Here is a 55,599-nt window from a genome sequence, read left to right on the forward strand (position 1 = left end):
CATCGTGGCCGCTGACGGGTGCGTCCGGCGCGCTCATGCCGCCTGCTCCTCGTGAACGTCGTGGAACTGCAGCAGGAACTCCGCCGCCCTGCTCGCCTGACTGGCGGCGCGGAAGATCGCGCGGCTGTCGGCGCGCAGCACCGCCAGCCAGCTGCCGAGGTAATCGGCATGGCGCACGGTCGGCTGGATGCCGAGCGCAGCGCACAGGAAGGCCGAGGCCAGTTCTGCGACCAGTTCCTCGCGGGCATAGGCGGCCGAACCGAAGCGTCCGGTCTGGTCGCGGCCGAGCCGCGAGGCGTGACCGGTCCAGTGGCCGAGCTCGTGGAGCGCGGTGCGGTAGTAATCGATCTGGTGATGGAAGGCAGGCTGCGGGGGCACCTGCACATAGTCGGCGTTCGGCGCATAGAAGGCCTCGCCCCCACCGATCCGGACATTCGCACCCGTGGCCGCGATCAGCGCCTCGGCAGCCTCATGCAATTCGCGCGCGGGAAGCGGCGCGGGCGCGCTGACCAGCCCTTCGGGCAGGCCCTCGCACTGCGCGACATTGAACACGGTGAAGCGCTTGAGGAAGGCGATCCCGCGCGGCTCCTCGCCCAACTCACTGGTCTCTGCCTGCTCGCGCTCGCCCTTCGGCACGAAGCGGTCGGCATAGAACACCGTGCGCCCGCGCTCGCCCCTGCGCACCGCCCCGCCAGCGGCGAGCGCCTGCCGGAAGGTCAGCCAGTCCTGCGAAGGGTAACCGCCCTCGATCACCGCGCCCCACAGGATCAGGACATTGATCCCCGAATAGGCGCGACCCGTCACCGCATTGCGCGGCAGGCCCGGCGCGGCGAGCGCTGTGCTCCACGGCCTGACCCACGGGAATACCCCCTCCTCGAGCTGCGCGGCGATGCTCGCGGTCACCTCGTCATAAAGCGACCCGCGCGTCTCGCGCGCGCCAGCGGCGCAGCGCGCCGCCCTCCCATCCCTGCCACCCGCACTGCCCTTGCCACTGCCACGCGCCATCATCCGTCTCCCAGACTGCCCAACTTCCGCACACCGGCCCGGCGGAAGGGGCGGGGTGGGCGGTGACAGCGACCAGGAAGGCGCGGACGGGACAGCCGCATCCGCATCGCGCAAATGGGCTTCGTCAGGGCCTGTGCGGCAAGGACCGCAATGCCAATGGAGGACCCGGTCCCGCCAGGGCCGGGTTGCGGCTGGCCCGACCGTGCCCAGACGGGAGCGCCGCCCACCCCGCCGCTTGCGCAGGGCCTCGACCAGCAACGCCGGCGCGCATGCGCGCCGTCCGCAGACCCCCACAATGTGTGATGACAGGCGAGCGACCAGCGAGCTGCGCCAGCCAACAATGCGCCCCCCGACCGCAGGCAGGTCATGCATCATGACCTGGACCGGACGCTCCGGCGGGACCCTGTCGCCGGGCAGGCCGGGCCTTTGCTCATGCCGGCCGGAGGCGGAGAGCGCGCGGGGCTCATTGCGTCCAACGCCGCGCTCTTAGGAGCAGGGCCGCAAGGCCCTGCGGGACAGAGCGCGTCATCAGCCCCGCTCCGCTTCCCGGGGCGTTGCGGGGTGTCCCCGCTCGAAGGGGGCGCCGGAGACGGAAAGCCGGCTCCGGTGCAGGGGAAGGCATTCCCCCTCCCCAAACGGCAGCAGACAGACTGCGACACGGTCGGCTCGATGCCAAGCGCGGGCGCACAGGAACGCGGCTGCGAGCTCGGCCACCAGTTCCTCGCGGGCATAGGCTGCCGAACCGAACCGCCCGGTCTGGTCGCGCCCGAGCCGCGCGGGATGGCTGCGCTTTGGCCCCCTTGCGATACGAACCCTGTGGTTCAGTCAACCATTCGGGCCGAAGTGAAGAACTGGCCGTGATCGCGCTGAGGGACAGCCCTCGAAGGCTTTGGGGCACTTGATCCAGCGACCAGTTGGCCTTGGTGTGATGGCCATCCCACCAACACCGGTCCCTTACCGAACAGTACAGGCTGATATTGAAACTCTTCGGTTGGTATGGACCGGCAACGAGAACACTCGCTCACGAAAATGCGCCCACGTGCCTACGCAGTCGCCAGAAATAGCCTGCTCTGCTCGCCTTGTAGAGAGGTCCATCCCTGGAGTCGGGGGAGTTGGGCACAGGCGGGGCGGGCGGGAATGGCGCGCCGACGGCCTTGCCGATCACCCGAAACCCCGGCCGAGGAACTGCCGGCCTTGGGGTGACCGCAGCGTGCCGTAGCCAACGCCGCATAAGCTGGGCTACGTGCCAACCGGCTTCGGGCTGAGGCCCTTGTTGGTGGATAGCGTGGCAAGTTTCGATCTGGGTAAAGACAAGGCCGGCAGGAGGTCCGTTGTGACAGCCGAGGCCGGAACCAGTCTTCGGGAGTTTTTCTCCGCCTTTCCGGACGACGCGGCCTGCCTTGCACATGTATTCAGTCTGCACGATGGCGGCAATCCGGATTGCCCGCGCTGCGGACAACGCGGCCGTTGGCAACGCCATGCCCGGCAAAAGCACTATTTTCATCCCTGCGGCGGCATCGTGTCACCGATGATGGGCACCCTGCTCGAGCGATCACGCATACCAGTGCAATTGTGGTTCTACGCGATGCTTCACTTCGCCAATTCTCACGAGAGCATCCCGGCGCCATTTCTGGCAAAGGAACTTGGCGTCTCCGCGCCGACAGCCTATCGGGTCGGATCGCGGATCAGGCAGCATCTTGCCGCGCTCGATGCAGGCCAGAGACTGGGATCTGCAGGAGGTGTCGTGACCACGCGCCTGACAAAGATCCGGAGAATCGTCAACGACCGGGCGAACAAGCAGAATGCCGCGATGGTTCTCGTAATATGCGACGGCAGCCGGGTCGATTGCACGATCGTCGCCCAACCCCGAACCAGGCAACTTCGCAAGGTCGTTGCGCTCAAGTGTCACCGACAGTCAAAAATCGTCACAGACTGCTTCGTCACCTTCAAGGCGCTTTCGAACTATGGATCGAACAAACCGATCGCCGAATTTTCCCCCTCCTTCGAGCGACGGTCGGAAACTGAGAGGAGTGTTCACGGGTTTCTTCAATATCTCAATCTCAGCTTTGCCGACCAGTTCAAAGGTGTCCAGCTTGACCACGCATGGCAATACTTCAAGGAGTATGAATTTCGATACAACAGGCGGCATCGTTCCGGGTCCATATTCTGGGATATGGTTGCCAGATTCCCTCCCCTGGGTCCCGCTCAGGTAACAGCCCTCGAGCAGCGCAATTTCTTCAGATAGTGTGATCGATCAAAACGAGGGGCGCGATGCGCGGTGGCATCCTGGAGTTCTGCAACACCTTTCCGGATGAAGACGCGTGTCTCGACTGGGTGTTCAAGAGCAAGTTTGGCGGCAACTCGGCGTGTCCGGGTTGCGGAAGGCAGGGCAAGTGGACAAAAATAAAAAGTACCAAAAAATACATGCATCACTGCCGACTACATATTTCAGTGATGAAAGATACGCCATTTTATCGAACGAATATTCCTCTCACAGTCGTCTTTTACTGCATATTTCTGTTCTGTAACTCCAATACCGGTATTAGAGGATCATTTCTCCGCAAGCAGCTTGCTCTCAGCCCCAAAGCCGCTCACCGTCTGGCGAATTCTATCCGGCTCCACATGGCAGCTAGTACGGACACCGGAATGATTGGCGGCGCGGGGAAACTGGTTGAGGCCGACGAGGTGCTCTTGCGGCATGTTAGGCGGCCGGGCTGCGCGCAGTTGGAAGCGACCATCGTGCAGGGGTTCGCGTGTGACGGCGAAGTCAGGATGGGCATTGTCGCCGACAGAAAGCGGGCAACTCTGCACGCGAATATCGTCGCGAATGTCAGGCCGGGATCGACGATCGTCACTGACGACTGGGCCGCTTATAGGGGAGTGGAGCAACTCGGCTTCAAGCATATCACCGTCAACCATTCGAAGGGCTATTTCAACGAGCAAGGTTACTCGACATGCGAGATTGATTCGTGCTGGGGGGCGCTGCGGCGGGCTTTTCGGGGCTACCAGCAGGTCGCACCGCATAATCTCTGGCTGTATCTGGCGGAATTTCAAGCGAGATACAATTTACGCCGTTCGAAAGGCGGCGTGTTCGAGAACATTATTGCTTCGTGGCCCACTCTCTCACCTGCGTGGATAAAGAAGTTGGAGGGGCGATTTGACTGGCGACGTGCCGACCTCGAGACTTCGCTGCCGATCCGGACCGCGGCAGAAGCGTTGGCCGAATAGGTGTCGGAGAGTGGCCCAGACTGCCCTCGAGATGCAGCAAGGGCTTCCGTGCCGCAAGCTCATGGCGGCGACCGAAAGCCGGCCAAGTGGAATATGATCGATCTGCATGGGAATTCTCCTTCGCATTCTCCTGAAAGGTTGGCCCCGCGCCTGCCGTCTTGGGGGACGGATGGGACGGACAGGGCGGGGCCGGTTGAGGGGCCGGGTTGCGGCTGGCCCGAGCGTGCCCAGACGGGAGCGCCGCCCACCCCGCCACTTGCGCAGGGCCTCCACCAGCAATGCCGGCGCGCACGCGCGCCGTCCGCAGACCCCCGAAAGTCTCATGAAGGGCGAGCGACCAGCGAGCTTCGCCAGCAAACAATGCGCCCCCCGACCGCAGGCAGACCATGCATTATGATCGGGACCGGACGCTCCGGCGGGACCCTGTCGCCGGGCAGGCAGGCCCTTGGCTCATGCCGGCCGGAGGCGGAGAGCGCGCGGGGCTCATTGCGTCCAACGCCGCGCCCTTAGGAGCAGGGCCGCAAGGCCCTGCGGGACAGAGCGCGCCATCAGCCCCGCTCCGCTTCCCGGGGGCGTTGCGGGGTTTCCCCGCCCTAAGGGGTCGCCGGAGAGCAGGCCACGGCTCCGGCGCAAGGGAAGGCCTTCCCCGAACGGCTTTCATGATGCCTGCACGCGAACCAATCGCCCCAAAGCCCTGCTGGCGAGGCGCCATGATCCTGCCGGTCCGCCGTCTCAGGTCACGACGACTACTTGCCCTTGACCGAGCCCGTCTGGTTCACGGTGTCCGCCCTTGCCGCTTGATCAATCGGAACGGTTTCGGCAACGCAGGTGGTGATCTGGCCAGACTCGACCAGAGCCGCGACCCGCTGCGATTGCCCGCCATCGGGCACGCAGGCCGTGCCGCTCGCGCGTATCCCGGCTGCCGCAGCGCGCGCCGGGTCGCCGATGCCGAGCCTTGATACGAGAATGCCGCCTTGGTATCGCGTGTGGGCCGACAAGGGCCTGTAGGACAATCGCTATGCCGTGATGAGCGATGCTGACCTGCTGCCCTATGAATCAATCAGCGCTGCGCGGGCCCTTACCAAGCCTTATCTGCTGATCCACAGCGACAACAGCTTCCTGCCTGACGCCGCTCGGCGGCATTTCGAGGCGATACCTTCGACCCGCAAGACGCTGCTGTGGGACGGGGACACTCCGCACCTCAGCTACTACGATCAGCCGGATGTTCTTGACCGGACTGCCGCATCGATCAGTTGGCGGCTTCGCTCTGAAGTCCTCTGGAAACCCGCTTATGTTCGCTTGGGAGAGGCGATAAGCGCCCCCAGCCTTTTCTGGCTCCGAAGGGCTAAATGGCGACTAGGGGATCGTCCGCTGTCAACCATGGTTGACATAAAGAATAATGTCAACTATAGGAAGCACATGTTCGAGGTTCGGCAAACGACCCGCTTCGCCACTTGGCTTGCGGGTCTGCGCGACGAAAGGGCTCGCGCTCGTATCCTGAAACGGATTGATCGGGCCAAGGCTGGAAATCTCGGCGACGTCGGCCCGGTGGGTGAGGGCGTCTCAGAGATGCGGATATTCTATGGGCCAGGATACCGGGTGTATTTCGTTCAGCGAGGACAGGAGCTGGTTCTCCTCCTTTGCGGCGGTGATAAATCCACGCAGAGCGCTGACATTGAGGAAGCCAAGGAGTTGGCAAAGGAGATTGAGTGATGGCCAGGATCGAAACGACTGTTTTTGACTCAGCGGACTATCTTAACAGTGCCGAAGCGATCGCCGCGTACCTGGATGCCTATCTGGAGGACGCTACCCCTGAAGAGCTACGTGCGGCCCTTTCCAATGTGGCGCGCTCTCACGGGGTAAGCGACCTCGCCAATCGCAGTGGAATAACGCGGGCAGGGATTTACAAAGCCCTTGGGGAAGAGGGCAATCCGTCCTTCGAGACGATCCGCTCCATTCTTGCCGCCATGGGACTTCGATTGTCGGTCGCCCTTGCTGACGGTGCCTTGGAGGCAGCCTGAGGCCTAACAGGAGCACCTTTCTCGCGCTGTACGAAGTGCTGTTCTGCGATCGGCGAAACGCAGTATGCCATAGCCCCCGACCTGCAATTGATCAGAAGCTGGCGCAGCACGAATATCCTAAACTGTGAGCCTCGAAGACCGAAATTGATGGGGCTCGTCCTCTTAGGGATAGGCCGCAAAACGACGCCGATATGCCTGGGTCATCTCGCGCAGCTCGGCTGGCTGCAGAACCTCAACAGCATCGCCCCATGAATAGAGATGCCAGCACATTTCGAGATGACCTGACGCCTTGAAGCGGACGAGCAGCGAGCCATCTCGCTCTTCCTCCACGACCTGGGTCGGGTGGAAAACGAATCCTCGTGCATGGGCGGCCGCGTCCGGCGCAAAGCGCCAGACAACGTCGCTATATTCGGCGGAATCTTCGAATGAGCCAAACCCGCGTGCGGCATGCTGGCGGATATCGAAGCCCGCGTCGAATTCGAAGCTCTGAGGGAGCACTTCCGCTTCAGCGATTTCCTCAACGCGGAAGTGCTGGAGCGGGGCCGATGATGGTTTGGCCGTATCCCTAGCGACAAGGTAACGGCGGACACCAAGAAGCAGACCATGAGGTGCAACGACCCGGTCTACGGGCTTTGCCTGCCCGCGCTTCTGGTACGGAAAGCGAAGCAGGAATGGTCCTTTCAGGGCTTCATAGATCGCCGCGTCCACTTCTCGAATGGCGGCCGGCCTTGGGCCTGGCCGGGCTGCATGCCCCAGCGCTTCGAGTATGGCCTCTTCGTCGACCGCAAGACGTGCCCCCTTTTCCGGGGGAACCAGGGCGCGCACCTTTTGGGCGAGGCTTCGGGTGAGGGAGGCCTCTTGGAGCATGCCCGCTTGCTCAAGTTGAGAGATGCCGCTTGAAAGAGCCGCCAGTTCTTCCGGAGAAGGAGACAGAAGCGCGGCTACGTGCCGGGCCGGAATATGCCAGCGCTTTCTGCGATTGTCGCCTTCAGTGGTTTCGGTCTGCGGAAATGCCGCCTCAAGCGCCTCGGTCATCCTTTGCGCGGTGCGATAGACGCAGCCGAATTCTTCAATGATCTCGTCGCGCGACACGCCACTGCGACGCGTGGCCATCATCGCGAGTTTCAACAGCTCCTGTGCCTTGGCGAACGACATTCAGAATCTCCATGACAGGTTTTGTCATGCTGAACGGGCATAGCTTATGGTAAAGAGCTTTGCATACAATTAATCGAAGGGAGCTTCCGCTTCTCGGCCACGGACCTGATGCGCTTCACGGGGTGACCGCGAGGAGAAGGGCAAAGCAATGCGGGACCTTCCCGACCGCACGAGACCGACAATCGACAGGCCGCTGACATAGGTCTTTCCCGTCCCGGGCGGGCCCAAGATGCCGAGGGTCGTGTTGTCCATGGCGCTAATGGCGCGGCTAGTTGCGTCCGCGAGGTCATCATCCTCTCGGACGATCCCCTCTAGCCGCGGCCTATCGCTGAATACGGGAAGGGCCCTTGTAAGAAGATGCTCAAGGGCGGGAGGCCGCCGCATGCATCCCGGGATCTGCCGGTTCATTTCGCAGGCCGTCTATGAGGGACACTTCGAGAGTGATGAAGCCGCAGCGGCACGTGGGAAACTGACTCGCAGCTTTCCCGCAGGCTCGCTTCTTCTCTTTCGCCTGAAATAGCGCGATGCGGTTCAGCGAGCTGCGCACCAGCCTTCCAACGGTGCGAAAGAATACGTACTGTTCCTGTCACGGGAACGTAAAGTGCCGCTACGCGGTTCTGCTGGCATGCGATACGACATCGAGCGGTTGATGGCCGGGATCATCGAAGACTTGGTGTCGCTAGGCCATATAACCTCGGCAGCCTATGTGCAGATGGCGCTGGATCAGCTTCCGGAGAGTTCGCACTGTTGCATGCTCGACGGCTTCCGTCGCGCAAAGGATTCCGCTGTTTTGCAGTGAGGCTCGGCTCTCGATCGATCTACGAGTTGCCGGTGACGTGCTCCCCTGAAATGTGACCGCTTTTTGGTAGAGTCTGACGCCAAGGAGTCGGACGGATATGAAGCGAAGCAGGTTCACCGAAGAGCAGATCATTGCGATCTTGAAGGAGCAGGAAGCGGGCATGGCGACGGCGGAGGTCTGCCGCCGTCACGGGATCAGCTCTGCGACGTTCTACAAGTGGAAGTCGAAGTTCGGCGGGCTGGAAGTGTCCGAGGCCCGGCAGCTGCGGTCGCTCGAGGAGGAGAACTCGCGGCTGAAGAAGTTGTTGGCCGAGGCCATGTTGGACAATGCCGTGTTGAAGGATCTGGCATCAGAAAAATGGTGACGCCCTGCGCCAAGCCGTCGCCCATGCCCGGGAGCATCACGGGGTGAGCGAGCGTCGGGCGTGCAAACTGGTTGGTGTGAGCCGCAGGGTGATCCGTTACGAGCCGACAAAGCCGGATGATGGAGCGCTGCGGCAACGGCTGCGCGAGCTGGCGGCTGAGCGTCGCCGGTTCGGCTATCGCCGCCTGGGCTATCTGCTGGCTCGGGAGGGCATCACACCCAACCACAAGAAGCTGCTACGCATCTACCGCGAGGAAGGACTGCGGGTGCGTCGCCGTGGTGGCCGGAAACGGGCGTTGGGCACGCGCAGGCCGATGGTGCTGCCGGACGGCCCGAACCAGCGTTGGTCGCTCGACTTCGTCTCCGACAGCCTGAACTGCGGTCGGCGCTTCCGTATCCTGTGCGTGGTCGATGACTTCACGCGCGAGTGCCTGGCGCTGGTGGCTGATACGTCGCTGTCCGGAGCTCGGGTAGCGCGGGAACTGACCATCCTGATGGGCAGCCACGGCAAGCCGCACACGGTGGTCAGCGACAACGGCACCGAGCTGACCTCGTCGGCCATCCTGCGCTGGTCACAGGAGCGGCGGGTCGAGTGGCACTACATCGCACCGGGCAAGCCGATGCAGAACGGCTTCGTCGAGAGCTTCAACGGCCGACTGCGCGACGAATGCCTCAACGAGACCCTGTTCACCTCGCTGTCCCATGCCCGGTTCGTGCTGGCCGCCTGGCGGCACGATTACAACACCGTCAGGCCACACTCGAAACTGGGCGGGAAGACCCCCGCCGAGATCGCCGGCCAACGTGTCTGGGGGCATGCCCCCAGACACGTTGCCATCCAATCAAACAACCATCATGAAGGAGCGAGACTCTACCTCTGACTGGTAACAATCAGGGGAGCACGTCAACAATCATCGCGGTGTTTCATGTGAAACATCGCCGTTTCAGACAGCGCGGGTGAGCAGGGTCACGCCGGCCTTTGTGAAGTCGAGGCTCGCGAGCCCGTCCGCCACCGGGCACTCTCCCGCCGCGGCCCGCGCCGACCCGTCCTTGGCCGCCACCTCGCCCTCGGGCGGGAGGACAAGCAGCGCGCCCTCGTAGGCGGAGAGGGTCGCCGCATCCAGCGCGCCTTCGATCCGGTCGAGCCGGAAATGCGGGCCGTCGACCAGCACCGGCCCGTCGGCGATGGAGCGGCGGTGCTCCGCAGCGTAGGGAACGCCCTCGGCAACCTCCAACCCGCGGGTGAGGTGCAGCTCGCGCGGGCGGCCGTAGTCGTAGAGGCGGAAGGTGGTGTCGCTGGTCTGCTGCACCTCGACGAGAGCGAGGCCCGGACCGATGGCGTGGACCGTCCCGGCAGGGAGGTAAAAGAGGTCGCCGGGGTGTGCCCGGTGCCAGGTGAGCAGGTCCTCGATCGAGCCGTCCTTCGCTGCGGCCTCGATCTCCTCAGGGGGCACCTCGCGCTCGAACCCGATCGCGAGCCGGGCGTCATCCTCGGCATCGAGCACCAGCCAGCACTCCTCCTTCCCCGCCTCGCCGGGCTTGGCGGAGGCGTCGGAGGGGTGCACCTGCACGGACAATTTCTCGCTTGTGAACAGGTACTTGACCAGCACCTGCGGCAGCTCGGCGGGCGGCTCAAACCAGATCTCGCCGATCCGCTGGCCGGCGGGCGGGACGAAAGGCGCGGGCAGGCTGTCGCGGCCCCAGACCTTCTCGACCATCCGGGTGGGCAGCCAGCGGGGGCTCAAGGGGTGGAGGCTCGCGCCTTAAGCGCCTCCTAAGTGCTGGCGACTTCTCTTCTTCCCTCCGCGGATAAGCCGACGCGCGACACATTGCTGCGAATAATCGCATTCACTCTATTGCGTTGAACTCTCAGCCCGACGACTAGATTCGATGGTTTCGTAGCCCCGTCGGCTTTACTTAAATGACGCACTTACGCCAAAGCGGTTCGGCACCATCAACTGCTCCTTAGTAGCATTAGATGGCACCTGCTCAGTCCTACCGCAAGGGCAGCGCGTGCGAACCCTCACGCGCGGCAGGCGACCTGATCCGACAAACTCACAAGGATTACCGAGAAGAGCGTTAGTTGTTAAGCCAAGTTACTCGCGAGGCTAGCTCGAATTGAAGAACCACCAGTTAGGTTCTTCTGCCGAGGCATAGTATGATTATATGATTGATGATGTTACATGAAACAGACATATGAACCCGGCATCAGGTGCGTTCAAGCTGCGGACAAGACTGGAAGCCCATGCGCCAAATGCCGCAGGACGTCAGGGCACCGGCCAAGCGTCGGAGCGCGCCAGCCGGTCTGCCTCGACCGCCTTCTCCTGCAAGCGCATCAGCACCAGCGAGGCCTCGAACAGCAGCAGCAGCGGCACCGCGAGGATGATTTGCGAGCCCGGGTCCGGCGGGGTGACGATCGCGGCGATCACGAAGATCACCACGATCACGTAGCGCCGCGCCGCCACCATCTGCTCGCGCGTGACGATCCCGGCGCGGTGGAGCAGCAGCAGCAGCACCGGCAAGAGGAAGGTCACCCCGAAGCCGAGGATGAACTGCATCACGAGGTTGAGATACTCGCCCGCGCTCGGCAGCGCCTGGACCTCGAGCCCGCCCGCCTGCCCGCCGAAGCCGAGGAAGAACTTGAAGGCGGTCGGCATGACGATGAAATAGGCGAGCGAGGCCCCCGCGCTGAACAGCACCGGGGTGGCGAAGAGGAACGGCAGGAAGGCCTTCTTCTCGCGCGCGTAGAGCCCCGGCGCGACGAAGGCCCACAGCTGGTTGGCGATCACCGGGAAGCTCAGCACGAAGCCGCCGAACAGCGCGACCTTCAATTCGACGAAGAACACCTCGGGAAGCTGGGTGAAGATCAGCTGGCCCTTCCCCTCGGGGAAGGCCTGCTTAAGGGGAAAGACCAGGAGGCCGAGGATCTCGTCGGCGAAGAACAGGCAGATCCCGAAGCCGACCAGCAGCGCGAGCAGCGCGCGGATGACGCGGGTGCGCAGCTCGATCAGGTGGTCGAGCAGCGGCGCGCGGGTCTCGTCGAGGTCGCGGATCTCAAACATCGCCGGTGGTCCCGGTGGCCGGGCGCGGCGTGTCCGGCGCTTCAGGCGCGGGCGCCGCGGGCGGATCGGCGGGGATCTGGGCGGGCAGCATCACCTCGGCCACGGGAGGCCCGGTCATCACCGGGGCGTGGGCGGCGCTCGCGGAGGTGCTCCCGGCGCTTGCCTCGGCGGTCAGGGCGGCGGAGCGGCGCATGATCTCCTCGTTCTGCGCCTTCCACTTCTTCTCCATTTCCTCGAGCTCGGCCTCGCGCACCATCGCGTCGATCCCCGAGCGGAAATGAGCCGAGATGCGCCGCATCTTGCCGATCCAGCGGCCCGCGGTGCGCATCGCGAGCGGCAGGTCCTTGGGCCCGATCACCACCGCGGCGACGATCAGGATGACCAGCAGCTCTCCGGCGCCGACATCGAACATGGGGGGTGCCCTGCTTCAGGCCGGCGACGGATCAGGCGCCGGTGCCGTCGGTCTTCTCGGCGGCGGGGGTTACCACCGAGGCCTCGACGGGCGCCGGGGCCTCGATCCGGGCCGAGGGCTTGGGCGCCTCGTCGGTCTCGTTGAGGCCCTTCTTGAAGCTCGAGATGCCCTTGCCGAAATCGCCCATCATCTCCGAGATGCGGCCGCGCCCGAACAGCACCATGACGATCACCAACACGATGAGCCAGTGCCAGATCGATCCCATACCCATAGACTTGAACTCCTGAAGTGCGGCGCCGGCCTTGCAGGAACCGCATGACTGGGCAGTAAAGCAGCGCTACTGTAGATTGCCTCTTCTTCGGCTTCGTTATACGGCATCGAAAAATCAAGTATCACTATTTAGTTGCCTCCATATTTTTAATTACTTCAGGCTTTATCACTCCAGTTCCTTGATAAGACCTGATGTGAGGCACGCTCCTGCGTTCCGCGATTGGCAGTCCGCGGCATCAGTGTCACGCCTGCATATCAACTCAGCGCTTCATGAACCCAAGATCCGGCCTCGCAAAGCGACCGATATTGGGTGCGATGAGTCCAAGCTCAGACGGCGAAACGCCGAACCAGAGAGCCAATGTCGTCGCATATTCATCCACGGACGTCGTAGGCAAGAGGCGGCCATTGCCCACCTGGTCGTCGCTGGTCGTCGAAATTCTCGGAGCTCTGCCGAAATATCGGCCACCATTCACACCCCCACCGAGAACGAAGTGGTGTGAACCCCAACCATGGTCAGTGCCGTCGCCGTTATACGTCAGTGTCCTTCCAAAATCGGAAGCGGTGAAAGAAGTAACCGAGTTCTCCAGTCCGAGTTGCTGGATTGCTCGATAGAACTGAGCGACCGCCGTATCGAGTGTGCTTAGCAACGTCGGGTGATTGGACGCAAAGGCGCCATGAGTATCGAAGCCGCTCATCGAAACGAAAAATACTTGTCTCGAAACGCCCATGCTTTGTCGAACGGAGATGAGGCGTGCCACCATCGACAGCTGCGCTGCAAGTGAGTTGCTGGCTCCGAACTTTGTGAACTCCGGCGCGTTTCTCAACGCATTGTCGATGAAGGCAGAGTAGTCGATTGATCGCGCGTTCAGTGCGGCACAGTCGTTCTGGAGGATGTTCTGGCTCTGCTGCTTGAGAAGCGCGGTCATGGCCCTTGAATACCTTGAGGTACCCCGCGCAAACCACATGGTTGAGGGTCCTGCGGGATTGATATTTGTCGCCGCCGTTCTGGCGCCATTCAGGAACACCACATTGCCGCTCGCACTGATTGCGGTAAACATGGAGTTCTGATTGGCCGACAAGGCCAGGTCTCCCAATCGACCTCCCCAGCCGATGCGGGTGCCCTCGGTTCCGAAGGCCTGCCACGTCGCTTGCTGATCATTGTGTGAGAAGAGCTGAGCCGGCCTGGGGAACGAGGTCAGGTTACCGCTATCGTACTGGGCTCTCGTAATGGGCGCCACGAGCGGGCCAACGTTCAACAGAGAGGCCATTTTGCCTTCGTTGAAGAATTGCCTCATGTTCGGCATTGCCGGATTGAGCGCAAACCTCAAATCGTCGGTCAGCACTTGATCTGTGGGGTGCCTCAAGGTGCCGCCCATCAGCTGCTGGTGCGGGATCGCAATTCCAGCGTCGCCACCTCGAATGGCGGCGTACCTTGAGTAATTTGGCACGTCGACCGGCACCAAGGTATTTGCATGATCATTGCCGCCGGCAAGGAAAATGCAGACCAAGGCTTTGTAATCTGTCGGCATAGACTGCGCAGCGGCATCACTTAAGCCGGCAAGGCCGAGTGCATAGCTGGATCCAGCGCCGGCAATGGACAAGGCGGCAGCTCGACTGGTGAACGTCCGACGATCAATTTTATGAGAAATGATGAAGGTCATTGCACACCCCTATTTCTGTACGATGTAGTCATTGGAGACCATTATCAGTGTGATCGCGTCTTGAACTCTCTGAAGTCGGCCGGGGAGCTCGTTCGTAGCATTGATCCGCGTGCTGCGTATGACATCAAGAACGGTGTCGCGTGTAAATTGACTAATTTGACCTGCGGTCAGAACTAGATCGAGATGATCTAAAAGTTTATCTGGATCTGCTGCGAGACTTATCTCAAACGAATAATCAGCCTTGATGTCGTCATACCAATATACACTGTCTCTGACGGTTCGGTGGATAACATTTGTGTACTCCGCAACGGCATTCTCGGTCGCGATCTGCAGCTCGGGGGCCACCATGCCATTTGCGGCCGATTGCGTTTTCGGAGCGACATATTCGGGCCTAAAGAAATTAAATACGGATGGTGATCTACAGGGGGCCTGATTGAGGAGAGTCTCCACGCCCATGTTGCGAATCCTCCAGGATCCGGAGGTTGAACGGGCGCCGAATGTTCTGCCCCATTGTGCGTACCTCAAAACAGGTTCGCGAACCTTGCCGAAGAACGGGCTCGTGATGCTGTCGGCGCTCGATGCTTCAGGGTCCAGGATGATCGCCTTGAAGACGGCCCCCAGGTCGCCACGCTTGCCGTAGCCGTTGTTGTTGAAGGCTGATGCAACCCTCGCAACATAGGCTCGGCTTGGATTGCTGGTCACGAGACGCTGGATCAACTGTTTGCCGATGAAAGGCCCGACATTCGGATGATTCACCAGAACATTCAGCGCCCATCTCAGGGTCGAGATTGGCGGAAGTCCTCCGGGAATCGTGACGCCGAGGAAGCTCTTCTCGTCGGGCGAATGCGTTGACTGGGAGAGCCGAGGGAACCAGCGGCTCGGATCGGCCGTCATCGGTTGCCTCACGAGTTGCACGGTGGGCACCGGCGCGTGCGGAATTGGAGGGCGAACCATGGATACGCCTTGGTAGTCCAGATCGAAGCCTGTAAATACCTTCGCGAGGCCCTGCACATCGGCATTGGAATAGGTCGGAATTTCCCGGCCTCTGACGAGAATTGGTGTTCCATCAGGGTTGAGCTGCACGAGGCCGATCGTGAAAAGCTGCATGATCTCGCGAGCAAAGTTCTCGTCGGGCACTCTGCCGGTGTTCGGATCAGCGGCTCTGTTACCAGCCATGTTGAGATAGGCCCCCATCGCGGGGCTCAGCGTCACGGCCTCCAGCAGCTGGCCAAAGCTGGAGAACGCATGCCTGTTGAGGATGTCCCAGTAAGCACCGACGGCCTGCGCCTTCCAAGGCAGATTTAAGCCCGTTAGGGACACCACGAAGATTTCAGAGAGAGCAAGGGCCATCCGTTTGCGAACTGAGGAGCCGCCAGCCATCAGCTGCGCCCAGATCATCGGGTCAAAGTTTACCTCATTTCGCCAGTGTCCATTACTATCGATGGCATCCAAGCCGCGCGACGAGAAAAAACTGACTGAGTTTTCGTCATTCGGCGCGGCCATCTCGCGATCGAGCCATTCTTCGATCCCGATCCGATCAATCTCATCGATGATGGCAGCGGTCACCCCGAGGCTTGCCTGGAGTCCCGCGCGCGCAGCAGCCTTTCTGCTTTCTGCAGTCCCTTGCACGCGCATCGCGTCGCTTGTCGACGTCAAGGTTGCTCCGCCGCTAGTCACGACGGCTGCGCCGGTGGTCGCGACAGCCAATGCGGCCAGTGCGGTTCCTCCGGACACCGTCTGCGACGACGAGCCAGTCGTGCTTTGGGAACTTTGTGTGACTTGATTGGAGCTCATGGCAAACCCTTCTTTCCGCCATTCAATTGCCGGATTAATTTAGGCGCATGGTATGATCAGCGTACGATTTGGCAATTAAGGTTGGCTACCGGGTTGGGGCCCATACTTTAGCAATATATTCTTAGTGTAGCGCGAGGCGGCATATAATATAAAAGCCATATGATATTTCTATAAAATTTGTATCATTGATGCATGATCCTGCAGATAACGGGATATTTAAGAGAGCTTTCGATAGTGATAGGTAAATCAACAGAGTCGTAATTGGGATGTCGCGATTGATATGCGATGGCTCCGGGCGCAAGGCTCCGACGATCTCGCCCGCAAGGGCTCCAAGGCCAACGGATCGGCACCAACGGGGTGGCCAAGCGCTTAGGATCGGACATAAGGATTGCTGTGGAGCAGCTCATTGGAGTGAGCCTATGAGCTGACTCGAGGGTTCAGCGTGCCCGCAACCTTGTCGCTTTTCTAGCGAGGCGGAGAGCCGGATTGCTGCAGCGACGCCGTGCGATCACGGAAGCGTCCGCCGGCGTGGTCAGCATTCCCTAACCAGACGAGTCGGAGCTGGGATTTTTTTTCGCGATCAAAGCTGTGGGCGCCCTGTTCGCGGTATCGTCATTCGCTAGCGCCAACTCCACAACGCTTCGCCCGTCTCGCATGGAGGAAGCTGGAAAGTGGCCGTTCTGGCAGCAGGGTGACAGTTGCCGGCAGTCTTGATGGCGCGGCAAGAGCCATGATACCGGATCAAGCGACGATCGCTAAAGCTGAAATTGGCTTTACTCAGATCAGCTCACGGCTCTCCGCAATCGCGGTGATGCCGCGCTTGCCGTTCGCGTCGCGGCCCAGCTGGACGATCACGTCGATCACGCTCGCGGCGTAGGCGATGGTGTCGGCGCGGGTCAGGCCGATGCCGGTCTGCATCACCATCAGCGACAATTGCTCGAGCGCGCCGCGCACCGAGTTGGCGTGGATCGTCGAGAAGCTGCCCGGGTGGCCGGTGTTGATGGCGCGCAGGAAGCTGACGCTCTCCGCGCCGCGCAGCTCGCCCAGCACGATGCGGTCGGGGCGCAGGCGCAGCGCGGCCTGGAGGAGCTCGTTGGCGGTGACCTTGGCCTCGCCGAGCTCGCCCTTGACCGCGACGAGGCCGACCGCGTTGGCGCCGGGGAACTTGAGCTCGGGCGTGTCCTCGACCAGTACCACGCGCTCGGCCTCGGGGATCTCGCCGAGCATTGCGTTGAGGAAGGTCGTCTTGCCGGTGCTGGTGCCGCCGGAGATGAGGATCGTGCGCCGGGCACGGATCGCGGCGCGCAGGAAGGCGATGGGCTGGCTCTGCGGATCGGGGAGTGCAGGTTCGGCCTCGCCCGCGATCGGCCCGGCGTCGTAGGCGTCGAGCGGCAGGTCGAGGCGGCGGTGGCGGCGGATCGCCATCACCCAGTGCCGGCGCGCGGCCGGGGGCCCGCAGAACTGCACGCGCGCGCCATCGGGCAGCGTCGCGCCCAGCAGCGGGTGCTCGCGGTTGATCCCCTGGTGCGAGACCCGCGCGACCTGTTCGGCGAGGCGCTGCACCAGCCGGTCGTCGATCTCCGGCGTGTCGATCCGCTGCATCCCCGGGCTGGCGGCATCCTCGATCCACACCTCGCCCGGACGGTTGACCATGATCTCGGTCACCGTGTCGCGCTCGAGCCAGCGGCGGAACGGCGCGAGATAGGCGTCGAGATAGACCGAGCGCTCCGCAGTGAGCGGGACCTCGCCCTCGCTGCCGGCCATGCGATAGACTTCGGCGCTCACCGGCCCGCTCAGCCGCCGACCGCGCTGAAATCGAGGTCGCGCGCGGTGAACACCCGCACCGGCTCGCCGATCCGGGCGCGGATCGTCGGGCTGATCTGGCCCTGCTGCTGGATCGCCGAGTTCGCCGCCCCTTGCGCGCCGCTGCTGAGCAGCGCGCCGCCGATCCCGCCGGTCGCGACCGCGCTGAGGCCGCCCACCACCGAGAGCAGCAGGCCCGAACCGAAGCGCTGGAAGAAGTGGTTGTCGACATCGCCCGCAAGGCCGGTGGTGCCGTCGAAGGCGACCGCCGGGGAGGCGATCGCGACCGACACGCCGTCGGGGCGGATCAGCCGCGTCCAGATCACGTAGGCGCGCTTCTGGCCTTGCTGCACCCCGGCCTGGTACTGGCCGATGAGGCGCGAGGAGCGCGGGATCAGCACGCGCTTGCCGTCGAAGCTCTTGACGTCCTGGCTCACCACCGCGCGCACGTAGCCGGGCACGTCGGTGTTGATCCCGGTCTCGAGGATCGCGGGGATCAGCGTGCCCTCGGTGACGGTGGTCGAGGGGTTGACCATCGAACGCGCCTGCGCGGGCGCGCCGCCGACTCCGCCGACGCGGCTCGCGAAGGCGGCCGCGCCGCCCGTGCCGGCCACCTCGGCGCCCGGGGTGCCCGGGGCGGGCGCCGGGAGAGCGCCCTCGGCCGTACCCATGGGACGTCCGGTGCCGCCGTCAAATATCAATTGCGGGCTGGCGTAGGGATTGACTCCGGATCCCGGGATCACGGCGTCGACTGCGCTTGGATTGGCTACGTAAACCGGTGCCGGGACCGTTGCGCTCTGTGGCTGCACCGGCATAGCCTCCAATTGTACAGGAGAATTCGAAAGCTGGACCGGCATTGGCGAAGTTCCTGCGGGTACCGGCATGACGTTGGGCAGTCTGGACGCATCGCTAGGAGACTCGCCCCCAGAAATGCGCGCGGCATCCATGGACCAGAAGGTCAACGCTCCTAGCAGACCGACGACAGCCGCGCCGGCAACGAGCTGCATCCCGTCGCCGTTGACCTTGCGATCGGTCACCGCCGGGAAGGCGGCGCGGCTCGCAAGGTCGATGATCTCGGCGGATTCCCGCTCGCGCGGATCGGTGCGCTCGATCGACCGGCCTCCGACGCTCTTCTTGGACGGCAGTCGCATCGCCAGACGCATCAGATCTCTCCCTTGTTGTGCGGTACGCTCAGCCTCGCCCGCACCGGCCCGGGAGCAGGCCCGGCGGTGTTGGTTAAGGTCGCGGTGGCGCGGCCGGAGCGCAGGATCAGCTTGGGGGGCACTCCGTCGACGATGATGGTGTTGCCGCGCACTGTGAAGTTGACCGGCCCTTCCTCGCCCGACTCGTTGGTGACAAGGAGCGCAGGTACCCCGCTTCCCTCGGGCCATGTCAGGAACACCGCCGTGCCATTATCATAGGCTGTCGTGGGGAGGAGTTCGGGCGTGCCTGACCTGGCCCATGAATGATTCAGAGCAGCGGGATCGAAGGCTTGGTTTGCGTTGTCACCGAGCGCTTGGTCGGGGTCTGACAGCGTCTCGGGCAACGTTGCACGTATGGCCTTCATTTCTGCTTCCGCGAGGGCGGCGAGACGGGCTTCCTCGGCCGCCTTCTCGAGCTCGGGATAGCGGAATTGAAGCACGTAAAGCGCTGAACTCTTGGGAGAAGCCACGAGGTCGAAGAGATAGGTCCGCTTGTCGGTGACCACCGTCATGTTGGTCCGCGCGGCGGGCTCGAGGGGCTTCACGAAGAGGATCGTCTGCGCCTTGTTGGGCTGCACTTGCCAGGCGGCCGAATCCCCGATCGCGACGTTCTCGATCACCTCGTCGGGACCGAACTTGATGGTGGTCTGGACCTTGGTGCGGCCTTCGACCTGCACCACAGCATCGGCATCATAAACACGCGTTTGCAAGCGGTTATCCGCTGCCGCCGGGGCTGCGAACGAAAGGGCGAGCGCGGCGAGGAGCACGGCGCGGGTCATCGGTAGGTCTCCGGAGGGGTCGTGGCGGTTGGCGCGGTGCCACGCGAGGACGAGGCGGTGCGGAAGCGATTGCCGATCCCGCGGGTGCGGGTGGCGGGCGGATTGAGCGGGCTCACCGGCGCCCCGCTGCCGGTCGCGGCGATGACGCGTGTTTCACGTGAAACATTGCCCTCGAGCCCCGTGTCATTGGCGGCAAGGCCGGGCTGGAGGGGGGCTACCTCGACCCTGCGAGGGGCCAGACCCGGGCTGGCGGGGGGCAGGACCGCCCCACGCGGCGCGGCGCCCGGCGCCGGCGGCGGCACGACAAGAGCGCGCTCGCGCTCGCGCGCGGGCACCAAACCGAACACCTGCCAGCCCGCCACCATTGCCGAAGCGACCTTCATCGCAAGGCACATCAGCGCCATATGCACCGCACCGATTAGGAAGAAGGCCATCGCCGCCTGCGGATCGATCTGTCCGGGGATCTTGGTCAGCGCCTGCAGCACCGGCACCGCGATCTCGAGCATGATCGAGCCGCCGAGCACCGCGAAGAGCGGCGCGAGCGCGAGCATCACCAGCCCCTTGAGCCAGCCGGTGAACAGGCCGCGCGTCCCCTCGAACAGCGCGAGCACCACGAAGATCGGCCCGACCGCGAGCAGCAGCGCGAGCCCGATCCGCGCGGTCACCAGCAGTCCGACCGTGCCGAGCAGCAGCAGCAGCGCGCCCATCCACATCATCCCGGGCGGCGAGAAGGCGGCGATGTCCTTGGTGTCGCCGCTCGCCTGCTGGATCGCGAGGAACACGACGTCCAGTTTCTGCGCGAAGACCGCGGTGGCGCTCTCCCCGCTCGTCCCCGTCAGCGCGCCCGCGATCTGGTCCGGCCCGCCGATGAAGATGTTGTAGAAGAAGGTCGAGAAGGCGACGAAGCTGGTCGCAAAGCCGACCACGAGGCCCAATGTGATCATCTTCGGCAGCAGCGCGCGCACCCCGAGGTTCGAGCGCCCGAGCATCAGCGAGATGCCGAAGCCGGCGACGTAGAACACCAGCAGCAGCGTCAATGCGAGGGTGAACTGGCCCTCGCTGCCGAACAGGCGGTTGAAGGCCTGCTCGCTCATCCCGCTGGCGATGCAGTCGACCGCGGTGAGCGCCGCCGAGACGCCGCTGCCCATCGCCTGGGCGGCCATGTCGCAGGTCGTGCTCATTCCGCGGCCTGCCACATGGTGTCGTCACCCGGATCGCCCGGCCCGTCCGGCCCAAATCCTTCAGGCCATGCGCGGCCGGTGAGCGGCGGATACCAGGCCGCGGGCGCATCGCCGACCGCCTCGCGCAAGAGGTCGAGCCGCCGCACCGCGCTCTCGCGGCCCGACAGGATCGTCAGCACTTCCGGAGCGCCCGAGAGGTCGAGCCGCACCACCACGCTCGCGTCCGGCTGGCGCACGAGGAAGGCGCGGCTGTGCGCGGGGAGCGAGCGGATCAGCGCGAACTCGTGGGTCGTCAGCCCGAAGCCGTCGCAATAATCCTCGGGCCGGGCGCGGCTGTTGGGCATGAACACCATCGTCGCGGTCTGCTCGACCAGCGCGGTCGAGATCCGGCTGTCGAGCGCGTCGCGCGCCGACTGCGTCGCGAAGCCCACCAGCGCGTTGCGCTTGCGCAGCGTCTTGAGCCAGTCGCGAATGCGCGCGGCGAAGACTTCGTCGTCCAGTGCCTTCCAGCCCTCGTCGATGAGGATCATGGTCGGCTGCCCGTCGAGGCGCTCCTCGATGCGGTGGAAGAGATACATCATCACCGGCGTGCGCAGGCGCGGGGTCTCGAGCAGCGCGGTCATGTCGAAGCCGAGCACGCGGGTGCCGAGGTCGAGCCGGTCGGCGGCGTTGTCGAACAGCCAGGCGTGCTCGCCCTCCCCGATCCACGCCGCGAGCCGGTCGGCAAGGTCGCCCGGCGTCGGGCGGCGGGTGCCGGCGAGCAGCTCCTTGAAGTGCCGGAGGCGCCGCAGCGAGGGATCGTTCGCATAGGTCGCATCGACCGCGGCGCTGATCGTCGCGAATTCCTCGGGGCCATCGGCCTTGAGCAGCACCGCGAGCCAGTCGCGCAGGAAAGCGCGGTTGGCCGGCGCGTCGGGGAGCGACAGCGGGTTGAAGCCGGCAGGCTGGCCGGGGCTGATCCGGTCGTAGCGCCCGCCGATCCCGCGGATGAATAGCTCCGCGCCGCGGTCCTTGTCGAAGAGGATCGTGCGGGGGCTGAACTTCTGTGCCTGCGCGGCGAGGAAGTTCATCACCACGGTCTTGCCCGAGCCCGACGGGCCGATGACCGAGAAGTTGCCGAGGTCGCCGTGGTGGAAGTTGAAGAAGAACGGGGTGGCGCTGGTCGTCTCGAGCAGGGTGACGGCATCGCCCCAGTGGTTGCCCGAGGCCTGCCCCAGCGCGAAGCCGTGGAAGCTGCCGAAGCCCGCCATGTTGGCCGAGGAGATCAGCGCGCGGCGGACGATGTATTCCTCGTTGCCGGGGAACTGCGCCCAGAAGGCGGGTTCGAGGTTGGTGTCCTCGCGCACCGCGATCGCGCCGGTGTCGGCGAGCGCGGCCCCGCAGGCGGCGACCGCCTCGTCGAGCCGGTCGAGCGTGCGCTCGCGGACCAGCACGGTGAGGTGATGGTCGCCGAAGCCGACCGCGCCGTTGCCGAGCGCATCGCGTGCGGCGAGCATCTCGGCGCGCTCGGCCGCGGCGTCCTCGTCGACCGAACGCGAGCGCCTCAGCGCAAGGTCGATGCGTTCGCGCGCGGTGGTCCGCTCGTTGGGGGCATAGCTCTCAGTGACGACCATCTCGAAGGGGAGCCTGAGGAGGTTGTCGAGCAGCCCCGGCGAGGTCGCCTCGGGATAGTCCTTGAGGCCCATGATCGCGGCGAAGTCCGGGGCGGCGCTGCCGCGCAGCTCCATCGCGTCGAGCCCGAAGGAGGCGCGGCGATAGGGGAGCATATGGCCGATGTCGGTCTCGGGCGCGGGGCGGCGGACCGGGCGCATCTCGCCATTGTAGAGCGCGCTCAAGAGCTCGAGCATCTCCGAATTCGTGCCCCCGGCATCGGGCGCCTGGTAGTCGCCGAGCACCGCGGCGCCATATTGCTGGAGCGAGGCGACGAGGCCGGTGACCGCGGCCTTGAGGCTCTTGAGGTCACGCGGATCGGCCTCGAGCTCGTCCTGGCCCGCGCGGGAGAAGAGCTTGGCCATGCGCTCGGGCAGGCCCGTCTTGCCGCGCGCGGGGCGGCGGATCAGGGTGACGAACTGGTCGTTGATGAACAGCGAGCCGCCCGCCAGCCGCTCCTTCCAGCGCGAGTCGATGTGGCGCGAGAGGGGATCGGGGAACGCGGCATCGAGCTCGACCTCGACGCGGCGGCGGATCACGTGGTGATAAAGCACGAAGCGCGCATCGAGCACCGAGCGCAGCATCACCTCGCGGGTCGCGGCATGGGCGTTGAGGGCGTCGGAATCCTCGGTCTCGAACAGGAGGCCGGGGACCTGGATCGCGCTCATCACAGAGCCGTCGCGCAGCAGCACGGTGCTCGCATCGATCAGCCGGGCATAGGGGAGGCGGTCGCCGACGCGGGCTTCCTTGGCGCTCCACGCGGCGGCTCCGAGCCATGTCTTGGCCATCAGCGGCACTCCTTACGGGGCATAGGAATTGCACCCCCAGCGCTTGTAGTTGGGCACGCGCGGGCAGCGCGAGACCTTGGTGATCCACAGGTCGAAGATGCGCGGTTCGCGCAGCGACGCGAAGTAGCCGATCGCGTGCATCACCGCGGGGACCGGCAGGATCCACCAGCTCTTGAGGATCAGGAAGGCGATCGTCGTCACCATCAGGTTGATGATGAAGAAGTTCATCGTCACCCCCAGGAACATCTGCGGGCGGGTGAGCGCGCGGTGGACGGGGTGGCGGACGAGCTCGCTCACGGGCGCTTACCCGGCGGCCGACTGGATGCCGGCGACGATGGTGGTCGCGCCGAACAGGATGAACACGCCGACGATCACGGTCGCGCCGAAGCGCCAGTTCATGCGGCCGGTGAGCATCATGAAGCCGATCGCGGCGACGGCCATCACGGCGACGGTGGTGGCGACGGTGCCGAGCAGCGTCCCCTGGAGCCACAGCAGCGCGTTGTTGATCGGGCCCGAGCCCGCCGGGTCGGCATTCTGCGCGTGAGCCGCCCCGTGGGCGAGCGCGAGCGTCAGGGCGGCGGCGAGACGGGCGGGAAGCGAATTGCGGGTCATCGTGATGGTCTTGGCTTTCATGGTCTGGGAGCGCGGAGCCGTCACTGCCCCTGCGCGCGGGAATGGCTGGCGAGGCGGCCGATGATGGCGGTGACGTAGCCGCGGGTCTCGCGGATGTTGGGGATGCCGCCCGCGCGTTCGACCCGGCCGGGCCCGGCATTGTAGGCGGCGAGCGCCTTCTCGATGTCGCCGCCGAAGCGGTCGAGCTGTTCGCGCAGGTAGCGCGCCCCGCCCTCGAGATTGGCGAAGGGATCGCGCGGGTCGACGCCGAGGTAGCGCGCCGTCCCCGGCATCAGCTGGGCGAGCCCCTGCGCACCGACCGGCGAGCGGGCGTTCTCGTTCCAGCGGCTTTCCTGCCACACCACCGCCTCCATCAGCGCGGGCGAGAGGTCGTAGCGCTCGGCGAGCTCGGCAATCTTGGCGGCATAGCGCGGCGGCACCCCGCGGGCATGGCGCGCGGGATCGGAGACGAGGTAATCGGCGGCGAGATCGTCCGCGACCACCGTCTCGGCGGCGGCGGCAGCGGCGGGTGCGGCGACCGGCGAGCGCCCGGCCTGCGGGCCCGAAACCCAGCGTGCGCCCTCGGGGCCGAGCTCCATGACATCGGCATGGGTCTCGGACGCCAGCCCGAGTGCAGCGATAATCATAAATCGTGAGGCACTCGCGATGACCATGATGGATTTTTCCAAGAACAATTGTCTGGTCGCGGTGGCGCTTCGTCAGAAAAGGAAGCGGGACTCGTCATTCCGGACTTAGGATCTGCGCTTCTGTCGATCTCTGGAAATTGGATTATGACTGTGATTAACGCTAATCAACAAGATATCCGCAAAATTCTCTTATCGAGCGAAATTAAAAATTTCCACTGCGTTCTATGATTGGATTTATACCATCTCGCGCAAAGATGCATCCGGTATCAATACCTAGCCAACGTCTGCAATAATGACGAATGTCGTGACTATGCATACCTGAGAGTACGAGATCTCACGTAGGGACTTTATCGCCTTCGTGATTGGGGATATGTCACCCCTGCAATGAGCGAGCGGCATTCCGATCCCGGCAACGAACCAGATCCCGACCTGCAAGCGGAAGGGGTGATCGTAGGAGTGATGGTCGGACTAGCTTATTTGTACGGCGCTTACGTCTTGGTCAGCCAACTCTTTATGGATTGATGTGGCTGCGGCGAAGGTCATCAGTGTTCTTCCATCGCTGATGAACCTCCTGCCGGAGGGCGAACCGCTACGCGCCGTGCCGTGCGCGCTAGGTGCTGCAACGGAGGATGCACTCCGCCTGATTGCGCAGACCGGCAACGATCTGGCGGGCGCGCTCAACATCGCCACGCGGCAACCGCGCGACGAGCCCGACTACCGTCCGAACCCGGATGCCGGTGCCCTGGAACGAATCATCGAGGAACTGCCTGGGCAGCCCCATCCTGATGGAGGAAAACGGCGTCTCGATGCGCTTGGTCGGCGCACAGGAGAAGCTGCTGGTAGCTGTCATCGACGGTCAGATTGCCGAGCCGATCAACGGAGCGCCCGCAAGTTCGGAGTAGGGAGATCAAAAGATAGAGCATCATGTCAGCGCAACGCGCGTGAGATTGGGCTTCGCTGGGGTACAAACGTCCAGCTGCCCAAATTGGCCTAAACTCCAGCACGGCTCGCAAGCACTGCCTCCTGCCGGTCTCGCACCATTGTCTGCAGTGCTGCGGCCATGATTTGAACACGCGGGCCTGTGGCATCGGCCCGGACTGTGCTGCGACACGCGCTACGCCGGACTTGTCATTTCCGCGCCGGCACTTGCGCGCTCGACCAACCTGTTGCCTTCGCGGAGAACAATGTCTTCTTGATGAGCCTCGCACAGCGCGACCGGTACCTGGTCGTGCCATCCGGAGGCGAGGCATGAGTGCTGTTCCGATCGCAAATGTCTTGCCCTCGCGCACTGGGCGCATGCTGCGAACCGCGCTCGGACCGGAGATCGCCGGATGGCTGGCCGACGCCGCAGTGAGCGAGGTCATGCTCAATCCCGACGGTCGGCTATGGATCGATCGGCTCGGAAGTGGCCTCTCCGAAACGCCCTCTTGGATGTCCGCGAGCGACGCAGAGCGCATTGTGCGCCTCGTCGCCCACCAAGTCGGCGCCGAGGTGCATGCTGGTGCGCCGAGGGTCTCGGCCGAACTTCCCGAAGGCGGTGAGCGTTTCGAAGGCCTTTTGCCACCCGTAGTCACGGCACCAAGCTTTGCGATTCGCAAACCTGCGATCTCTGTCTTTTCACTCGCCGACTACGTCGCAGCCGGGATTATGCGCGATTCCCACGCGGCAGCCCTTTCGACAGCAGTGCGGGCGCGCCACAACATTCTCGTGGCCGGCGGAACATCGACCGGCAAGACTACGCTGGTGAACGCACTGCTCGCGGAGATCGCGGCAGGCTATGACCGCGTCATCCTGATCGAGGACACGCGCGAACTGCAATGCGCTGCGCCCAATCTCGTCTCGCTGCGCACCAAAGACGGAGTCGCAAGCCTGTCGGACCTCGTGCGCTCGGCAATGCGTCTGCGCCCCGACCGCATCCCGATCGGCGAGGTGCGTGGGCCCGAGGCGCTCGACCTGCTCAAGGCCTGGGGCACCGGTCACCCCGGCGGCATCGGCACTATCCATGCCGGCTCTGCGCTCGGCACGCTGCGACGCCTCGAACAGCTCATCCAGGAATGCGTGGTCACCGTGCCGCGCGCGCTGATCGCCGAGACCATTGATGTCATCGCGGTTCTCGCGCGCGACGCCAGCGGCCGGCGCCTGGCCGAGCTTGCCGCCGTGCAAGGCCTCGATCCGCGCGGCGAATACCAGCTCACCCCGCTCATCCCCACTGATGGAGAACTGTTGTGAAGCATTTTCCGCGCGTCCGGCGCCCTCGCCTTGCAGGCCTCGCCGCCGGCAGCCTCATGGCCCTCATCGCCGCTGTCCCGGCCCATGCAGCGGGCTCGTCGATGCCATGGGAAGCACCGCTCCAAGCGATCCTCGAATCGATCCAGGGCCCGGTCGTCAAGATCGTCGCGGTGATCATCATCATCGCAACCGGCCTTGCCCTCGCCTTCGGTGACACCTCGGGCGGTTTCCGGCGGCTGATCCAGATCGTCTTCGGCCTGTCGATCGCCTTTGCCGCCTCCTCCTTCTTCCTCTCCTTTTTCTCCTTCGGCGGCGGAGCGCTGGTCTGATGGACGCCGGAACGCCCGATCTGCCGGTTGGTTTCGTGGTCCCGGTTCACCGCGCGCTGACAGAGCATATCCTGCTTGGCGGTGCGCCGCGCGGCCTGGCCATTGCCAATGCAACGCTCGCGGGCGCGATCGGGCTCGGTCTGCAGCTCTGGATAGCCGGGCTGGTTTTCTTCGCGATCGGCCACGCCGCTTCGGTATGGGCCGCGCGGCGTGACCCGCAATTCGTCGATGTCGCCCGGCGTCACCTGCGCTTTCCCGCCTTCTGCGAGGTCTGACCATGTTCAGCCTGCATGAATATCGCCGGAAAGCCGATCGCCTCGCAGACTTCCTGCCCTGGGCGGCGCTGGTCGCGCCCGGCGTGGTCCTCAACAAGGACGGCAGCTTCCAGCGCACGGCGCGCTTCCGCGGGCCTGATCTCGACAGCGCCACGCCGGCCGAACTGGTCGGCGTGACCGCGCGGCTCAACAGCGCCATGCGCCGTCTGGGGTCAGGCTGGGCGATCTTCGTCGAGGCCGTGCGGCGACCCGCACAGGATTATCCGGCATGCGCATTTCCGGATCCGGCCTCCGCACTGGTCGAACAGGAACGCGCCGCACAGTTTGCGCAGGAAGGCGCACATTTCGAGAGCCGCTATTTCTTCACGCTCGTCTGGATGCCTCCGGCCGAGGATGCCGCGCGCGCCGAGACCTGGCTCTATGAAGGCCGACAGGTGAGGGGCGTCGACGCACGCGAACAGCTTGCCGGCTTCATCGACCGGACCGACCGTCTCCTGCGCCTGTTCGAAGGCTTTTTTTCCGAGATCGAATGGCTCGATGATGGCGAGACCCTGACATATCTCCACAGCTGCATCTCGAGCCGGGTCCAGAAAGTGCGGGCCCCCGAAACTCCGATGCATCTCGACGCCCTGCTTGCCGACGAGCCGCTCACCGGCGGGCTCGAGCCGCGCCTTGGCAAGGCGCATCTCAGGACACTCAGCGTGATCGGTTTCCCGAGCTCGACCTTCCCCGGACTTCTCGACGAACTGAACACGCTGGGCTTTGCCTATCGCTGGTCGACCCGGGCGATCATGCTCGACAAGACCGATGCGACGAGGCTGCTGGGCAGGATCCGTCGCCAGTGGTTCGCCAAGCGCAAGTCGGTCGCCGCGATCCTCAGGGAGGTAATGACCAACGAGGCCTCGGTGCTCGTCGACAGCGATGCTGCGAACAAGGCAGGCGATGCGGATCTCGCGCTGCAGGAGCTTGGCGCAGACCATATCGGCATGGCGCTGGTGACGGCCACCGTGACGGTGTGGGACGAGGACGCAGGCCTTGCCGCTGAGAAGCTGCGTCAGGCCGAAAAGATCATCCAGGGCCGCGATTTCACCTGCATTGCCGAGGGCATGAACGCGCTCGAGGCCTGGCTAGGCTCGCTTCCGGGCCATCTCTACGCCAATGTCCGCCAGCCTCCGGTATCGACCCTCAATCTGGCGCACATGCTGCCGATCTCGGCGGTCTGGGCGGGGCCAGAGCGCGACCCGCACTGGGATGCGCCGCCGCTGTTCTACGCCAGGACTGAAGGCACCACCCCGTTCCGCTTTGCGCTGCATGTTGGTGATGTCGGGCACACGCTCGTCGTCGGGCCCACAGGCGCGGGCAAATCAGTGCTGCTTGCTTTCACGGCGCTGCAGTTCCGGCGCTATCCCGGCGCGCGAATTTTCGCCTTCGATTTCGGGGGCTCGATCCGCGCCGCCGCGCTGGCCTGCGGCGGCGACTGGCAGGACCTCGGCACCAGTCTGGCCGGCGACAATGATGACGGCGTGCTCCTGCAACCCCTGGCTGGGATCGACGATCCGGCCACACGGGCCTGGGCATCGGGATGGCTGCAGGCCATTCTTGCCTCGGAAGGCGTCACGCTTGACCCGGCGACCAAGGAGCACCTCTGGACCGCGCTTGGCTCGCTCGCGAGCGCGCCGACAGGCGAGCGCACCCTGACTGGACTCGCCGTGCTCCTGCAATCCCACACGCTCAAGCAAGCGCTCGCGCCCTACTGCCTCGGCGGCCCCTACGGACGCCTGCTCGATGCCGAAAGCGAGCGGCTCGGTTCGGCGGATTTCCAAGCATTCGAGACCGAGGGGCTGACAGGATCGGCGGCGGCACCGGCGGTGCTGGCCTATCTGTTCCACCGTATCGAGGCACAGCTCGACGGCGCACCTACCCTGATCATCATCGATGAGGGCTGGCTGGTGCTCGACAGCCCGGGCTTTGCCGCGCAGCTCCGCGAGTGGCTCAAGACGTTGCGCAAGAAGAATGCCAGTGTAGTCTTCGCGACCCAGAGCCTTGCCGATATCGAGGGCTCGGCGATTGCGCCTGCCATCATCGAGAGCTGTCCGACCCGGGTGTTCCTGCCCAACGAGCGCGCCCGCGAACCGCAGATCCTCGCAATCTATCGGCGCTTCGGCCTCAATGATCGCCAGATTGAGATCGTCAGCCGGGCAGCCCCCAAGCGCGAGTACTATTGCCAGTCAGCCCGCGGCAATCGCCTCTTCGACCTGGGGCTCGGCGAGGTCGCGCTGGCCTTTACCGCCGCCTCATCGAAACACGACCAACACGCCATCGCCCGCATTCTTGCCGAGGCCGGTCGTGACGGCTTTGCCGCCGCCTGGCTCGCCCATCGCGGCCATGGCTGGGCCGCTCACCTGCTGCCCGCCGCAATGGCACCGGCGCATTCCCCCATCACCCTTCAGCAAGGAGACCCCTCATGACCATACTGAAACGCGATCTTGCGGCCGCAAGCGCGCTTGTCCTCGCCTGTGCCGGCACCGTCGCTTCCGTGCCTGCGCAGGCGCAGTTCGGCGGCATTGTCTATGACCCGTCCAACTATGCGCAGAACGTGCTGACCGCGGCACGCACGCTCGAGCAGATCAACAACCAGATCCGCATGCTGCAGAACCAAGCGCACTCGCTCATCAACGAGGCGAGGAACCTCGAGAGCCTGCCGCTGACCATCGCCCAGCCCCTGCAGGACCAGATCCGCCAGACGCAGCAACTGCTGCAGCAGGCCCGGCGTATTGCGTATGACGTCCGGGCGGTCGAGACCGTCTTCGAGCGCCAGTATCGCGGGACGACGCTCGGCGCATCGCAGCAGGCGATGGTGGATGGCGCCGAGGCACGCTGGCAAAACAGCGTTGCCGCGTTCGAGGATGCCCTCAAGGTCCAGGCCGGCGCGGTCGCGAATATTGAAGGCTCCCGCAACGCGATCGGCAAAGTGCTCAGCGCCAGCCAGTCCGCAACCGGAGCGCTGCAGGCGGCGCAGGCCGGCAACCAGCTTCTCGCCCTGCAGGCCCGCCAGCTTGCTGATCTCACCGCCACGCTGGCAGCGGCCAATCGCGCACAGGCGCTCGATGCAGCCGAGCGCGCCGCCGCGAAGGCGCAGGCGCGTGAGCAGCTGCGCCGGTTCCTTGCCGGCCGCCCCCGTAATGTACAGGGCCAGTCCCGCCCGGGCGGGAACTGAGCCGCCATGGAAGGCAAACGCCTCGCGCAGGTCGGCGCTGCTGCCTTCGTCGGCCTCGCGATTGCCATGACGCTCGTCCAGCTGCGGGAGGAACCGGTCTCGGCCCCGGTACTGCCGCTCGCTGGCAGGGGAGCAGGGGCAGATGCGCTCGCGATGCAGTTGCGCGCCTGCAGCGCAATGGGCGAGCAGGCACTGTCCTCACCCGTCTGCCGCGCCGCATGGACGGAAAAGCGCCGCCGCTTCTTCGGAGCCGCGCCGTTACCCGCCCCTGATCGGACGGGGACGGAGCCCACGCCCGACATGCCTCTCCCCGGTTCCACCGCAAGCGGGAGCGACTGAGATGGGCGGGACCGGTGTCGTCGATCGCTTCCTCGCGGTCTTCTCGCGATACATCGACAGCGGCTTCGGCCTGCTCTCGGGCGAGGTCGCCTTCATTGCGACCACGCTGATCGTCATCGATGTCACGCTTGCAGCCCTGCTCTGGAGCTGGGGCACAAACGAGGACATCATCGCGCGGCTCGTCAAGAAAACGCTGTTCGTCGGCATCTTCGCATACATCATCGGCAACTGGGGTGCGCTCGCCAACATCGTCTTCGAGAGCTTCGCCGGTCTCGGCCTCAAGGTGAGCGGGGCGGGTCTGGGGGCAGCTGACCTGCTGAGTCCCGGCCGGGTCGCGCAGGTCGGGATCGATGCCGCCTCGCCGCTGCTCGAAGCAATCGCCGATCTTGTCGGTTATGTCGGCTTCTTCGAGAACTTCCTGCAGATCGTGATCCTGCTGCTCGCATGGGCGGTAGTGGTGATCGCCTTCTTCATCCTGTCGATCCAGCTCTTCGTTACCCTCATCGAGTTCAAGCTGACGACGCTCGCAGGCTTCGTGCTGATCCCCTTCGGTCTGTTCGGCAAGACCGCCTTCCTTGCCGAGCGCGTGCTCGGCAATGTCGTCTCCTCCGGCATCAAGGTGCTCGTGCTCGCCGTCATCATCGGCATCGGCTCGACGCTGTTCGCCGAGTTCCGGAACGCCATTCCCGGCGAGCCGACGATCGAGGATGCCCTCGCGATCATGCTCGCCAGCCTCACCCTGCTTGGGCTTGGCATCTTCGGTCCCGGTATTGCCAACGGCATCGTTGCCGGCGGTCCGCAGTTAGGCGCAGGCGCGGCAGCAGGCACGGCCCTGCTGGCCGGCGGTGCAGCCGCAAGCGGTATCGCAGGTGCAAAGCTCGCCGGAGGCGCTGTAGCAAGTGCCGCATCCTCGGTCGCTGCAGGTACTTCGCGCGCAGCGGGCGGCGCGACCATGGCCTATGCCATGGGCTCGGCCGGAAAATCTGGCGGCGCGGCCGTTGCAGGCGGCATGGCGGGTGTCGGCCAGGCGGCAGCCGGTGTCGCCGCATCGCCACTACGCAATGCAGCTGAAAGCGCGCAGTCAAACTTCCGCGACGGTGCACGGAGCGCGGTGGGCCACATGGGCGGCCACATCACGCCGGCACCCGGCGCAACCGCACCGGAAGAGCCAGCCGCCGGGGAAATGCCCCGATGGGCACAATCCATGAGGCAGCGTCAGAGCCTCGGCCAGGCCGCTTCACTCGCGGCGCATACGATGCGCAGCGGCGACGGGTCCGGCGCAGGCGCATCGATCGACACGCGAGAGAAGGATTAGAGTGCCCATGTTCCGACGACCCTCGATCCGATACGGCAAGACTCCCGGGCCCAAGACCCCCTACCAGCGCGCCAGCCAGGTCTGGGACGAGCGCATCGGTTCAGCGCGGGTCCAGGCCCGTAGCTGGCGCTATGCGTTCTTCGGTGCGCTGGGGCTTTCTGGCGTGCTGGCAGCGGCACTCATCTGGCAGAACGCCCGCGGCACGATTGTCCCGTGGGTGGTCGAGGTCGACAAGCTCGGCGAGGCGCGCTCCGTTGCGCCGGCCGAAGCGGGCTTCAACCCGAGCGATTCGCAGATCGCTTTCCACCTGGCGCACTTCATCGAACATGTCCGCGCGCTGCCCGACGATCCGGTTGTGGTGCGCACCAACTGGCTGCGCGCCTATGATTTCGTGAGCGACCGCGGTGCGCTGGCGCTCAATGACTATGCGCGCAGCAATGACCCCTTCGCGATGGTCGGCCGCGAGCAGGTGGCAGTCGATGTCACCAGCGTGATCCGCGCCTCGCCGCAAAGCTTCAGGGTGGCGTGGACGGAGCGCCGCTACCGCGACGGCGCGCTGGCCGGGACCAGCCGCTGGACAGCGATACTTGGTATCGCGGTGCAGCCGCCCCGCACCGCCGATGCCCTCTCAAAGAACCCGCTGGGCATTCTTGTCACCTCGATAAACTGGTCAAAGGAACTCGGCTGATGCCCCTCTCGAACCTAACCCCACGCGCTGTTGCCTTGATGCTGGGCGGCGTCTCACTGCTTGTCGCACCGCCCGCCAGCGCACTTCCGATCACACCGACAATTCCAGCGCCGGCGGCCCGGGTGCCCGAACTCACCGCTTCTCCTTCGCGGCGGACCGCCCCTACCGCCGCGCGCCGCTCCCCTGACTCCGGCCATGCCCCCGATCCCCGGAGTCATGTGGGAGCGGCGAACCGGGCAGCGCGGGTCGAGCCCGAGGTCACGGGTTTTGAGAATGCCATTCAGCGTTATCCCTGGCGTGAAGGGGCGCTCTACCAAGTCTATGCCGCGCCCGGCCAGGTCACCGACATCGCGTTGCAGGAGGGCGAAAGGCTGGTTGGCCCCGGTCCTGTCGCTGCAGGCGACACGGTCCGCTGGATGATCGGCGACACCCTGAGCGGCACGGGCGCAGAAGCGCGGGTACATATCCTCGTGAAGCCGATCCGGCCCGACATATCCACCAATCTCGTCATCAACACCGATCGGCGCACCTATCATCTAGAACTGCGTGCAACGCCCCGCACATGGATGGCCTCGGTGAGCTGGACCTATCCGGCTGACGAGCTCATCGCGCTGCGCCAGGCCGCGGAAGTTGCCGCGCATGCGGAACCGGTTGCAGATGGCCTCGCCTTGGAGCAGCTCAACTTCGATTACCGGATCGAGGGAGACCGGCCGGACTGGCGGCCGGTGCGAATCTTCGACGACGGGAGGCGGACGCTGATCGAGTTTCCGCTCGCCATCGCCCGGACCGAGATGCCACCGTTCTTCATCATCGGTGAGGACGGCGCAGCCGAACTCGCCAACTACCGCGCGTCGGGCCGCTACCTCATCGTCGACCGGCTCTTCCAGAGGGCCGAGCTGCGCCTTGGCGCCGGGCGCCGCCAGCAGCGCGTGCGGCTCGTCAACCGGGCATGGAGCGGATCGTGATCGCACCGGACGAGGAGCGCCCCCAGACCGGGGCACAGGAGCCGCATCAGCATGAAGACCCTGAAGCGGTGGTGAGGCTGCATGGCGAGCGTCCCCGGGTGGTACGACTGTCACGCAAGGCAATCGGGATAGGGAGTGCAGGAGTGCTGGCGCTGGTTGGCGGAGCGCTGATCCTTGCGCTTCGTCCGCGTCCCGCAGACACCGCGCCGGAAGTCCATAACACGACCGGGATTGCGGTGGCCGATGGGCTTGCTGCGGCGCCGGACGATTACAGCGAGGTCTCCAGGCTCGGTCCCCCGCTGCCCGGAGACCTCGGCAAGCCGATCCTTGATGCGCAGGACCGCGGCGCCGTTGCCGCACTGCCACCGGTGGGAGAACCTGCCCGGCCGGCAGGCGGCCCCGACCCCCGCGAGCAGGCGCGCCTGCGCCGCGAGCAGGAGCGTGAGGCGGTGCGGGTCAGCGCGCTCTTTATGGGCAGCGGCAGCCGCTCCGGCACGGGACCGGTTTCCGGACCGGCTGAACCGGCCTCGTCCGGGCCGGGAGATGCTGCAGCGCCAACTCCGCGACGTGCCGCATCCGGCAGCGGACTGCAGACGCGTCCGGCTGAACGGCTCAGCGCCGCCGCTGGCGATGACATGCTGCTCGCAGGATCCGTCATCCCGGCCGCGCTGATTACCGGAATCCGCTCCGACCAGCCGGGGCTGGTCACAGCGCAGGTGACACAGAACGTCTACGACAGTCGTACAGGCCGGCGCCTGCTGGTGCCGCAAGGCGCGCGCCTCATCGGGAATTACGGGTCCGATATCGGCTTCGGCCAGCGGCGTGTCTTTCTGGCCTGGAGCCGCCTGGTCCTCCCCGACGGTCGTTCGATCGCGCTCGATCGCCAGCCAGCTGCCGATGCCTCCGGCTATGCCGGCCTCGAGGACCGTGTCGACCATCGCTGGGGCGGCGTGCTCAGGGCAGCTTTCGTGTCGACCCTGCTCGGCATCGGTGGCGAGCTGGGAGCCGGAAATGACGACAATCTCGCCCGCGCACTGCGGCGCGGCAGTCAGGACAGCATCAACCGGGCCGGAGAGCAAATCGTGTCCCGCGAGCTCAATCTCCGCCCGACCCTGACGATCCGCCCCGGCTTTCCGGTCCGGGTCATGGTGACCCGCGACGTCGATTTCGGAAATCCTGAATGACCCGTCTCAAGCTGTCCGACATCAATGGCGAGACACCCGTCAGGCTGACCATCGAACTCCCGGCGCGGCTGCATCGGCGTCTCGCCGACTATGCCATCGCGCTCAATGGCGGGGTCAGCGAAGGCGCACCACAACCCTCGGCGCTCATCGCGCCGATCATCGATCGCTTCATCGCGTCAGACCGCGAGTTCGCAAGGCAGCGGCGCAACAGGGCGGGTGATCCGGCCTTGCGGCCCTCGGCGCCAGGTGACCCGCCAATATAAAATCATTATAAAATAGCATGATCCATCGCCCGGACACATCCTTGTCATCGCGACATACGGAGTCGCGATCAAGCAAGGAGGAGCAAGGCAATGTGTGATCCCAGCACCCGGAACGAGCGTCCGGTCGAACTCGGCAAGGCGTCGGTCGAAACCCGCGGCAACGCGGTCTTCGACGTCGATCTGAGCACGGGTCCGTCGCGCTACATTCCCGGCTCGGCCGGCGAGTGAGCCCGGGAGGTGCGCACTCCCTCAGGGTGTGCGCACCTCGTTCGTTCCATGCGCGATCTGCCCGACAAGGCGACCCATGCCTGGCGCGACCTGGAGGGCGAGGTGATCTTCCTCGATATTTCCGGGGACAGATACTTCCGCTTACCCGACGAACGGAATGCAGCTGTTCTCGCCGGTGCCCACTGCTGGGCACAGTCTGGTCCGGTCGTCCTCAATGACACCTGGGACGAGGTGCAACGCTTCGCGCCGCTGCTGGTCCTGTAATGCCCGTGCAGTTTGCCATCGCGATACCGCTGTGCGCCAGAGGCGTGCAGCGGCGAGTACCAGAGGCCGTGCCCGATCCGCTCTCGGCCTGCGCGCAGGAAGCCCGATACTGGGCCGATGGCGCGACCCCGGTGCCGCGGTCCGGAAGCAGCGGACTGGTGCTCGGCCATGTTTTCGGGCGCGATGGGGCGTCACCCGTCTCCGGCGAACAGTCAGGGCGGCCGCTGGACCCCGGGACCGTCGCCGATGAACTCGCTTCCCGGTGCTGGGGGACCTGGCTCGCCGTCCTCGTGGATGGCGAGGCGATCCGGCTTCTGGCTGACCCCTCGGGTCTGCTGCCCGTCCTTTATCGCGTCACCACGACGCATCTTCTGGTTGCAACGCATGCGCGCCTGCTGTTCGCAGCCGACGGTTCGCGGCCGACGATCGACCGGGCGGCGCTGGGCGAGTTCCTCGCCCGGCCCGAACTGCGCACCACGACCACCTGCCTTGAGGGTGTGCATGAACTGCGTCCCGGAAATCTCACAACACTGCAGGACGGCGCGACGTCGGAGCGCACGCTCTGGCACGCTGGCGACTTCCTGCCGGGCGGGACACCGCCGGGCGTCGGGGAGGCTGTGGAAATGCTGCGTCATCAGGCATTGTCGGTCCTGTCGACATGGCACCGGACCCTCGGACCTCCGATCGTGGCGGTGTCGGGCGGCGTCGACTCCTCGCTCATCTGCGGCGCGCAGGCCGCAGCAGGATTGCCCTTTTCCTGCGCCACGCTCGCCACGCGGGATCCGGGCGGTGATGAACGGGCTGCAGCCCGGCAGCTTGCTGGTCACCTTGGCGTGCGGCTTCATGAGGTGATCTATGCGCCGGAGGATTTCGATCCCTTCCGCTGCGCCTCGGCAGGACTGCCGCGCCCGTCGCGCAAATCCTTCCTGACAAGTGTCGACGCCATGCTCGCGGGGGCGCGCAGGCGCCACGGCGCCGCCACTGTCTGGGACGGCAACGGCGGCGACAACCTGTTCTGCTACCTGCATTCGGCTGCGCCTGTGGTCGATCGCCTCAGGTCCGAGGGCCTGTTCTCGCCATGGCCGAGGACCCTGCTGGACATGTGCGGCGTCACAGGATCCGATCTCGGCAGCATGGCGCGCTCCACCCTGCGCCGCCTGGTCCGGCAGCCCGGGTTTCCTGCCTGGCCCGGGGATGCGCGCCTGACCGAAGGTCGTGCGCGCCGCTTCGCAGCCCTGTCGCCAGTCACGCCCTGGGATCGCGAGGTGGCGGCAGCGCATGGCGGCAAACAGGATCATCTCGCCCTGATCATGCGCGCCCAGCTCCATTGTCACGGGCCGTCAGACCCCGCCGGGCGCTTCTCACCCCTGATGAGCCAGCCGCTGCTCGAGCTCTGCCTTTCCCTTCCGACCTGGCTCTGGTGTCATGGCGGCATCAATCGTGCGCTCGCCCGTATGGCCTTTGCCGGCGAGCTGCCGCCGGTGCTCCATCGCAGGACATCCAAGGCCGGGCCCGACAGCTTCCTGAGAGCGATTTTCGACCGCAACCGGAAGATCTTTCGCGAGCGTCTGGCAGGCGGCTTTCTCGACGAGGCAGGCCTCATCGACATGGCTGCCATTGACAGCGCGCTGCATACGGACCGCAACCGGGATGACCCTGTGGTCTACAGGCTCCTCGATCTCGTCGAGGCGGAGAACTGGGCGCGCGAATGGAAAGGCTAGGGCGGCGGCGCGCAGACGAGGCCTTCCGGCGACGGAGCGCCGGGCATCGCCTGCCATCTCGCGAGCTCCGCCTGCGTCGCCGCATCACCATCGCAGGTCTTGCGGTGCATCAGCCAGAATTCGAGCCAGCGGACGTTGCGCCCGTAAACCGTGCGCCGATGCGCCGGCTGCCACTTGTAGTGGGTCTCGTTCTCGAAGACGTGGAGCTCGATGGCCCTGTTGTTCCGCCGGAACACCTCGACCACATCGAGCCCGCCTTCATATTCGGTGTCGGCGTTCTGGATCAGGATCGGAGTTGATACGCGGTCCACGTTCAGGATCAGCGACATGGGCCGCCAGAATTCCTCATCTCCGGGCTCAAGGAATTTGTAGCCGATGCTGCGGGTGAATGCACTGTAGGCGGGGCCAGCCTCGAGCACATAGCTGTACAGGTCCTCGCAGCACGAACCGAGGGCCGCGACCTTGAAGAGTTCCGAATTGATTAGGGCGAACTGCGTTGAGGATACGCCGTCGCTCCAGCCGGTGATCCCCATACGTTCCCGGTCAACCGTTCCGGTCCCGAGAGCGAGGCTGACCGCGATCTCCAGCGAGGACTGGACATTGCGCCGATCGAGCCAGTCGACACGGTTCGCCCTGAGCAGTTCGGTTGAGTCCCTCGCCGACGCAACCTCTGGAACAAGATCAGGCTTGGCGAAACTCAACACAGCGAAGCCTCGCGCGGCGAGGGGCAGGATCGGCACCTCGTCACCCGAACCGCCGCGCAGCAGGCCGTGGCTGATATACTGGACTACCACCAGCGGATGCTTCTCGCCGGCCCTGTGGTCGGGTGGTAGCACCAGATCGGCGTAGCTCTCGACCCCGTAGGCGTTGCGGAAGCGAAAGCGCTGCACCTCGCCCTTGGCCCGGCGCGCGAAACCGGGGTTGGGATCATGAATGAGGCGCTCCGCTCCGCTGCGCAGATCGAGCGCGACGAGCCGCCGCGGCGTGACGGCACCCTCGCGGGCGCAAATGAGTTCGGCACCGACGGGGCTGCAGCCGATCAGCATGTCATCGCTCGCCATGATCTCGTGCGGGGCAGACTCATCCGGATCCCAGCGCAGGATGCCCATTGCCGACATGCCCCATCCACCCTTGCGCACGGCGATGAAGGCCCGTTCCGGCTCTGACCACCACAGGCGCAGGATGCCCTCGCACTGCGCGCTGTCGCAGCGCACCTCCTTTCCATCGCGGCGCAGGACCAGGCGCGAGGGCGAGATAAACCTCTGAGGGTCTTTCCGCTCGAGCCATGCAGAAACGCCTGCGGGCCCCGGGGTGAACAGCCGTGCTCCCTCCGGCGCATCCGCAGGCGGCGGAGGGGACAGCAGGGCAATCTCGTCCTGACCAGCGTCACTCACCTGCCCGGAAACGACGTCTGCCCTGGTGTAGGACCTTGCCATCGTCCCCGTCGGGATCGGCCGGACGCCGAACTGGGGCGAGACCGCCTCGTCATAGAGATATCCGCGGCGCGCGCCGGCAGCGATCGCCTCGGCGGCGCGCCGGAGCCCGGGGCGGGTGGCCATGATGATGCCCCGACCATCCGGCGTCCAGGCGAAGTCGTCGATATTGTCGGCCGAGGCCGTCAATTGCCGCGGCCTCGCTGATCCGCCTGGATCAGCCATCCAGACCTGGCTGATCCCGTCTGCCTGCCGCAGCCATGCGATCGACTTGCCGTCGGGCGACCAGCGCGGAACGATCACCCTGGCCCATCCGGCAGGCATCGCCGCGAATGTGCGCAGCGCGAAGTCATCCCTGATGAACATGGCGTCCCGTGCGACTTCCGTCGGGGTACCTGTCCCATCTGTCGGCATCACCATCAGTTTCTGGCAGTAGCTGTTGGTCTGCGCATTGCCGCGCCGCACGAGGAACGCGATCTGACGGCCATCAGGCGAGATGCCGAAGGGACTGGCCGTCTCGTTGGGGTCCGAACGGCCGATGTCCGCGAGTTCAACGAGGTCATCGACTGAGATGGCCGCGCCAGACGAAACGCCCGTGCGCCGTTCGAACAGCGCACAAGGGTCCCCCTCCGGAACAGGAATGTCCGCCACCGGAACGATCGAATGCGCAAGGGCTGCCGCCATCAGGAGGCCCATTACCAGTGCCTCCTGATGCCCACGGCAATGAAGCGGCCGATCGGCGAGAAGTTGGTGGAATCATAGGGCGTGTCGTTCGGCCCGGTGATCCTGATCACATCGGGCTGGCGGTCGAACAGGTTCTGGACCGTGAGCGAGACTGTCAGTCCCGGCTCGTCGCCGTCGCCCGCGATCACATCATAGCTCAGGCCGAGATCGAGTGTGGCCTGGGGTTTGATGCGACTTTCCGTCGCGAACCGGCGATCGGCCAGCGCCCCGGTGTAATTGACCGCCGCGTTGGCCCTGAACGCCCCGAGTTCGGCGCGCGCGGTCGCCCGCGCCCGGTAGCGCGGCGGACTGAACACGGTGCCTGACAGCTGTACCTCGGGCAGCCCGGGCGTCAGCTGCTGGGCGGAGTCCAGCCAGCTGCCGGCGAGCTCGAACCCGAAGCTTTGTTCGGACCCGATGCGCCGGTTCCATGCAACCCGGGCATCGATGCCCTCGATGTTCTGGACAGCGACATTGATGTTGCGATTGTCGATGAAGGCGAGGACTGCGGCTGGGCTGTAGGGGGCACCTGAGAAGTTCTGGAGGCCGAGCTGCGCTCCGCCGATCAGATCGCTGAGAAATGGGTCTCCCGGATTCCGGGTGACAAGGCTGGCGTATCCGGGGTCCCGGAAAGCAGCGGCGATCGAGCCTGGTATCGGCTGCAGGACCCTGTCACTGTAGCGGATGTCATACCAGGTTGCTGACATGGTAAGGCCGGGCACCCCGCGCGGCTCGAGCTCGAACCCGGCTGTCCAGCTGCGCGCCCGTTCGGATTCAAGATCGGGATTGCCGCCGCTCGCATACAATATCGTCTGGCCCGGTGACCCGGTTCCGAAGGCCGCAGCCGGCAGGAGGAAGGCCTGGTAGGGGGTAAACTGCTGGAAGAGGGTCGGTGCCTTGAACGAGCGCGCCCAGCTTGCCCTCAACCTCAGGCCTTCGACCGGTGCATAGATTGCCGCGATACGCGGCGTCGCCTGCCGGTCGAGATCGGTATAGTCCTCGTAGCGCAAGGCGGCCGAGAGGGTCAGTTCGGCAACGCCCCTGATGGCATTGTCCGGCGCGATGACCGGCAGGTAGAGCTCGCCATAGGCGAAGCGGCTGCGCCGCGTGCGGTCGAAGGCCGCCGACACCGTGCCGTTCACCACCCGTGAGAAGTCGAGGGTGTTGTTGCGAAAACCCGCCCCGACGGCGAGCCGGGCGCTGCCGCCGGGGAGCGCGAACAGCGGCCCTTCCGCGCCCGCCTCCATCGAGACGACCCTGTTGCAGAAACAGCCGGTGGTGACGTTGCCATTCCCGGGCTGGGGCACGAAGTCGGTGCGGTAGTCGGTCCGGTCCACGCCGTAGACGCCAAGGACCTGCGCCTCCCAACCGCCGCCAAGATCAACGGCGATCGAGGGCGCGAGCGTGTAGCTTTCGACCTTTGGCGTGGAGATGAACCGCGCCGCCGGCGTGCCGCTCACGATCTGCGATGCCCGGGACGAATAGAGCGCGTCGAGACTGGCCTGCACGCCGCCTGCCAGCTCCTGGTGCCCCGACAGGGTCAGCGCATGGCGGCGCTGTGACGGGAACAAAAGGGTGTCCGGATCGAGCGACCCGGCATAATCGCGCTGGTCCGCCCTGACGGCGTCATTATGCGCATAGTCATAGGCAAGGAACGCGCCGCCGCTGCCCCACTTCGTTCCGGCAACGATATCGGCCTGTTGCCGGAAGTATCCTCCGTCCGTGCTGGCGCCGAGCTGGCCCGAGGTTGTGACGCCCTCGAAGTCGCGCCGCAGGATGACATTGACCACCCCGCCGACCGCATCCGATCCGTAGATTGCCGAGGCCCCGTCGGGCACCACCTCGATCCGCTCGACGGCGGCCAGCGGGATGGCCGAGATGTCGACGCCCTGCAAGGCGGAATCATAGGGCAGCCGATGCCCGTTGAGCAGCGTGAGCGTTGCGTCCGCACCGAGGCCGCGCAGATTGGCGCTCGAGGCGGAGTTCACATTGCTGTTGGTCAATCCGGCGCCGAACCCGACGCCGGGGTTCTGGCCGCCCGAGAAGTTCTGGGGGAGGGTGCGGATCGCTTCACCAAGGTCGACCTGCCCCGCCTCGATGATCGTGTCGCGGTCGATCCTCGTTGTGTCACCGATGATGCGTGCACCGCGGATTCGCGTGCCGGTGACCACGATCGGAGCCTCGCCCGTGTCTTCCCTCGCGCCGGGCTCCTGCGGTTCGCGCCCGGCATCGGGGTCCTGGGCAAGGGCGGGCATCGCCAGCCCGGCAGCCGCAACGCTGGCCTGAAGGACCTTCATGGTCCTGCTCCTCATCGACATCATCTTCTCCCTTTTCACTGTCCGGCATGCGTTGACCGACATTGCCGCAGGAGAGATGACGCAGGATTGGCGCCGCACCTTAGTTTCAGATGAAATTAAATTCTGGGCGGCGCTGTCGCGTCACCGCGCGCCTCGGCAAGAGATGACCTGATGCGCCGAAGGGCGCGCATCATGTGGTATTCGACCGTTGCGGGCGCGATCATCAGCTCTTCGCTGATCTGGCGGTACGTCTTCCTCTGGACCCTGCTCATGGCGAAGATACGGGCCGTCCGGGCAGGAAGCATTGCAAGCGAGCTTTCATAGGCAGCCAATGTCTCCTGCTCATGCAGGCCCGCCTCCTGTTCAGGTGCGGTCGCCGCTTCGATCGACTCGGGCAGCGGCACGACGGACTTCATCCCGGGCTGCCTTCGGGCGCGGTCGATGACCAGATTCCGGGCGATCCGCCGCAGGAAGCCGCGGGGGTTATGCAGTCCGCCGAGCTGGGGGCAGCGCGCAGCGCGCAGGAATACCTCATGAACAAGATCATCGGCAGCCTCATGGCCGACCTGCCTTTCAAGCCAGACCCGCAGCGCACCGGATTCAGAGCGGTACAGACCTTCAAGCTTCGCCCGGTATCCCGGGCAAAGACAGGCGTTCGGGCCGGGCCCTGCAGGGTGCGAAGATGCCGGGAGCGCCTCTCCGGCAGACATGCGCTCGGTCATGGGTCACGCGAACAGGCATTGTCGCGGCAACGGCCGTGCTGGCTCGCTGCCTTGAACAACCCAGAACTGTGCCGTTGTCAGACCCGCGCAGCGCGAGCCTCATTCACAACGGCCGCCGGGCTTTCACCAGGCCGGCGTGCGTGATGTCTGGCGGAAAGTACCGCGCGGGTTTTGCCAGTGTTCAAAGCCGCGCAATAATATTGTGCGCGCAAATCGCCGCGCGGACAACCCCGAATCCGGTCCGATCTGAAGCTGTCAGGACAAGGCGGCGTCCCCGGAAAGCGTTCGCAGCTATACCGCTATAATGACCGCCAGGCCGCCCTGTGCCACGCCTGCCCTGACCGGGTGCCGGTACGCATGTCCAGGCGTCAGCTAAAGGTGCCGGTGCATCTCCCAACGGATGCTTTCAACGCCCGGTTACGTGCCGGTCCGGTCATGCAACATGGGCAAGCCCATTGGCTATACCCAGAATCAGGGAAGGCTGCTCCCGCGCCATGGGCTGATCGGGACTGCCGGATACCTATAGATGCCTGTGTCGGAAAAGGAGGTGCCTCATGGCCCGATCCGACAACCGCAATGCCCGGCGCCACGCGCATGATTTTGCTGATTACGCGCAGGAATTCCTGCGTCGCAACAGCGCGTACCAGCGCCAGTTTGCCCGGCTCTCAGGCATGCGGAAACGCTCAGGCGAGATGGCCGCTGCGCTTCGGATGGCGCACACATGGGGCCTTGAATTTCCCTGCTGATCCCGCCGCTCCAGCGCACGCAGCGCCAGCGATCTGGCGGCGCGACGGATGCGCCTTCATCATCACACTGACCGCCCCCCCGGGGCGCTGGGCTGAAGTGGTCGAGGGCATGGCCCATGGCAGCGTGGTCTGTGACACGACTGGCCCTGCGGGCCGCCATCTCGTTCTCGACCGCGGCGGTTCGCGGCATCGGCTTCTCCTGACGCCGGGCGAAGAGGGTGCCGCGCCCACCTATCTGCTTCCTGCCGAAGGGCCGCTGGCGCTCAGAACCGCCGCGCTCACGGTGTTTCACTTCCCGGCAGACAATCCGGCCAGCCGTGCGCAGGCCCGCGCGCTCCAGCCGACGCCCTTCCAGCACTACCGACTGCGTCTCATGCTGGAGGTGCTCGATGCGCGGAACAACGGAGATGCATCGCCTGCAAGCCTCAGGCTGGTGGCCGCGACCGTTTTCGGCGGCGATCTGCAAGGCGACCGGGCGATCGAGTGGAAGACGTCCTCCCGGCGCCGCCAGATCCAGCGCCTTCTTGCCGAAGGGCTGCACCTGGTCGAGGGCGGTTATCGCGACCTCCTCAATGGCTGTCTCCCGGCGAACGGCGCGGCTCGGGACTAGGAGACGGACCATCACATTCCTGTCACATGTCTTTTTATTCAAGTTGAGAGCGTTATAAGTCTCTTGGGCGACGAGCCTGCGGGATCGCTCGCCCGGAAAGGAAAGGATCGGTTTTGCTTCGGCAGGCGCTGCAACGGCGGATTGAAACCGGCGGAGCGGGCTTATCAAGGCGATCCGGCGAAGGTGCGTTGGATGGTGCCCCGCCGATCGGACAGTCTTGCCCATGGAAGTTCGATTTGCAGAGGAATGTGCATCCGAGTTCAGCCAGGTCGCCACGACGTCCGAGCTCGACAGAACGCTCGCGCGGTTCTCCCGCCAGCTCGGCTTCGATCACTTCGCGCTCAGCCTTGAGTTCCGGGCGTCTAGGGCGATTGCGCCGGGCATTCTGCTCCATGATTATCCCGAGGAGTGGGCAAGGGTCTATGTCGGCTTCGAACTGGCGGGGCGGGATCCCGTGAGGCGCGCCTGTGACAAGTCCTTCAACGGCTTTGCGTGGGACGCGATCGGAATGCTTGTTCCCCTGACGCGCGGAGATCGCCAGATGCTGCAGGTCGGGAAGGACTGCGGCATCGGTGACGGGTTCACCGTACCGCGCCATCTTCCCGGGCTGGCTCGCGGAACATGCACATTCGCCGTCGCCACGGACCGCAAGCTCCCGAGGGAACTCCTCGCCCTGGCCGAATGCGTCGGAGCCCAGGCGCTCGGCTGCGCTCTGCGGCTCCAAGACGCCGCCCGGGCGGCTCCGCGGCCCGCGCTTACCGAGCGCCAGCGCGAGTGCGTGTTGTGGATCGCGCGCGGCAAGACTGCGGCCGAGACAGCGATGATCCTCGGGATCGGGACCGAGACAGTTATCCAGCACCTCAGGTCGGCACGCGAGCGGTACGAAGTCCACTGCAAGCAGTCCCTGATCATTTCGGCACTGTTTGACGGTCTGATTGGTTTCTCGGACCTGATGCGGTGGCGCGACCCTCACTGATGGCCAGACCCCCGCTGGCGGCACGGGTGTGATACTCCGCGCGCGCCAGCGGGATCCCCATTTCGTGGGATACCACACCAGCCGATTGCCACCGAGAACAGCCTTGTCCACGCCACAACGAGACAGGCTGCCATGCATTCCCGATCAGCCCACCAGAGCAATTGCACCCCAGACCACGTGCTTCGCCAGATGTTCCATGCCCGCAAACGGGTCTTCGTCGATGCGCTCGGCTGGAATATTCCCGTCGTAGAGGGTGCTTATGAGATCGACCAGTTCGACACTCCCGAGGCGACCTACATCATCGTTACCGACCCTCATGGGAGGCACCGGGCTTCAGCGCGCCTTCTGCCGACCGAGCGTTCGTATATTCTGCGCGATCTCTTTCCCTGCCTCTGCAGCGGCGCGGTCCCCCGCTCACCGCACCTGCGCGAGATCACCCGCTTCTGCATCCAACCGGGGCTGCCCGCGACTGAGCGCCGACTGGCCCGCAACCAGCTTGTCAGTGCGCTCGCAGACTTCGCGGTCGATTGCAGCCTCGAAGGCTACACCGCCGTCGCCAGCCGGGTCTGGTTCGAACAAATTGCCAAATTCGGCTGGAAGTGTTCGCCACTCGGACCGCCTCGCGAGATCAATCGCGAGGAACTGGTCGGGCTGCAAATCCGGATCGACACGAACACCAAAGCGGATCTGGCTCGCAGGGCAATCTATGCTCCTGTCGCCTTCCGGATCGCCGCAGGGGAACCGGAGGCCGTGTTGTGACGTCAACGCCAGGCAGGTCCATCTGGCTGAACCAACTCTTGCGCGAGGGATATTGCATCCTTCCGAGCGCCTTGCCGGCTGCCACGCTCAGGACCCTTGATCAGGACCTGGCGCCAGCATTTGCTGCCGTGCCCCTCGGCCACGGCGACTTCTACGGTTACCGCACGCAGCGATTTGGAAGCCTCCTGCGCAGGTCACCGGCGGCTGCAGAACTGGCGCTTCAACCGCTCGTGCTCGACCTCGCACGGACGATTCTGGGACCCGCCTGCGACCGGATCCAGCTCAACGTCGCCCAGGCGATCGCAATCCATCCGGGAGAGATCGAGCAGTTTCCGCATCGCGATCACGACCTGTGGGCCGGGGTCAAGGGAGAGCACGAATATCTGCTCAATGTCATTTGGCCGCTGACCGACTTCACCGCCGAGAACGGTGCGACCCGAATTTACCCAGGCACGCACAGGCAGCATATTGCGGATCCGGATCAGCTTGGCGCGCCGATAATCGCCGAATGCAGTCCGGGAGATGCCATCTGTTTTCTGGGTTCCACGATACATGGTGCCGGGCCGAACCACACCCAGGCGGTACGACGCGCGGTGATCATCGGGTACAGTCTGGGCTGGCTCAAGCCATACGAGAACCTCTGGCTCGCCTATCCCCCGCATGTGGCCCGCACCTTTTCGCCCGAGCTCGCCGAACTGGCAGGGTACTCCCAGCATCGCCCCAATCTCGGGAACTACGAGGGGCAGTGTCCCTCCGTACTGCTTTCCGACCGGCCATCGGAACATTTGCGGGCGCGCGACGCACTGCGCCCTGACCAGGCCGAGACGGTCCGGGCCTTTGCGGACGCCCGCCGCGAGAAGCGATGAGCCCGGCATACGTCCTCGGGCCCACTTATCAGCGCCTGAAGCGCGACCTTATGGCAGGCGCCTTCCCGATGGGCTCGAAGCTGGAGGCGCTGCGGCTTGCCGACGAGTTGGGCGTGAGCATGACGCCTGTGCGGGACAGCCTCAATCAATTGACCGGTGAGGGCCTCGTTGAGTTCAGCCCGGGGAATGGCTTCCGGGTCGCACGGCTGAGCGAGCAGACTCTGCGCGAGATGCTCGATATCAATCATCTCTTGCCGGTCCACGCGCTCAAGACAGACGTTGCGACCGACAGATTGACGGTCGTGGAAACACCCAAAAGTGAGGATCATGCTGGCCGCGCGAGCGCGATCTTCGGCGCGATCGCTGCTGCATCCGGAAACAGGTTCCTGCTCCGTTCTGTCGAGCAGATCAGTGCAAGGCTCAATCCTGTCCGGAGGCTTGAACCCTTCGTAATCCCTTCTGCTCCGCAGCGACTGTTGCACGTCGAGAGGAGTTTCGGCAGCGCCCGGACTGAATGCGTTTCCGCACTTTCAGCCTACCACTCCATCTGTCTCGACGCGGTCCCGCGCCTTATCGCCTCGAGCCCTGGCGCGATCTGAGCCAGCACTTCGATCCCTTACAGAACGAGCTCGATTCCCGACTCAGGCGTCACTGGTGAGCTCGCTCGGCATGCGGATAATCCCGGCTTGTCGCTGTGCATCGCCGGTCGCATTGCGCTTGAACGCTGCATTCAGCAGAAAATTCGCTGCCTCTCGCGAGCGCTCTGTACGCGCTTACATATTGCTTACTTGCACTCAAATTCGCGCATTATAAGCAGTGACGGGGCCTCGCCGACGAGAAGAAACGGCTGATTTACTTGAGGAAAACTGGAGCGGGCGAAGGGATTCGAACCCTCGACCCCAACCTTGGCAAGGTTGTGCTCTACCCCTGAGCTACGCCCGCTCACTGGCGCTGACGGGAACCGCGCGAGCGCCGTTCCTGCCGGAGAGGCGGCGCGATTAGCAGCGCTCCCACGGCCCTGCAAGCGCAAATTTGTGGCCGATTGGGCTTGATCGCGGGAGGCCGAGCCGCCAGCACATCGCAGGCGCTTCACATCCGCGCGGGCCATCCCACATTGGGGCCGGACCGGCGCGCGGGGCGCGAGAGGCACACGAGGAGCAGATATCTTGGCCAGCATGGGACTGAGCATCGACGAACAGAAGGCCGTGGACCGTTTCCGCAAGGCGGTGGTGGAACCCTCGCAGGGCAAGCTCGTGATCCTCGACTTCTGGGCCGAGTGGTGCGGGCCGTGCAAGGCGCTGACCCCGGTGCTCGAGAAGGTTGCGGCCGACTATGCCGAAAAGGGCGTGGTGCTCGCCAAGATCAATGTCGACGAGGAGCAGTTCATCGCCGCGCAGTTCCAGGTGCGCTCGATCCCCACGGTCTACGCGATCTTCCAGGGCCAGCCGATCGCCGACTTGACCAATGCCCGCAGCGAATCGCAGCTCAAGGCGATGCTCGACCAGCTGCTCGCCCAGCTGCCGGTGCAGGCGGGGGCCGTCGATGGCGCCGCCGCGCCGCAGGGCCCTTCGCCCGAGGAACTCGCGCAGTTCGTGAAAATGGGCGAGGAGGCGCTCGCCGCGGGCGATCCGCAACGCGCCGCGTCGATCTTCGCGCAGATCACCGAGTTCGCCGAGGGCAATGCGCCCGCCCATGCGGGGCTGGTGCGCGCGCTGGTGCAGCTCGGGGAGATCGAGCAGGCGCAGCAGTTCATGGAGGTGATCGACAGCGACCCGCGCCTCGCCGGCGATCCGGCCATTGCCCCGGCCCGCAGCGCGCTGGAGCTTGCCGGCACCCGCGTCGATGACGGCGAGCTCGCTGCCCTGCGCGCCGCTGCCGAGGCCGCGCCGGCCGACATGGACGCGCAGTTCGCCTATGCCGAGGCCGCCTTCGCCGCCGGCCAGCGCGATGCCGCCGCCGACACGCTGCTCGCCATGATCGCGGCAGACCGCGAGTGGAACGACGGCGCCGCTCGCGCGAAGCTGCTCAAGATCTTCGAGGCCACCGGGCTCGAGGACGAGTGGGTGGTCGGCGTCCGCCGGCGCCTGTCCCGCGTATTGTTCGGATGACCCCTGATATCGTGACCCGGCGCCTCTCCATCTTTCCCCTGACCGGCGCGGTGCTGTTTCCCGGCATGCAGCTGCCGCTCCACATCTTCGAGCCGCGCTACCGCGCGCTGGTCGGCGACGCGCTGATCCGCGACCGGCAGATCGCGATGATCCAGCCGCAGCGGCCGGTCGAGGGCGCGCCGCTCTACCGGGTCGGCTGCGTCGGGCGGATCGGCGAGATCCAGGCGATGGACGACGGGCGCTACAACCTGATCCTCGAGGGCACCGCGCGCTTCCGGCTGGTGCGCGAGCTCGAGGTCACCACCGCCTTCCGCCAGATCGAGGCCGAGATCCTCGACGAGGACGAGGACGAGACCCTCACCCATGCCCAGCGCGGCGGGTTCGAGCGCGAGGCGCGGGCCTTCGCTTCCTCGCAGGGTTATGCGGTCGACTGGGGTTCGGTCGGGCGGCTCGACGACCGCTCGCTCATCAACGGCGTTTCGCAGATCGCGCCCTTCGATCCGGCGAGCAAGCAGGCGCTGCTCGAGGCCGGCAGCCTTGCCGAGCGCTGCGAGCTGCTGGTCCAGCTGATGCAGTTCTACGGCCGGCACGACGGCGGCGAGGAAATCGTCACCCTCCAGTAGGCCGCCCGCTCACGGGGCGGAGCACGGCTCCGGCGCGTCGGCGAGCGCCACGCGCAGCGCCGATTCGAGAGCGGCGGGATCGATCGGCTTGGTGAGCATCGCCGCGCGCAGCTCGGGGGCGATCTGCAAGGCGGGCTCGGCATAGCCCGTGCAATAGACGTAGGGCACGCCCTCGCTGCGGAGCGCCTGCGCGACCGGCGCGCTGCCGGTCCCGGCGAGGTTCACGTCGAGCACCGCGAGGTCGGGCCGGTCGGCGCGGGCGAGCTCCAGCGCGGCGGCGACCGTGCTCGCCGGGCCGGCGACCTCGCAGCCCATCTCGCGGAGCGCGTCGACGAGGGTGAGGGCGATCAGCGCCTCGTCCTCGACGACCAGCACCCGCTTGCCGGCGAGTTCGACCTTGGCCGCAGCGGGACGTGTCGCCTCGCGCTCGCCCGATGACGCCGGGTCCGCGGTGCCCGGCCCGGGCGCAGCATTCCCGGCGAGCGGGAATGCGATCCGGCAAGTGAGTCCGCTCGGCGCCCAGGTGAGGTCGAACGTGCCGCTGAGCTGGTGCTCGATCGCCCCGCGGATCGCGGTCGAGCCGAAGCCCGGCGCGGCGGGCGGCGCGACCTCCGGACCGCCGGTCTCGCGCCATTCGAGTACCAGCGCGTCGCTGCCCTCGATCTCCCAGGCAACGGAGAGGCACCCGCTCTCCACCGATAGCGCGCCGTACATCGCGGCGTTGATCGCCAGCTCGTGCACCGCCATCGCCAGCGCCTGCGCGGCGTTGGGCTCGAGCAGCACCGAGGGGCCGGCGAGCTGGATTCGCTCGCTCCCGACCCGTCCGAAGGGCGCGATTTCCTCTCGCAGCAAGGTGTCGACGTGGACCCCCTGCCAGCGGTTCGCCGCGAGCAGCGCGTGGGCCCGCGCAAGCGCCTCGATCCGTCCGCTCACCGCCGCCTTGAAAGCCTTCACGTCGTCGACCTTGGTGAGCCGCACCAGCGAGAGCACCACGCCGAGCAGGTTCTTGGCGCGGTGGTCGACCTCGTCGGCGAGGAAGCGCAGCCGCTCCTCGGCCTTGCGCCGGTCGGTCACGTCGAGCGAGATCCCCATGATCCCCTGCGGCTGCCCGTCGGCATCGAAGAACGGTGCCTTGACTCCGAGCCAGTACGACATCTCGCCATTGGGGAGCAGAAGCCCTTCCTCGAGCTGCCGCGCCTTGCCACCTTCCATGACAGCCCTGTCGTTGGCCATCAGCGCGCGCGCCTGCTCCTTATCGGCGAGCAATTCGAGGTCGGTCCTGCCCGCGAAGGACTCCTCGGTGTGGCCCACCGCGGCCGCGAAGATCGGGTTGCCGAGAAGGTAGCGGCCCTCGACGTCCTTGGCGAAGGCGGCGCCGGGCAGGCTTTCGAAGAAGGTTCTCAGGAGCGCATTCGCCCGGTCGCGCTCGCTCTCGGCGGTGCGGATCGGGGTCGCGTCGAAGTTGATGCCGAGCAGCCGCGTGGGCCGCCCCTGCGCATCGCGGAACAGTTCGGCGCGGCCCGCCAGCCAGATTGTCGCGCCATCGTCGCGGTTGAAGCGGAACTCGATGTCGAGCCGGTCATTCCCTCGCCGCGCATCGTCGAGGGCCTGCACGGCCCGCGCATGGTCGGCGGGGTGGATGCGGCGCATCACCCCCTCGATCGAGGGCGGCTCGGTCACGGCGATCCCGGTGACCTCGTGGAACGAGCGCGACCACCACAGCGCACCGGTCCTCAGATCCAGGTCCCAGATGCCGATCCGCCCCACGTCCTGCGAGAGGCTGAGCCGGGCCTCGCTCTGGCGCAGCCGGTCGTGCGCCTTGCGCAGCCGGTCGGCGACATAGATGTTCACCGCGTTGCTCAGGACGAACAACAAGAGACTAACGAAACTCGGGCCGGTCAGCGTCAAGCTGCCGATCGGTTCGAGCCAGAAGAAGGTCGCCGCCGCGGCCGCCAGCGCGAGCGACAGCACGCCCGGGCCGACCCCGCCGAACAGGGTGCAGACCAGCACCGCGGGGAAGAACACCGCGAAGGGGACGATCCCTTCGGAATAGGAGTCGAGCCAGCGACGCAGGACGACCACCGCCCCGGTGAGCGCCACGGCGAGGCCGTAGGACGTCCAAGTGGTACGGTGCGAGAGGAAGCCTGCCGGTTCGGCGAGCCCGCGATAGCCGAGGCTCGCCTCGGGCGATAGACTGTCCGGAGATGGCTCGCCTTCCGTGGGAGACGGCGCCGCCGCCGTGTGCCGGAAAGGCATTGGCGAATCTGTCAAGATATCCTCTCGCGGGACATGGTGGCGTGTCGTCCGGACGTCGGAAAGGCGCGAGTCCCGCTGCCCGTCTTCACAACAGGTCATTTGTTAAATGAAGCCGAGACTCCTTAATCTAGTTTGCTTTCGCGCAGCATAATTTTGCAGCGCACCGACCGTGGTGCTATGGAACTGCTGCCAGATCGAATGTAATCGCCGGTCTTTCGCATCATGACCTTTTTCCGAGCCGCCTTGCGGCTAGGCCCATCCGCGCTGCGCCCTTTTCCTGCAGCGCGTCCCATCCGAGTCGGCGCCCGACGACACGCCCCGCTTCAGCCCCGGCAGAAGCCTTGATTATCGTTCCGCCGTCAACGCGGGGAAGCGAGGAGTGAGTGGAATGGAGCACCACGTTGTCGCTTTCGGGGACTACATGCCGCACGGCATGTGCCTGCTCTGGGAGCCGTGGCTGGTGACGCTGTGGGCGGGCTCCGACCTGCTCATCGCGCTGTCCTACATCGCCATTCCGGTCGCGCTGTTCATGGTGCTGCGCAAGCGCACCGAGGTGCCGCAGGCACGCCTCGTGTTCCTGTTCGGCGCCTTCATCCTGCTGTGCGGCATCACCCATCTCTTCATGATCGTGACGCTGTGGGTGCCGATCTATCCCTTCGTCGGCTGGGTGAAGCTCGCCACCGGGATGGTGTCGATGGCGACCGCGATGATGCTGTTCCGGCTCGTGCCCGACCTCATACGCCTGCCCGCCCCCGCCGAGCTCGAGGCCGCCAACCGCCAGCTCCAGGGCGAGATCGCCGCGCACCAGGAGACGCTCGCCTCGCTCGACCGGCAAGTGCGTGAGCGCACCGCCGAACTCGAGGCGGCGACGAGCGCGCTCGCGGTGCAGGCGCGCGAGGCGGTGCACCGCAGCAGCAACCTGCTCGCCGTGGTGCACACCCTCGCCGTGCAGTCCGCGCGCGGCGCGGCCAGCATCGAGGCGTTCCTCGACCCTTTCCTCGGGCGCCTGCGCGCGCTCGCCGACGCGACCCGCGCGATCGCGACAGAGGAACGCGCGGCCGCGCCGCTGGTGAAGGTGGTCGAGGCGGGGCTGGCGGTCCTCACCACCACCTACGGCGCAAGGGTCAGCGCCTCTGGGCCGGCGCTCCAGATCAACCCCACCGCGGCGCAGCACATCAGCCTCGCGCTCCACGAGCTTGCGACCAACACCCTCAAATACGGCCTCGGCGCCTGCGAGGCGGTGCGGGTGTCGGTGACCTGGTCGGCGAGCGGCGACCTGTTCGTGTTCGCGTGGCGCGAGCAGCCGGTGGGCCCCTTGGCCGACCAGCCGCAGGCGAATGAAGGCTTCGGGACGATGCTGCTCACCACGATCGTGCCGAGCACGCTAGGCGGCACATCCGAGCGCGAGGTGGTGGACGGCGAGCTGCTCTATCGCCTGGCCGTGCCGCTGCGCGCGCTGGTGGAGATTCCCGCGACGGCGGCAGACCCGAGCCTCGCGTCGCGGATCATCGCGACGAACTTCTGCGGCTGAGGCGCGAAGGGGCCCGGGCCGCGGTCGCCTGTTCGTCGATTAAGCGCGGCGTTTCGTCGTCTCGCCCGCCCGGTGGGGTCGCGGCTTGCTAGCGATGAGACAGCGGGGAAACGATCGATCGCGCGCAGGGCTCGCAAGCCCGCCAAGCGCCCGGTGGCGAGGTTCCCTGTCGCGATAGTGATCGCCGGACGTGCTTCGGAAGGACCCGGGGCAAGCGGCCGGCCCCGTTGGGGAGCAACGACATGGACCGAAGGGACTTCCTGGCGCTGAGCGCCCTTTTCACGGGGGCCGCGGTCGCGCCTTCCTTCTTCGGCAAGGCGATCGCCGCGAGCCAGCTCCAGGAGGCGATCGACATCAAGGTCAAGAAGCGCCTCGCCGACGCGGCGCTCTCGGCGGCGACCGGGGCGGGGGCGAGCTACTGCGACGTGCGCGTCGGGCGCTACCTGCGCCAGTTCGTGATCACCCGCGAGCGCAACGTCGAGAACATCGTCAACACCGAATCGACTGGCACCGGCGTGCGCGTGATCGCCGACGGCGCCTGGGGCTTCGCCGCAACCAACGAGATGACCGAGGATGCCGTCGCCGCCGCCGCGCGGCAGGCGACCGCGATCGCCAAGGCCAATGCGCGCATCCAGTCGACCAAGGTCCAGCTCGCCCCGACGCCGGGCGTCGGCGAGGTGAGCTGGCGCACCCCGATCAAGAAGAACGCGATGGAGGTGCCGATCGAAGACAAGGTCGGTCTCCTCATGTCGGTCAACGAGGCCGCGCTCGCGGCAGGCGCGAGCTTCGTCAACTCGCTGCTCTTCCTCGTCAACGAGCAGAAGTACTTCGCCTCGACCGACGGCTCCTACATCGATCAGGACGTGCACCGGATCTGGGCGCCGATGACCGTGACGGCGGTCGACAAGACCACCGGCAAGTTCCGCTCGCGCGAAGGCCTCTCGGCACCGGTGGGCATGGGCTACGAGTATCTCGACGGCCGCGCCGAGGACAAGTTCGTGCTGCCCAACGGGCACGTCTCCTACGGCAAGTCCTACGACATGAAGGAAGATGCCGCCGCCGCCGCGCGGGATGCGCAGGCCAAGCTCAAGGCGCCCTCGGTCAAGCCGGGCAAGTACGACCTGGTGCTCGATCCGGCGCACCTGTGGCTGACCATCCACGAGAGCGTCGGCCACCCGCTCGAGCTCGACCGCGTGCTCGGCTACGAAGCCAATTACGCCGGCACCAGCTTCGCCACGATCGACAAGCGCGATGCCAAGTTCAAATACGGCAGCCAGCTGGTGAACCTTTTCGCCGACAAGACGCAGCCCGGCTCGCTCGGCGCGGTCGCCTATGACGACGAGGGCGTGAAGACCAAGCGCTGGGACCTCGTCAAGGACGGCATCCTCGTCGATTACCAGACGATCCGCGACCAGGCCCACATCCTCGGCAAGAGCGAGTCCGACGGGTGCTGCTACGCCGACAGCTGGTCCTCGGTGCAGTTCCAGCGCATGGCGAACGTGAGCCTCGCGCCGGGCAAGACCAAGCTGAGCCCGGAGGACCTCATCGCCGGGGTCGAGAACGGCATCTATATTTCGGGCGACGGGTCCTTCTCGATCGACCAGCAGCGCTACAATGCGCAGTTCGGCGGGACGGTCTTCTACGAGATCAAGAACGGCAAGCTGGGCCCGATGATCGAGGATGTCGCCTACCAGATTCGCACCCCCGAGTTCTGGGGCGCCTGTACCGCGATCTGCGACGAAAGCGATTACCGCATGGGCGGATCGTTCTTCGACGGCAAGGGTCAGCCGGGTCAGGTCTCGGCGGTGAGCCACGGCTCCTCGACCGCCCGCTTCGACGGGGTCAACGTCATCAACACCGCCCGGTCGCTCGGCTAAGCGCACGAAGGAGACGCGAGACATGAGCATTCTCTCGGAAGCCCAGGCCAAGGCGATCCTCGACAAGGTCATCGCCCTGTCGACCGCCGACCAGACCAGCGCACAGCTCTCCGGCGGCATCGGCGGCAACGTGCGCTTCGCCCGCAACGACATCTCGACGGCGGGGCTCGTCGACGACACCGAGCTCGGCGTCGAGGTGGCGTTCGGCAAGCGGGTCGGCATCGCCACCATCAACCAGTTCGACGACGCCTCGCTCGAGCGCGTGGTGCGCCGCGCCGAGGACCTCGCCCGGCTCGCGCCGGAGAACCCCGAGTTCATGCCGATCGTCGGCAAGCAGACATACCGGCCGACCGAGACCTTCAGCGAGGCGACCGCCGCGCTGACCGCCGAGGCGCGCGCGAAAATTGCCGAGGCCTCGATCCTCGCCTGTCGCAAGCAGAAGCTGGTCGCCGCGGGCTTCCTCGAGGACGGGCAGAACTTCTTCGCCCACGCCAACTCGAACGGCAATTTCGGCTACCAGAAGTCGACCTCGGCCGACTACACCTGCACGGTGCGCACCGAAGACGGGCGCGGCTCCGGGTGGGTCGGCAGGAACGTCAAGGACATCGCGAAGTTCGACGCGGCGG

Annotated in this window: 54 protein-coding genes, 1 tRNA gene and 2 pseudogenes (2 of these 57 running past the window's edge); 33 read left to right on the plus strand and 24 right to left on the minus strand. The window is 65.5% G+C overall.

Translation table 11 applies throughout. The features are described from left to right. The 3 genes and pseudogenes from ACLBKU_RS07435 to ACLBKU_RS07445 all read right to left on the minus strand — a co-directional run. On the minus strand, window positions 1–37 hold the 5' portion of the coding sequence (locus tag ACLBKU_RS07435; protein WP_410178887.1) for a hypothetical protein. The gene continues 182 nt to the left of window position 1, outside the view; the window shows 37 of its 219 coding nt (coding positions 1–37); the start codon lies at window positions 35–37; the stop codon falls past the left edge of the window. Further along, window positions 34–1,005, minus strand: coding sequence for an ArdC family protein (locus ACLBKU_RS07440; protein WP_410178888.1), 972 nt, complete (start codon window positions 1,003–1,005; stop codon window positions 34–36). Before ACLBKU_RS07440 ends, ACLBKU_RS07435 begins: the two co-directional genes overlap by 4 nt. Before the next feature lie 656 nt (window positions 1,006–1,661). After that, a pseudogene (locus ACLBKU_RS07445) lies at window positions 1,662–1,788 on the minus strand (zincin-like metallopeptidase domain-containing protein); the annotation flags it as partial. A 502-nt stretch (window positions 1,789–2,290) separates the two neighbouring features. Between ACLBKU_RS07445 and ACLBKU_RS07450 the strand changes: the two are divergent. Both ACLBKU_RS07450 and ACLBKU_RS07455 read left to right on the plus strand, forming a co-directional pair. After that, entirely contained in the window at window positions 2,291–3,250 is a 960-nt protein-coding gene (locus ACLBKU_RS07450) for a hypothetical protein (RefSeq protein WP_410178889.1), read from the plus strand. A 26-nt stretch (window positions 3,251–3,276) separates the two neighbouring features. After that, on the plus strand, window positions 3,277–4,233 hold the full coding sequence (locus ACLBKU_RS07455; RefSeq protein WP_410178890.1) for an IS1595 family transposase: 957 nt from the start codon (window positions 3,277–3,279) through the stop codon (window positions 4,231–4,233). A gap of 746 nt (window positions 4,234–4,979) precedes the next feature. Here ACLBKU_RS07455 and ACLBKU_RS07460 read toward each other — a convergent pair. After that, window positions 4,980–5,231, minus strand: a complete 252-nt coding sequence (locus ACLBKU_RS07460) for a hypothetical protein (RefSeq protein ID WP_410178891.1) — start codon at window positions 5,229–5,231, stop codon at window positions 4,980–4,982. Window positions 5,232–5,259: 28 nt separating this feature from the next. On the opposite strand from ACLBKU_RS07460, the gene ACLBKU_RS07465 reads away from it, so the two are divergent. Together ACLBKU_RS07465 and ACLBKU_RS07470 are read left to right on the plus strand one after the other, a co-directional pair. Then, a complete protein-coding gene (locus ACLBKU_RS07465; RefSeq protein WP_410178892.1) occupies window positions 5,260–5,946 on the plus strand; it encodes a type II toxin-antitoxin system RelE/ParE family toxin in 687 nt (228 codons plus the stop codon). Further along, window positions 5,946–6,254, plus strand: coding sequence for an addiction module antidote protein (locus tag ACLBKU_RS07470; protein WP_410178893.1), 309 nt, complete (start codon window positions 5,946–5,948; stop codon window positions 6,252–6,254). Before ACLBKU_RS07465 ends, ACLBKU_RS07470 begins: the two co-directional genes overlap by 1 nt. Before the next feature lie 162 nt (window positions 6,255–6,416). Here ACLBKU_RS07470 and ACLBKU_RS07475 read toward each other — a convergent pair whose 3' ends face one another. Beyond that, window positions 6,417–7,409 (minus strand): helix-turn-helix transcriptional regulator, encoded by a 993-nt coding sequence (locus ACLBKU_RS07475; RefSeq protein WP_410178894.1) that lies wholly within the window; start codon window positions 7,407–7,409, stop codon window positions 6,417–6,419. 625 nt (window positions 7,410–8,034) lie between these two features. On the opposite strand from ACLBKU_RS07475, the gene ACLBKU_RS07480 reads away from it, so the two are divergent. After that, window positions 8,035–8,208 carry a hypothetical protein gene (locus ACLBKU_RS07480; RefSeq protein ID WP_410178895.1) on the plus strand — a complete coding sequence of 58 codons (174 nt, stop codon included), beginning with the start codon at window positions 8,035–8,037 and terminating at the stop codon, window positions 8,206–8,208. Between the two features lie 97 nt (window positions 8,209–8,305). Beyond that, window positions 8,306–9,449: pseudogene (locus ACLBKU_RS07485) on the plus strand (IS3 family transposase). A gap of 63 nt (window positions 9,450–9,512) precedes the next feature. On the opposite strand, the gene ACLBKU_RS07490 reads toward ACLBKU_RS07485, so the two are convergent. The 14 genes from ACLBKU_RS07490 to ACLBKU_RS07555 all read right to left on the minus strand — a co-directional run bounded on the left by ACLBKU_RS07490 (window position 9,513) and on the right by ACLBKU_RS07555 (window position 24,429). After that, on the minus strand, window positions 9,513–10,286 hold the full coding sequence (locus tag ACLBKU_RS07490; RefSeq protein WP_410179015.1) for a class I mannose-6-phosphate isomerase: 774 nt from the start codon (window positions 10,284–10,286) through the stop codon (window positions 9,513–9,515). A gap of 549 nt (window positions 10,287–10,835) precedes the next feature. Then, window positions 10,836–11,630: a twin-arginine translocase subunit TatC gene (gene tatC, locus ACLBKU_RS07495; RefSeq protein ID WP_410178896.1), complete on the minus strand. Its 795-nt coding sequence runs from the start codon at window positions 11,628–11,630 to the stop codon at window positions 10,836–10,838. Beyond that, a complete protein-coding gene (gene tatB, locus ACLBKU_RS07500) occupies window positions 11,623–12,042 on the minus strand; it encodes a Sec-independent protein translocase protein TatB (RefSeq protein WP_410177751.1) in 420 nt (139 codons plus the stop codon). The genes tatC and tatB overlap by 8 nt, the downstream gene beginning before the upstream one ends. Window positions 12,043–12,073: 31 nt before the next feature. Beyond that, a complete protein-coding gene (locus tag ACLBKU_RS07505; protein ID WP_410177752.1) occupies window positions 12,074–12,313 on the minus strand; it encodes a twin-arginine translocase TatA/TatE family subunit in 240 nt (79 codons plus the stop codon). A 259-nt stretch (window positions 12,314–12,572) separates the two neighbouring features. Beyond that, on the minus strand, window positions 12,573–13,973 hold the full coding sequence (locus tag ACLBKU_RS07510; protein WP_410178897.1) for a DUF1501 domain-containing protein: 1,401 nt from the start codon (window positions 13,971–13,973) through the stop codon (window positions 12,573–12,575). A 9-nt stretch (window positions 13,974–13,982) separates the two neighbouring features. Next, window positions 13,983–15,767 (minus strand): DUF1800 family protein, encoded by a 1,785-nt coding sequence (locus ACLBKU_RS07515; RefSeq protein WP_410178898.1) that lies wholly within the window; start codon window positions 15,765–15,767, stop codon window positions 13,983–13,985. 777 nt (window positions 15,768–16,544) lie between these two features. Beyond that, the gene (gene virB11, locus ACLBKU_RS07520; RefSeq protein ID WP_410179016.1) at window positions 16,545–17,531 is read right to left on the minus strand and encodes a P-type DNA transfer ATPase VirB11; all 987 of its coding nucleotides are present in this window, start codon (window positions 17,529–17,531) and stop codon (window positions 16,545–16,547) included. A gap of 29 nt (window positions 17,532–17,560) precedes the next feature. Continuing rightward, a complete protein-coding gene (locus ACLBKU_RS07525; RefSeq protein ID WP_410178899.1) occupies window positions 17,561–18,241 on the minus strand; it encodes a TrbI/VirB10 family protein in 681 nt (226 codons plus the stop codon). A gap of 491 nt (window positions 18,242–18,732) precedes the next feature. Next, window positions 18,733–19,551, minus strand: coding sequence for a TrbG/VirB9 family P-type conjugative transfer protein (locus ACLBKU_RS07530; protein ID WP_410178900.1), 819 nt, complete (start codon window positions 19,549–19,551; stop codon window positions 18,733–18,735). Further along, on the minus strand, window positions 19,548–20,732 hold the full coding sequence (locus ACLBKU_RS07535; RefSeq protein WP_410178901.1) for a type IV secretion system protein: 1,185 nt from the start codon (window positions 20,730–20,732) through the stop codon (window positions 19,548–19,550). The genes ACLBKU_RS07530 and ACLBKU_RS07535 overlap by 4 nt, the downstream gene beginning before the upstream one ends. After that, the gene (locus ACLBKU_RS07540; RefSeq protein WP_410178902.1) at window positions 20,729–23,170 is read right to left on the minus strand and encodes a VirB4 family type IV secretion/conjugal transfer ATPase; all 2,442 of its coding nucleotides are present in this window, start codon (window positions 23,168–23,170) and stop codon (window positions 20,729–20,731) included. The genes ACLBKU_RS07535 and ACLBKU_RS07540 overlap by 4 nt, the downstream gene beginning before the upstream one ends. 12 nt (window positions 23,171–23,182) lie before the next feature. Further along, on the minus strand, window positions 23,183–23,467 hold the full coding sequence (locus ACLBKU_RS07545; protein ID WP_410178903.1) for a type IV secretion system protein VirB3: 285 nt from the start codon (window positions 23,465–23,467) through the stop codon (window positions 23,183–23,185). A gap of 6 nt (window positions 23,468–23,473) precedes the next feature. Then, a complete protein-coding gene (locus ACLBKU_RS07550) occupies window positions 23,474–23,803 on the minus strand; it encodes a TrbC/VirB2 family protein (RefSeq protein WP_410178904.1) in 330 nt (109 codons plus the stop codon). Between the two features lie 20 nt (window positions 23,804–23,823). Beyond that, entirely contained in the window at window positions 23,824–24,429 is a 606-nt protein-coding gene (locus tag ACLBKU_RS07555) for a lytic transglycosylase domain-containing protein (protein WP_410178905.1), read from the minus strand. 384 nt (window positions 24,430–24,813) lie between these two features. On the opposite strand from ACLBKU_RS07555, the gene ACLBKU_RS07560 reads away from it, so the two are divergent. The 16 genes from ACLBKU_RS07560 to ACLBKU_RS07635 all read left to right on the plus strand — a co-directional run bounded on the left by ACLBKU_RS07560 (window position 24,814) and on the right by ACLBKU_RS07635 (window position 37,446). After that, window positions 24,814–24,951, plus strand: coding sequence for a hypothetical protein (locus tag ACLBKU_RS07560; protein ID WP_410178906.1), 138 nt, complete (start codon window positions 24,814–24,816; stop codon window positions 24,949–24,951). A 40-nt stretch (window positions 24,952–24,991) separates the two neighbouring features. Beyond that, window positions 24,992–25,423 (plus strand): hypothetical protein, encoded by a 432-nt coding sequence (locus ACLBKU_RS07565; protein WP_410178907.1) that lies wholly within the window; start codon window positions 24,992–24,994, stop codon window positions 25,421–25,423. 254 nt (window positions 25,424–25,677) lie between these two features. Next, a complete protein-coding gene (trbB, locus tag ACLBKU_RS07570; protein WP_410178908.1) occupies window positions 25,678–26,658 on the plus strand; it encodes a P-type conjugative transfer ATPase TrbB in 981 nt (326 codons plus the stop codon). Beyond that, complete coding sequence (locus tag ACLBKU_RS07575) at window positions 26,655–26,987, plus strand: TrbC/VirB2 family protein (protein WP_410178909.1); 333 nt, start codon at window positions 26,655–26,657, stop codon at window positions 26,985–26,987. The genes trbB and ACLBKU_RS07575 overlap by 4 nt, the downstream gene beginning before the upstream one ends. After that, window positions 26,987–27,262: a VirB3 family type IV secretion system protein gene (locus tag ACLBKU_RS07580; protein ID WP_410178910.1), complete on the plus strand. Its 276-nt coding sequence runs from the start codon at window positions 26,987–26,989 to the stop codon at window positions 27,260–27,262. Before ACLBKU_RS07575 ends, ACLBKU_RS07580 begins: the two co-directional genes overlap by 1 nt. A 2-nt stretch (window positions 27,263–27,264) precedes the next feature. Continuing rightward, window positions 27,265–29,730, plus strand: a complete 2,466-nt coding sequence (gene trbE, locus ACLBKU_RS07585; RefSeq protein WP_410178911.1) for a conjugal transfer protein TrbE — start codon at window positions 27,265–27,267, stop codon at window positions 29,728–29,730. Continuing rightward, window positions 29,727–30,479, plus strand: a complete 753-nt coding sequence (gene trbJ, locus ACLBKU_RS07590; RefSeq protein ID WP_410178912.1) for a P-type conjugative transfer protein TrbJ — start codon at window positions 29,727–29,729, stop codon at window positions 30,477–30,479. The genes trbE and trbJ overlap by 4 nt, the downstream gene beginning before the upstream one ends. Window positions 30,480–30,485: 6 nt before the next feature. After that, window positions 30,486–30,818: a putative entry exclusion protein TrbK-alt gene (gene trbK-alt / locus ACLBKU_RS07595; RefSeq protein ID WP_410178913.1), complete on the plus strand. Its 333-nt coding sequence runs from the start codon at window positions 30,486–30,488 to the stop codon at window positions 30,816–30,818. Window position 30,819: 1 nt separating this feature from the next. Continuing rightward, window positions 30,820–32,133: a P-type conjugative transfer protein TrbL gene (gene trbL / locus ACLBKU_RS07600; protein ID WP_410178914.1), complete on the plus strand. Its 1,314-nt coding sequence runs from the start codon at window positions 30,820–30,822 to the stop codon at window positions 32,131–32,133. Between the two features lie 7 nt (window positions 32,134–32,140). Beyond that, window positions 32,141–32,821, plus strand: coding sequence for a conjugal transfer protein TrbF (gene trbF / locus ACLBKU_RS07605; RefSeq protein WP_410178915.1), 681 nt, complete (start codon window positions 32,141–32,143; stop codon window positions 32,819–32,821). Further along, window positions 32,821–33,786 (plus strand): P-type conjugative transfer protein TrbG, encoded by a 966-nt coding sequence (gene trbG, locus ACLBKU_RS07610; protein ID WP_410178916.1) that lies wholly within the window; start codon window positions 32,821–32,823, stop codon window positions 33,784–33,786. Before trbF ends, trbG begins: the two co-directional genes overlap by 1 nt. Further along, the gene (locus tag ACLBKU_RS07615) at window positions 33,771–34,970 is read left to right on the plus strand and encodes a TrbI/VirB10 family protein (RefSeq protein WP_410178917.1); all 1,200 of its coding nucleotides are present in this window, start codon (window positions 33,771–33,773) and stop codon (window positions 34,968–34,970) included. The genes trbG and ACLBKU_RS07615 overlap by 16 nt, the downstream gene beginning before the upstream one ends. Continuing rightward, complete coding sequence (locus ACLBKU_RS07620) at window positions 34,967–35,233, plus strand: DUF2274 domain-containing protein (RefSeq protein ID WP_410178918.1); 267 nt, start codon at window positions 34,967–34,969, stop codon at window positions 35,231–35,233. Before ACLBKU_RS07615 ends, ACLBKU_RS07620 begins: the two co-directional genes overlap by 4 nt. Before the next feature lie 90 nt (window positions 35,234–35,323). Next, window positions 35,324–35,461, plus strand: a complete 138-nt coding sequence (locus ACLBKU_RS07625) for a hypothetical protein (protein ID WP_410178919.1) — start codon at window positions 35,324–35,326, stop codon at window positions 35,459–35,461. A gap of 48 nt (window positions 35,462–35,509) precedes the next feature. Next, window positions 35,510–35,725, plus strand: coding sequence for a hypothetical protein (locus tag ACLBKU_RS07630; RefSeq protein ID WP_410178920.1), 216 nt, complete (start codon window positions 35,510–35,512; stop codon window positions 35,723–35,725). Between the two features lie 68 nt (window positions 35,726–35,793). Then, a complete protein-coding gene (locus tag ACLBKU_RS07635) occupies window positions 35,794–37,446 on the plus strand; it encodes an asparagine synthase-related protein (RefSeq protein ID WP_410178921.1) in 1,653 nt (550 codons plus the stop codon). On the opposite strand, the gene ACLBKU_RS07640 is transcribed toward ACLBKU_RS07635, so the two are convergent. The 3 genes from ACLBKU_RS07640 to ACLBKU_RS07650 all read right to left on the minus strand — a co-directional run bounded on the left by ACLBKU_RS07640 (window position 37,443) and on the right by ACLBKU_RS07650 (window position 42,621). Continuing rightward, window positions 37,443–39,575: an Atxe2 family lasso peptide isopeptidase gene (locus ACLBKU_RS07640; RefSeq protein WP_410178922.1), complete on the minus strand. Its 2,133-nt coding sequence runs from the start codon at window positions 39,573–39,575 to the stop codon at window positions 37,443–37,445. The genes ACLBKU_RS07635 and ACLBKU_RS07640 overlap by 4 nt on opposite strands. Beyond that, window positions 39,575–41,899, minus strand: coding sequence for a TonB-dependent receptor domain-containing protein (locus ACLBKU_RS07645; RefSeq protein ID WP_410178923.1), 2,325 nt, complete (start codon window positions 41,897–41,899; stop codon window positions 39,575–39,577). Before ACLBKU_RS07645 ends, ACLBKU_RS07640 begins: the two co-directional genes overlap by 1 nt. Before the next feature lie 116 nt (window positions 41,900–42,015). Next, on the minus strand, window positions 42,016–42,621 hold the full coding sequence (locus ACLBKU_RS07650; RefSeq protein ID WP_410178924.1) for an RNA polymerase sigma factor: 606 nt from the start codon (window positions 42,619–42,621) through the stop codon (window positions 42,016–42,018). 554 nt (window positions 42,622–43,175) lie between these two features. Here ACLBKU_RS07650 and ACLBKU_RS07655 point away from each other — a divergent pair. From ACLBKU_RS07655 to ACLBKU_RS07680, 6 genes are all read left to right on the plus strand, one after another. After that, entirely contained in the window at window positions 43,176–43,367 is a 192-nt protein-coding gene (locus ACLBKU_RS07655) for a transcriptional regulator domain-containing protein (RefSeq protein WP_410178925.1), read from the plus strand. Then, window positions 43,351–43,977, plus strand: a complete 627-nt coding sequence (locus ACLBKU_RS07660; protein WP_410178926.1) for a DUF2285 domain-containing protein — start codon at window positions 43,351–43,353, stop codon at window positions 43,975–43,977. Before ACLBKU_RS07655 ends, ACLBKU_RS07660 begins: the two co-directional genes overlap by 17 nt. Window positions 43,978–44,200: 223 nt before the next feature. Continuing rightward, entirely contained in the window at window positions 44,201–44,953 is a 753-nt protein-coding gene (locus tag ACLBKU_RS07665; RefSeq protein ID WP_410178927.1) for a LuxR family transcriptional regulator, read from the plus strand. A gap of 189 nt (window positions 44,954–45,142) precedes the next feature. Then, window positions 45,143–45,712 carry an acyl-homoserine-lactone synthase gene (locus ACLBKU_RS07670; RefSeq protein WP_410178928.1) on the plus strand — a complete coding sequence of 190 codons (570 nt, stop codon included), beginning with the start codon at window positions 45,143–45,145 and terminating at the stop codon, window positions 45,710–45,712. Then, complete coding sequence (locus ACLBKU_RS07675; protein ID WP_410178929.1) at window positions 45,709–46,578, plus strand: phytanoyl-CoA dioxygenase family protein; 870 nt, start codon at window positions 45,709–45,711, stop codon at window positions 46,576–46,578. The genes ACLBKU_RS07670 and ACLBKU_RS07675 overlap by 4 nt, the downstream gene beginning before the upstream one ends. Beyond that, window positions 46,575–47,177 carry a GntR family transcriptional regulator gene (locus ACLBKU_RS07680; protein ID WP_410178930.1) on the plus strand — a complete coding sequence of 201 codons (603 nt, stop codon included), beginning with the start codon at window positions 46,575–46,577 and terminating at the stop codon, window positions 47,175–47,177. Before ACLBKU_RS07675 ends, ACLBKU_RS07680 begins: the two co-directional genes overlap by 4 nt. Window positions 47,178–47,445: 268 nt before the next feature. Here ACLBKU_RS07680 and ACLBKU_RS07685 read toward each other — a convergent pair. Further along, window positions 47,446–47,520: transfer RNA gene (locus ACLBKU_RS07685), tRNA-Gly, on the minus strand. A gap of 233 nt (window positions 47,521–47,753) precedes the next feature. On the opposite strand from ACLBKU_RS07685, the gene ACLBKU_RS07690 reads away from it, so the two are divergent. Both ACLBKU_RS07690 and ACLBKU_RS07695 read left to right on the plus strand, forming a co-directional pair. Beyond that, window positions 47,754–48,686 carry a tetratricopeptide repeat protein gene (locus ACLBKU_RS07690; RefSeq protein ID WP_410179017.1) on the plus strand — a complete coding sequence of 311 codons (933 nt, stop codon included), beginning with the start codon at window positions 47,754–47,756 and terminating at the stop codon, window positions 48,684–48,686. Then, entirely contained in the window at window positions 48,683–49,309 is a 627-nt protein-coding gene (locus ACLBKU_RS07695) for an LON peptidase substrate-binding domain-containing protein (RefSeq protein ID WP_410178931.1), read from the plus strand. The genes ACLBKU_RS07690 and ACLBKU_RS07695 overlap by 4 nt, the downstream gene beginning before the upstream one ends. Before the next feature lie 9 nt (window positions 49,310–49,318). On the opposite strand, the gene ACLBKU_RS07700 is transcribed toward ACLBKU_RS07695, so the two are convergent. Further along, entirely contained in the window at window positions 49,319–51,565 is a 2,247-nt protein-coding gene (locus tag ACLBKU_RS07700) for a PAS domain-containing protein (RefSeq protein ID WP_410178932.1), read from the minus strand. 388 nt (window positions 51,566–51,953) lie between these two features. Here ACLBKU_RS07700 and ACLBKU_RS07705 point away from each other — a divergent pair, with 388 nt between their 5' ends. The 3 genes from ACLBKU_RS07705 to ACLBKU_RS07715 all read left to right on the plus strand — a co-directional run. Then, entirely contained in the window at window positions 51,954–53,096 is a 1,143-nt protein-coding gene (locus tag ACLBKU_RS07705) for a sensor histidine kinase (protein WP_410178933.1), read from the plus strand. Window positions 53,097–53,338: 242 nt separating this feature from the next. Further along, window positions 53,339–54,973 carry a TldD/PmbA family protein gene (locus tag ACLBKU_RS07710; RefSeq protein ID WP_410178934.1) on the plus strand — a complete coding sequence of 545 codons (1,635 nt, stop codon included), beginning with the start codon at window positions 53,339–53,341 and terminating at the stop codon, window positions 54,971–54,973. A gap of 22 nt (window positions 54,974–54,995) precedes the next feature. Next, window positions 54,996–55,599: the beginning of a TldD/PmbA family protein gene (locus tag ACLBKU_RS07715; RefSeq protein ID WP_410178935.1), read on the plus strand. It continues 728 nt past the right edge of the window; 604 of the gene's 1,332 nt are visible here — the first part of the coding sequence; it begins with the start codon at window positions 54,996–54,998; its stop codon lies beyond the right edge, outside the window.

It is taken from the genome of Erythrobacter sp. NE805 (assembly GCF_046452355.1).
Taxonomy (GTDB): Bacteria; Pseudomonadota; Alphaproteobacteria; order Sphingomonadales; family Sphingomonadaceae; genus Erythrobacter.

Bases quoted from the DNA above. Each gene is read 5' to 3' on its own strand.
- ACLBKU_RS07440 (WP_410178888.1), bottom strand. From the start codon at position 1,005: ATGGCGCGTGGCAGTGGCAAGGGCAGTGCGGGTGGCAGGGATGGGAGG.
- ACLBKU_RS07455 (WP_410178890.1), top strand. From the start codon at position 3,277: ATGCGCGGTGGCATCCTGGAGTTCTGCAACACCTTTCCGGATGAAGAC.
- ACLBKU_RS07465 (WP_410178892.1), top strand. From the start codon at position 5,260: ATGAGCGATGCTGACCTGCTGCCCTATGAATCAATCAGCGCTGCGCGG.
- ACLBKU_RS07470 (WP_410178893.1), top strand. From the start codon at position 5,946: ATGGCCAGGATCGAAACGACTGTTTTTGACTCAGCGGACTATCTTAAC.
- ACLBKU_RS07475 (WP_410178894.1), bottom strand. From the start codon at position 7,409: ATGTCGTTCGCCAAGGCACAGGAGCTGTTGAAACTCGCGATGATGGCC.
- ACLBKU_RS07480 (WP_410178895.1), top strand. From the start codon at position 8,035: ATGCGATACGACATCGAGCGGTTGATGGCCGGGATCATCGAAGACTTG.
- ACLBKU_RS07490 (WP_410179015.1), bottom strand. From the start codon at position 10,286: ATGGTCGAGAAGGTCTGGGGCCGCGACAGCCTGCCCGCGCCTTTCGTC.
- tatC (WP_410178896.1), bottom strand. From the start codon at position 11,630: ATGTTTGAGATCCGCGACCTCGACGAGACCCGCGCGCCGCTGCTCGAC.
- tatB (WP_410177751.1), bottom strand. From the start codon at position 12,042: ATGTTCGATGTCGGCGCCGGAGAGCTGCTGGTCATCCTGATCGTCGCC.
- ACLBKU_RS07505 (WP_410177752.1), bottom strand. From the start codon at position 12,313: ATGGGTATGGGATCGATCTGGCACTGGCTCATCGTGTTGGTGATCGTC.
- ACLBKU_RS07510 (WP_410178897.1), bottom strand. From the start codon at position 13,973: ATGACCTTCATCATTTCTCATAAAATTGATCGTCGGACGTTCACCAGT.
- ACLBKU_RS07515 (WP_410178898.1), bottom strand. From the start codon at position 15,767: ATGAGCTCCAATCAAGTCACACAAAGTTCCCAAAGCACGACTGGCTCG.
- virB11 (WP_410179016.1), bottom strand. From the start codon at position 17,531: ATGGCCGGCAGCGAGGGCGAGGTCCCGCTCACTGCGGAGCGCTCGGTC.
- ACLBKU_RS07525 (WP_410178899.1), bottom strand. From the start codon at position 18,241: ATGGGTACGGCCGAGGGCGCTCTCCCGGCGCCCGCCCCGGGCACCCCG.
- ACLBKU_RS07530 (WP_410178900.1), bottom strand. From the start codon at position 19,551: ATGACCCGCGCCGTGCTCCTCGCCGCGCTCGCCCTTTCGTTCGCAGCC.
- ACLBKU_RS07535 (WP_410178901.1), bottom strand. From the start codon at position 20,732: ATGAGCACGACCTGCGACATGGCCGCCCAGGCGATGGGCAGCGGCGTC.
- ACLBKU_RS07540 (WP_410178902.1), bottom strand. From the start codon at position 23,170: ATGGCCAAGACATGGCTCGGAGCCGCCGCGTGGAGCGCCAAGGAAGCC.
- ACLBKU_RS07550 (WP_410178904.1), bottom strand. From the start codon at position 23,803: ATGAAAGCCAAGACCATCACGATGACCCGCAATTCGCTTCCCGCCCGT.
- ACLBKU_RS07555 (WP_410178905.1), bottom strand. From the start codon at position 24,429: ATGATTATCGCTGCACTCGGGCTGGCGTCCGAGACCCATGCCGATGTC.
- ACLBKU_RS07560 (WP_410178906.1), top strand. From the start codon at position 24,814: ATGAGCGAGCGGCATTCCGATCCCGGCAACGAACCAGATCCCGACCTG.
- ACLBKU_RS07565 (WP_410178907.1), top strand. From the start codon at position 24,992: ATGAACCTCCTGCCGGAGGGCGAACCGCTACGCGCCGTGCCGTGCGCG.
- trbB (WP_410178908.1), top strand. From the start codon at position 25,678: ATGAGTGCTGTTCCGATCGCAAATGTCTTGCCCTCGCGCACTGGGCGC.
- ACLBKU_RS07580 (WP_410178910.1), top strand. From the start codon at position 26,987: ATGGACGCCGGAACGCCCGATCTGCCGGTTGGTTTCGTGGTCCCGGTT.
- trbE (WP_410178911.1), top strand. From the start codon at position 27,265: ATGTTCAGCCTGCATGAATATCGCCGGAAAGCCGATCGCCTCGCAGAC.
- trbJ (WP_410178912.1), top strand. From the start codon at position 29,727: ATGACCATACTGAAACGCGATCTTGCGGCCGCAAGCGCGCTTGTCCTC.
- trbK-alt (WP_410178913.1), top strand. From the start codon at position 30,486: ATGGAAGGCAAACGCCTCGCGCAGGTCGGCGCTGCTGCCTTCGTCGGC.
- trbL (WP_410178914.1), top strand. From the start codon at position 30,820: ATGGGCGGGACCGGTGTCGTCGATCGCTTCCTCGCGGTCTTCTCGCGA.
- trbF (WP_410178915.1), top strand. From the start codon at position 32,141: ATGTTCCGACGACCCTCGATCCGATACGGCAAGACTCCCGGGCCCAAG.
- trbG (WP_410178916.1), top strand. From the start codon at position 32,821: ATGCCCCTCTCGAACCTAACCCCACGCGCTGTTGCCTTGATGCTGGGC.
- ACLBKU_RS07615 (WP_410178917.1), top strand. From the start codon at position 33,771: ATGGAGCGGATCGTGATCGCACCGGACGAGGAGCGCCCCCAGACCGGG.
- ACLBKU_RS07620 (WP_410178918.1), top strand. From the start codon at position 34,967: ATGACCCGTCTCAAGCTGTCCGACATCAATGGCGAGACACCCGTCAGG.
- ACLBKU_RS07625 (WP_410178919.1), top strand. From the start codon at position 35,324: ATGTGTGATCCCAGCACCCGGAACGAGCGTCCGGTCGAACTCGGCAAG.
- ACLBKU_RS07630 (WP_410178920.1), top strand. From the start codon at position 35,510: ATGCGCGATCTGCCCGACAAGGCGACCCATGCCTGGCGCGACCTGGAG.
- ACLBKU_RS07640 (WP_410178922.1), bottom strand. From the start codon at position 39,575: ATGGGCCTCCTGATGGCGGCAGCCCTTGCGCATTCGATCGTTCCGGTG.
- ACLBKU_RS07645 (WP_410178923.1), bottom strand. From the start codon at position 41,899: ATGAAGGTCCTTCAGGCCAGCGTTGCGGCTGCCGGGCTGGCGATGCCC.
- ACLBKU_RS07650 (WP_410178924.1), bottom strand. From the start codon at position 42,621: ATGACCGAGCGCATGTCTGCCGGAGAGGCGCTCCCGGCATCTTCGCAC.
- ACLBKU_RS07655 (WP_410178925.1), top strand. From the start codon at position 43,176: ATGGCCCGATCCGACAACCGCAATGCCCGGCGCCACGCGCATGATTTT.
- ACLBKU_RS07665 (WP_410178927.1), top strand. From the start codon at position 44,201: ATGGAAGTTCGATTTGCAGAGGAATGTGCATCCGAGTTCAGCCAGGTC.
- ACLBKU_RS07670 (WP_410178928.1), top strand. From the start codon at position 45,143: ATGTTCCATGCCCGCAAACGGGTCTTCGTCGATGCGCTCGGCTGGAAT.
- ACLBKU_RS07680 (WP_410178930.1), top strand. From the start codon at position 46,575: ATGAGCCCGGCATACGTCCTCGGGCCCACTTATCAGCGCCTGAAGCGC.
- ACLBKU_RS07690 (WP_410179017.1), top strand. From the start codon at position 47,754: ATGGGACTGAGCATCGACGAACAGAAGGCCGTGGACCGTTTCCGCAAG.
- ACLBKU_RS07695 (WP_410178931.1), top strand. From the start codon at position 48,683: ATGACCCCTGATATCGTGACCCGGCGCCTCTCCATCTTTCCCCTGACC.
- ACLBKU_RS07700 (WP_410178932.1), bottom strand. From the start codon at position 51,565: ATGCCTTTCCGGCACACGGCGGCGGCGCCGTCTCCCACGGAAGGCGAG.
- ACLBKU_RS07705 (WP_410178933.1), top strand. From the start codon at position 51,954: ATGGAGCACCACGTTGTCGCTTTCGGGGACTACATGCCGCACGGCATG.
- ACLBKU_RS07710 (WP_410178934.1), top strand. From the start codon at position 53,339: ATGGACCGAAGGGACTTCCTGGCGCTGAGCGCCCTTTTCACGGGGGCC.